We start from the raw sequence: 55342 nt of genomic DNA, 5'->3' as shown, positions 1-55342 counted from the left end.
TAGGGGGCCTCCGTCGTCGGGAGGGCCCCCGGGGCGCGTACGGCACGGACGCACACCACCGCCGCGTTCACGATGACCACCGCGACCAGGAGCAGGAAGAGGGCGATCAGGACGCCGTCGACCGTGGAGTTGGTGATCACCGTGTGCATGTCGTCGGGGGACTTGGCCGGCGGCAGGAGCTGCCCCGCGTCGACGGCGTCGGCGTACTTGGCGCGCTGGGCGAAGAAGCCGATCCTGGGGTCGTCGGAGAAGATCTTCTGCCAGCCGGCGGTGAAGGTGATCGCGACGACCCAGGCCAGCGGGACGCCCGTGACCCAGGCCCAGCGCAGTCGGCCGGACTTGACGAGGACCGTCGTGCAGACGGTCAGGGCGATGGCGGCCAGCAGCTGGTTGGCGATGCCGAACAGCGGGAAGAGCTGGTTGATCCCGCCGAGCGGGTCGGTGGCGCCGGCGTGGAGGAAGTAGCCCCAGGCGGCCACGACGAGGGCGCTGCACAGCCAGATCCCCGGCTTCCAGTTGACCCGGCCGACGGGCTTCCACACATTGCCGAGCATGTCCTGGAGCATGAAGCGGCCGACCCGGGTGCCCGCGTCCACCGTGGTCAGGATGAACAGCGCCTCGAACATGATGGCGAAGTGGTACCAGAAGGCCTTCATCGCGGTGCCGCCGAAGACGCCGGAGAAGATCTCCGACATACCGACGGCCAGAGTGGGGGCGCCTCCGGAGCGGGCGATCAGGGTCTGCTCCTCGACGGCCTCGGCGGCCTGGGTGAGCTGGTCGGGCGTGATGGTGAAGCCGAGGCCGGCCACCGCGTGGGACGCGGACTCGACCGTGCCGCCCAGCAGACCCGCCGGTGCGTTCATCGCGTAGTAGAGGCCCGGCTCCAGGGTCGCCGCGGCGATCAGCGCCATGATCGCGACGAACGACTCCATCAGCATGGCGCCGTAGCCGATCATCCGGATCTGGGACTCCTTCTGGATCAGCTTCGGGGTGGTCCCGGAGGCGACCAGGGCGTGGAAGCCGGAGAGCGCGCCACAGGCGACGGTGATGAAGAGGAACGGGAACAGCGAGCCCGCGAAGACCGGGCCGGCGCCCGAGGAGGCGAAGTCGGTCACCGCGTCCGCCCTGAGCACGGGCGCGGCCACGACCACACCGACCGCGAGCAGCGCGATGGTGCCGACCTTCATGAACGTGGAGAGGTAGTCGCGCGGCGCGAGCAGCATCCACACGGGCAGGACGGAGGCGACGAAGCCGTAGCCGATCAGGCACAGGACGAGAGTGGTGGGACTGAGGGTGAAGGCCCCGGCCAGGGAGGAGTTCTGCACCCAGCCGCCGCCGACGATCGCGAGGAGCAGCAGGGCGACGCCGATGAAGCTGGTCTCCACGACCCGGCCGGGGCGGACGCGGTGCAGCCACAGGCCCATGAAGAGGGCAATGGGGATCGTCATCGCTACGGAGAACGTGCCCCACGGGGAGTGAGCGAGCGCGTTGACGACGACCAGCGCGAGCACCCCCAGCAGGATGATCATGATGGCGAAGACGGCGACCAGGGCCGCGGCGCCGCCCACCCGGCCGATCTCGTCCCGGGCCATCTGGCCGAGCGACGTGCCGTCCCGGCGCATCGACAGGAACAGCACGACCATGTCCTGCACGGCCCCGGCGAAGATCACGCCGGCGACGATCCACAGGGTGCCGGGCAGGTATCCCATCTGGGCCGCGAGGACCGGGCCGACCAGCGGTCCGGCGCCGGCGATGGCGGCGAAGTGGTGGCCGAGCAGGACCCGGCGGTCGGTGGGGTGGAAGTCGACGCCGTCCTCCAACCGCTCGGCGGGGGTGGCACGGCGATCGTCCGGCCGCAGCACCCGGCGGGCGATGAACCGCGAGTAGAAGCGGTAGGCGATGGCGTACGAGCCGAGCGCGGCCGTCACCAGCCAGACCGCGGAGATCTCCTCGCCCCGGGCCAGCGCGACCACACCCCAGGCGAGGGCGCCGAGCAGGGCGACGGCCGTCCATGACAGGACCGCACGCAGTGACATACGCGACTTTTCCGGCACCGGTCGGCCGGTTTCGGGCAGGGTGGACGCAGGCATGGCGGCTCCTCGCTCCTACTGCGGGGTGAAAGCGTCCGGCCGCTCGGGCGAGCGGGCGGAGCGGCGACGACGTGGGCCGTGGGGGTCCCGTCCCGTCGTCGGTCTGTGCAAGAGTTGCCCGCCCTCCGGAACCGGTTGACAGCGAAAGTCCGGAATCTTTCCCGCGGCTCTCCGTCAACCGAACGGGCCTTTCGCGCAACCAACGCGTAAGGGCACAGGCACACCAAGGACGGTGACCCATGGCCGACGGAGCCATGACCGCGACGTTCCTCGCCGTGATCGGCGGGGCGTCGCTGCTCGCCGTGACCGCGCGCCGGCTGCGCCCGAACGACCGGCTGCCCTCCCTGGAGGGCTGGGCGCTGGCCGACCGCTCCCTCGGCCCGGTGTGGACCTGGCTGCTGCTCGGCGGAACGATGTTCACGGCGTACACCTTCACGGCCGTGCCGGGACTGGCGTACGGCAACGGCGCGCCCGCGTTCTTCGCCGTGCCGTACACGGTGATCGTCTTCCCGCTCGCCTTCGTCCTGCTGAGCCGGCTGTGGAGCGTGGCCCGCCGGCACGGCTATGTGACCGCCGCCGACTTCGTGCGCGGCCGGTACGGGTCGCCGTCGCTGGCCCTTGCGGTGGCGCTGACCGGGATCCTCGCGACGATGCCGTACCTGGCGCTGCAACTGCTCGGGATCCGGGCGGTGCTGACGGCCGGCGGCGTCTCCCCGCGCGGGCCGGCCGGGGACCTGCTGATGGTAGGCCTGTTCGCGGGGCTCGCGGTGGCCACCTACCGGCACGGGCTGCGCGCGCCGACGCTCATCTCGGCGCTGAAGGCGGTCGCGGTCTTCGTGTCGGTGACGGCGGTCTGCTGGCTGGTGCTGCGACGGCTCGGCGGGCCGGGGGCGGTGTTCGAGGGGGCGGCGCGGCGGATGGGCGGCCCGGACGTCGCCCACTCGCCCCTGATCCTCTCCCCCGGACAGCAGCCGGCGTACGCCACCCTCGCGCTCGGCTCCGCGCTGGCCCTGCTGATGTACCCGCACGTGCTCACCGCGGCGTTCGCCGCCGACGGCCCGCGCACCCTGCGCAAGGTGACGGTGGCGCTGCCGGCCTGGACCGGGCTGCTCGCCCTCTTCGGCCTCCTCGGCGTCGCGGCGCTAGCCGCCGGGGTGCGCGCTCCGGAGGGCGCCGCCGAGTCGGCCGTCCCGATGCTGGTCGACCGGCTGCTGCCCGGGCCGCCGGCCGGGCTGGTGTTCGCGGCGATCACCGTGGGCGCGCTGGTCCCGGCGGCGGTGATGTCGATCGCCGCCGCCACGAGCTTCGTACGCAACGTCTACGTCGAGTACGTCCATCCGACGGCCACGCCCAAGCGGCAGGTGCGCGTCGCCAAGGCGGTGTCGCTGACCGCGAAGGCGGGGGCGGTGGCGTTCGTGCTCGGGCTGCGCGACCAGGACGCCGTCAACCTCCAGCTGCTGGGCGGGGTGTGGATCCTCCAGGTCTTCCCTGCGGTCGCCATCGGGCTGTTCACGGGACGGCTGCGCCCGCGGGCGCTGCTCGCCGGGTGGGCAGCGGGCATGGTGAGCGGCACCTGCCTGGTGGTGCGCGAGGGGTTCTCTCCCATCGTGCGCCTGGGCTTCGGACCGCTGGAGATCTACGCCGGGCTCGCGGCCCTGCTGGTGAACCTGACCGTCGCGGTGGCGGGCAGCACCGTCCTCACGCGCCTCGGCGTGCCGCGCGGCGCCGACTCGACCGACCTGCCGTCCCGCCTGTCCCTCAGGCGACGCCCCGAGACGGGAGCGAACAACCCGTGAGACGCAGACCTCCGACGCCACTGCACCGCCCCGACACCGGCGAGCCGCCCGACCTCGTACCACCCCCGCGCACGGGCGCGCCCCCTGGCCGCCCAGCACCCGCCGGCACAGGCGGGCCTGCCGACCTGACGAGCCCCACCGGCCCGGGCACTCCCGCCGGCCTCACGACACCCGCCGGCCCGAGCGGAGCCACCGATCCGATGCGGCACCCCGTCGCGGGCAGGCACCCTGAGCGCCCAGCAGCCGCCGGCGCAGGCGGGCCCGCCGAGCCGCTCGCGGGTGTGGTAGCCGGTGACCCGGCGGAGCCGCTCGCCGCCGTGGCCGGTGCACCGGCGGAGCCGCTCGCCGAGGAGCGGGAGGCCGGCGTCGCACGGCTCTTCGAGTTGCACTATTCCTCGATGCTGCGGCTCGCCGTGCTGCTCGGCGCCGACGATCCGGAGAACGTGGTCGCCGAGGCCTACTACCAGATCTACCGCAAGTGGCGGCGGCTGCGGGACACCGAGGCGGCGGAGGCCTATCTGCGCTCCACGGTCTGCAATCTGACCCGGATGCGGATACGCCACCTCCAGGTCGCCCGCCGGCATGTCGAGGCCCCCCCGGAGCTGCCCGACGAGGCCGTCGCCTCCGCCGAGAGTACGGCGCTGCTGCGCGACGACCAGCGCGTGCTGATCGACGCGCTCCAGCAGTTGCCGGCCCGGCAGCGCGAGGCGCTCGTGCTGCGACACTGGCTCGGGCTGAGGGAGGGCGAGATCGCCGCCGCGATGGGCATCTCCTGCGGCTCCGTGAAGACCCACACCTCCCGCGGCCTGGCCGCGCTCACCCAGGCGATGGAGGCCCGGCGATGACGCACCGAGACGCGACCGGGTCGCCCGGCACCGGCCAGGACCGCACCGAGCGGGAGCTGCGCGAGGCGCTGGAGGCGCTGGCCGGCGGCGTGCGGCCCGCCCCGGACGCCTACCGCACGGCGCGCGGCGAATGGCTGCGCCGTGAACGCCGCCGGCGACTCGTACTGACCGTGCTCGTGGCCGTCGTCTTCGCGCTGGCCACGCTGATCGGGCTGTGGGTGCTGAACCAGGCCCCCGCGCACACCGGCGTGATCTTCTCCGGCGCGGACGGCGCAATGAGCCACGCTTCACTCCCCCGGCCGCACCCCTGATTGCCCCCGGGGCCCGCCGGGAACCCGCACCCCGTGCATCCCCGCATCGAGGACTACGCCGTCATCGGCGACGAACAGACCGCGGCCCTGGTCGGCAGGGACGGCTCGATCGACTGGCTGTGCCTGCCCCGCTTCGACTCCGGCGCGTGCTTCGCCCGCCTCCTCGGCGACGAGGACAACGGCCACTGGCGGATCGCGCCCTCCGGCCCCGAGGGCCCCTGCACCCGCCGCGCCTACCGCCCCGACACCCTGGTGCTGGACACCGAGTGGGAGACGGCCGACGGGGCCATCCGGGTCACCGACCTGATGCCGCAGCGCGACCGGGCCCCCGACGTCGTACGCGTCGTGGAGGGTCTGCGCGGCCGGGTCACCGTGCGCAGCACGCTGCGGCTGCGCTTCGACTACGGCTCGGTCGTGCCGTGGATGCGGCGGTCCGACGGGCACCGGGTGGCGGTCGCCGGGCCGGACGCGGTGTGGCTGCGCAGCGAACCGGAGGTGCTCACCTGGGGCGAGGACTTCTGCACGTTCTCCGAGTTCACCGTCGAGGAGGGCGAGTCCGTCGCGTTCGTCCTGACCTGGCACCCCTCGCACCATCCGCGTCCGCCGCTGGTCGACCCGCGGGAGGCGCTGCGCGTCAGCGTCGCCGACTGGCAGGCCTGGTCGGCGCGCTGCCGCTACGACGGGCCGCACCGGGACGTCGTCGTGCGCTCCCTGATCACCCTGAAGGCGCTCACCTACGTGCCCACCGGCGGGATCGTCGCCGCGCTCACCACCTCCCTGCCCGAGGAGCTGGGCGGGGTGCGCAACTGGGACTACCGCTACTGCTGGCTGCGCGACTCCACCCTCACCCTCGGCGCCCTGCTCGCCGTCGGCTACGAGGAGGAGGCCGAGGCCTGGCGGAACTGGCTGCTGCGCGCCGTCGCGGGCGACCCGGCCGACCTGCAGATCATGTACGGGCTGGCGGGTGAGCGCCGGCTCCCGGAGTGCGAGCTGCCGTGGCTGTCGGGCTACGCCGGCTCCGCGCCCGTACGCATCGGCAACGGGGCCGTGGACCAGCTCCAGCTGGACGTGTACGGCGAGGTCATGGACTCGCTGTCGCTGGCCCGGGTCGCGGGGATGACGCCGCGGCCGCACATGTGGGCGCTTCAGTGCGCGCTGATGAAATGGCTGTGCGAGCACTGGCGGCAGCCGGACGAGGGGCTGTGGGAGGTGCGCGGCGGCCGGCGGCAGTTCACGCACTCCAAGGTGATGGTGTGGGTGGCCGCCGACCGCGCGGTGCGCACGCTGGAGCGCTATCCGGCGCTGGACGGGGAGCCGGAGCGGTGGCGGGAACTGCGCGACGAGGTGCACCGCGAGGTGTGCGAGAAGGGCTACGACCCCGAGCGGAACACCTTCACGCAGTACTACGGCTCACGTGAACTGGACGCGTCCCTGCTGCTCATCCCGCGCGTCGGTTTCCTGCCCCCGGACGATCCGCGTGTGATCGGCACGGTGGACGCGGTCCGGGCGGAGCTCGGCCACGACGGGCTGGTGCGCCGCTACAGCACCGAGCGGGCCACCGTGGACGGCCTGCCGGGCGACGAGGGCGCGTTCCTGGCCTGCTCGTTCTGGCTCGCGCAGGCCCTGCATCTGACGGGCCGCGCCGACGAGGCGCGGGAGCTGTTCGAACGGCTGGTGGGCCTCACCAACGACGTGGGGCTGCTGGCGGAGGAGTACGACCCGGTGGCGGGCCGCCACCTGGGGAACTATCCGCAGGCCTTCAGTCACATCGGCCTGGTGAACACCGCCCTCACCCTGTTCGACGGCGAGAAGGCAGGATAGGGGCCATGGATCTTGGACTGAGGGACCGGGTGTACATCGTCACGGGAGCCACGCGCGGGCTCGGCAACGCCGCCGCGCGCGAGCTGGTCGCGGACGGCGCGAAGGTCGTCGTCACCGGGCGGGACGAGCAGAGGGTCGCCGACGCGGCGGCCGGGCTCGGGCCGAACGCGTTCGGCGTCGCCGTCGACAACGCCGACCCGGAGGCGGCCGAACGGCTGATCGCCGCCGCGCGGGAGGCCTTCGGCCGCTTCGACGGGATTCTGGTGAGCGTGGGCGGGCCGCCGCCCGGGTTCGTCGCCGACAACTCGGACGAGCAGTGGCAGACGGCGTTCGAGTCGGTGTTCCTGGGCGCGGTGCGGCTGGCGCGGGCGGCGGCGGCCGAGCTGGAGGGCGGGGGCGTCATCGGGTTCGTGCTGTCCGGGTCGGTGCACGAGCCGATCCCGGGGCTGACGATCTCCAACGGGCTGCGCCCCGGGCTCGCCGGCTTCGCGAAGTCCCTCGCCGACGAGCTGGGGCCTCGGGGCATCCGGGTGGTGGGGCTGCTCCCCTCACGCATCGACACGGACCGCGTCCGCGAGCTGGACGGGCTGTCCGCCGACCCGGAGGCGACCCGGGCCGCCAACGAGTCCCGTATCCCCCTGCGCCGTTACGGCAGCCCCGAGGAGTTCGGCCGGGTGGCCGCCTTCCTGCTCTCGCCGGGCGCCTCCTATCTGACCGGGATCATGCTCCCGGTGGACGGCGGGATGCGGCACGGCTTCTGAGCCGTGAGCCACGTGCAGTCAGCGATCAACTCACCCTCTCCGCCGGGTGCTTGGCGGTCTTGAGGCGCACCTCGGCGGGGAGCGCCGGGAGGGCGGCGGAGTCCCGCGCGTGGGCGAGGGACCGGTGTGTGAGGTGGTCCAGGGCGTCCGCCGGGTCGACGTGGGGCTCCAGGGTGAGGCGTACGCGGGCCTCGGGGGCGTCCCTGCGGCCGATGAGGTGGGTCCGGGCGTGGGCGACGCCGTCCAGGCGGGCGGCGTCTCCGTTCAGCACGTCCTCCAGGGCCCGGCCGCGCAGCAGGGCGCCCGCGCCGTCCCCGGTGTCGACGAGGACCTCGCCCAGCCTGCGGCGGCGCAGGTCGGCGATCAGCCACCACAGGGCGAGCAGCACGACCAGCGCCAGCGCGGCGATGACGGCCGGCCACCACCAGGTCTCGTCCCGCCAGTGGGTGCGTTCGGCGGTGCTGAGCAGCACGTCCCGCTTGCCGTCGTGGATCCACCAGGAGGGCGGCGGGGCGCCGAGACCCACCGCGAGCACGGCTGCGCCGAGGGCCAGCAGGACGAGTCCCACGAGTCCGATCGCGACGCGGTTGACGGTCCTGAGCATCGCGTCATCCCTTCCTGCCGAGCCGGCGCACGCGCACCGACAGCGCGGGCGGCCGGGCCAGGCCCAGTCCGCGGATCGCGTCGCCGAGCACGGCGTCGAGGTCGGTCCGTACGTCGTCCAGATCTCGGAAGTGGGAGACCGCGCGCACGTCGGCCTTGCGGCGCCCGGCGTGCACCCGGACCGACTGCACGCCGGCGACCTCCATGGCCCGGTCGCGCAGCACCAGTGCGGCGGCGCCCCGGTGGAGCCCGGCGCGCACGTCGGGGTGAGTGCGCCGCATGGGCAGGACGCGGCGCATGCCGGGCGTGACGGCGAGGAGGACCAGCCACAGGCCGAGGGCGGCGGCGACGCCCGCGCCGACGAGCACCCAGGTGTCGTCCAGGGGCCGTTGGGCGAGTTGCCGGGCGAGTTCGCGCCGGGCGCGCAGGGCGGGCCGGTGGGCGCGGACGGCGGCGACGTCGTAGAGGAGGGCGCCCGCCAGGACCAGGAGCGGGAGCGCGACGAGCGCCGCCGGGACGCGCCGCGCGGACCAGAAGCGGCCGCCGCGCGTGGTCGGGGCGGGGCCCGGGCCGGCGTCCGGCGGACCCTGCGGCTCGTGCGGGTCGTGCGGGTCGTGCGGGTCGTGGGAGTCGTAGGGGTCCTGCGGGTCCTGGGGGGACTTGTCCAGGACCGGCAGCCGTCGTGTGGTGCCCTCGGAACTCCGGGGCTCGCTCATCGAGTCCTCCCGTGCGCCGGGCCGTGTGCCGCCGTCAGGTACAGCCGTTCGACCTGCACGGCGACTTCCGGCACCTCCATGCCCACCAACGCGCCTACCCGCTCAGTAACATGACGACGCACCGCGTGGCAGCGGGGGCCGATGTCCGTCGGGTAGCCGAGTTCGAGGTGGACGCGGACGCGGGCCGCCTCGTGGTGCTGCACGATGACGGTGGCGTGCGGGCGGGCGGCCTCGGGCGGCAGCGGTCCGACGGCCTCGCGGGCGGCCTGCGAGGCCACCTTGGCGACGACCCGGTCGGCGATCCGGGTCGCGCCGCGTTCTCCGGGCGGGACGCCCGCCGCCGCTGGGCGCCCGCCGGGGGCGCCGGTCCCCTCGTTCACGGCGGTCACCTGCGCCGGTGCTCACGGGTGCGGAAGAAGTCGCCGCGGTCCAGGTCCCCCTCGAGGAACCGGCCCACGACGAAGCCGACGGCGCCCAGCGCCGCCACCAGCACGAAGGCCCCGAACCCGCCGAAGTATCCGGCGAAGCCCAGTGCCATGCCGGCGATCATGCCGACCAAGGCCATGTTCAAGATGCACTCCCTTCAGCGGTCCGGTCACCCGGCCGCCGACGCGTCACTGGAGCCGGGGCTCCGGCTCCTCGTCCTCTTCCTCGGGCAGCTTCACGTCGCTCACCGCGATGTTGACCTCGACGACCTCCAGGCCGGTCATCCGCTCCACCCCGGCGACGACGTTCTCCCGCACGTCCCGGGCGACGTCCGAGATGGACACGCCGTAGTCGACGACGATCTCCAGGTCGAGCGCGGTCTGCACCTCGCCGACCTCCGCCTTGACGCCCCGGGTCGCCGACTTGCCCCCGCCGGGCACGCGGTCCCGTACCGCGCCGAAGGTGCGGCTGACTCCGCTGCCCATGGCGTGGACGCCGAAGACGTCGCGCGCCGCCAGCCCGGCGATCTTCTCCACGACTCCGTCGGCGATGGTGGTCCGCCCGCGGCTGCCCGGGTCCCCGCCGCCCTTCCGGGTGGCCCTGCGGGTCTGCGTCGGGTCGGTGCCGCCGTCCGGTGTCTGCGTCCGGTTCTGCTCCGTCGTCTCGCTCATCGCCGCACGTCCTTCTTATGCGATTTACCCTCTACGTCAATTGTCGTCCTTATTGCCACGTTAAGCGCCGTTTCCTGAACTCGCTCCGGGAATGGGGCAGGCTGGAGGAATGACGGCTGAACGGTGGACGCGTGCGGTGCGGGAGCAGCTGGGGCTGGGCAGACTGCTGCCGCTGGGCGGGCCGCGGGACGGCGTGTGGATCGCGGAGGGCGCGGCGGACACGGCGCTGAGGCGTGCGGTGCGGGAGGTGCGGGGCGTACGCCTGGGGGGACTGCGGATCGCGCTCGCGGATCCGTCCGGGGTGTACGAGCCGGCCGTGCCGCCACCGCCGAGCGGGCTCCCGCCGGGGCCGCTGCGGGTGACGGCCGACTTCGCGGCGACGGCGTCCGAGCCGCTGCCGGCCGCGGCGTCCCGTCTGCGCGAGGCGCTGGCCGCGGCGGCGGAGGGGGTGGGGCTAGCGGTCTCGGAGGTGGATCTGCGGGTGACGGCACTGCTGGAGGCAGGGGAGGAAGGGGCCGACGGGGAGCGGGAGCCGGTCCTGGGGCCGCCGGCGTCGGCGACCGCGCCGGATCAGCCCGCCCGGGAAGGCGATGAGCTGCGGGTGAGCGTCTCGGCGCTCGCCGTGCCGGGGGTGGCGGAGCTGACGGCGACGCTCGGGCGGAGCGTCCACATCGAGGAGCGGCAGCTCACCGGCGCCGCACTCCCCCGCCGCCATGTGCGCGTGGAGCTCGCGGTGAGCGCGGCCCACCGGGCGCTGGACGTGGCCCGGCGGGTCCGCGAGGCGGTGACGACGGCACTGCCGGATCACCCCACGGTGACGGTGCTGGTCACCGCCGTGCGATGACCCCTCAGTCGCCGAGGCCGGCCAGGTCGCGGAGCCGGCGGGCCTGGGCGGCTCGCTCGGCGGCGCGCTGCTCGTCGTACGTCCGCTCGCCCGCGCCCCGCAGCAGCGCCTTGGTCTCGATGACGGCCTCGCGCGGCGCGGCCAGGAGCGCCGCCGCCAGTTCGCCGACGGTCGCGTCGAGGTCAGCCGCGGGCACGGCGATGTTGGCGAGGCCGGAGCTCACCGCCTCCTCGGCGTGCACGAAGCGGCCGGTGAGGCAGATCTCGACGGCGCGGCCGTAACCGACCAGCGAGACGAGCGGGTGGGTGCCGGTGAGGTCGGGGACCAGGCCGAGGCTGGTCTCGCGCATGGCGAACTGCACGTCGTCGGCGACGACGCGCAGGTCGCAGGCGAGCGCGAGCTGGAATCCCGCACCGATGGCATGGCCCTGCACGGCGGCGACGGACACGAGGTCGTTGCGCCGCCACCAGGTGAAGCCCTCCTGGAACTGCGCGATGGCGCCGTCGAGTTCGGCGTCGCCACTGCGCGCGAGGTCGACGAAGGACGGTTCGCCCTCGATCCCCTCGGGCGTGAACATCTGCCGGTCGAGTCCGGCGGAGAAGGACTTGCCCTCGCCGCGCAGCACGACCACGCGGACGGAGCCCGGCAGCTGCCGCCCGGCCTCGGCGAGCGCGCGCCACATCGCGGGGCTCTGCGCGTTGCGCTTGGCCGGGTTGGTCAGCGTCACCGTCGCGAGCGCGTCGTCGACGGTGAGCCGTACGCCGTCCTTGTCGAGCAGGGGAACGAGTTCCTGGTCGGGCGAAGCCATGGGGCGCCTCCGAGGGGTGCGGTCAGCAGAGCATGCTGTGAGCGGTGCTAAGTGACTGCACAGTAACCACCCGGCCGGCCATCAGTCGCCCCGGGCCCCTCGCGGGGCCGGGGAGCGACCGGCCGTGTGGTCACCGTCGAAGGCGGTGGGACCGCGCCCGGTTCAGGACGAGGCGGCCTTCTTGCCCCGCGTCGCCCCGCCACGCCCACGGAGCGTGACGCCCGACTCGCTGAGCATCCGGTGCACGAAGCCATACGAGCGGCCGGTCTCTTCGGCCAGCGCCCGGATGCTCGCACCGGAGTCGTACTTCTTCTTCAGGTCTGCCGCGAGCTTGTCGCGCGCGGCGCCGGTCACCCGGCTGCCCTTCTTCAGAGTCTCGGCCACCCGTGCCTCCTCATGGGAAGTGCGCTCTGGTCCCCTCATGATCACCCCTCCGGGCCTGGATGGCCACCCATTCGGCAAGGTCCGTGCGACATGGTTTTGACGACAGGAGCGCGTACCCACGAACGGAAGCTCATGTTCCGGACGGTGATGTTCGTACGGCCGAACGGGTTGTTTCGTGAATCCGCAGGTCAGAGACGCGAGACGGCCGATCCCCCGTCACTTGGGGGATCGGCCGTGAAATCGGTGTAGGACACACCTCGATACGAGGGGATATCACTCAGATGATGGATCACCGGTAAGCCGAATGATCCATACTCCGTGGATCACGTCATGAGCATGCCGTGAAACACCCCTGAGGTCACGCCAGGGCGACGAGGTCCGCGTAGTCGGCGCCCCACAGGTCCTCGACGCCGTCGGGGAGCAGGATGATCCGCTCGGGCTGGAGCGCCTCCACGGCGCCCTCGTCGTGGGTGACCAGCACGACGGCGCCCTTGTAGGTGCGCAGCGCGCCGAGGATCTCCTCGCGGCTGGCGGGGTCGAGGTTGTTGGTCGGCTCGTCGAGCAGCAGCACGTTCGCCGAGGAGACCACCAGGGTGGCGAGGGCGAGACGGGTCTTCTCGCCGCCGGAGAGGACCCCGGCGGGCTTGTCGACGTCGTCGCCGGAGAACAGGAACGAGCCGAGGACCTTGCGGACCTCGACCAGATCCAGGTCGGGGGCGGCGGACCGCATGTTCTCCAGGACCGTGCGCTCCGGGTCGAGGGTCTCGTGCTCCTGCGCGTAGTAGCCGAGCTTGAGGCCGTGGCCCGCGACGACCTGGCCGGTGTCGGGCTGCTCCGCCCCGCCGAGCAGCCGCAGCAGGGTGGTCTTGCCGGCGCCGTTCAGGCCGAGGATGACGACCCGGGAGCCCTTGTCGATGGCCAGGTCGACGTCGGTGAAGATCTCCAGCGAGCCGTACGACTTCGACAGGCCCTCCGCCATCAGCGGGGTCTTGCCGCAGGGCGCGGGCTCCGGGAAGCGGAGCTTGGCGACCTTGTCGGAGACGCGGACGGCGTCCAGGCCGGAGAGCAGCTTGTCGGCACGGCGGGCCATGTTCTGCGCCGCGACCGTCTTGGTGGCCTTGGCGCGCATCTTGTCGGCCTGCGAGTGCAGGGCCGCCGCCTTCTTCTCGGCGTTGGCGCGCTCGCGCTTGCGGCGCTTCTCGTCGGCCTCGCGCTGCTGCTGGTAGAGCTTCCAGCCCATGTTGTAGACGTCGATCTGGGAGCGGTTGGCGTCCAGGTAGAACACCTTGTTGACGACCGTCTCGACCAGGTCGACGTCGTGGCTGATGACGATGAAGCCGCCGCGGTAGGTCTTGAGGTAGTCCCGCAGCCAGACGATGGAGTCGGCGTCGAGGTGGTTGGTCGGCTCGTCGAGGAGCAGGGTGTCCGCGTCGGAGAACAGGATGCGGGCCAGCTCGACCCGGCGGCGCTGACCGCCGGACAGCGTGTGCAGAGGCTGGCCGAGCACCCGGTCGGGCAGGTTGAGCGCGGCGGCGATGGTGGCGGCCTCGGCCTCGGCGGCGTACCCGCCCTTGGTGAGGAACTCCGTCTCCTGGCGCTCGTACTGCCGCAGGGCCTTCTCGCGGGTGGCGCCCTGGCCGCCCGCGATGCGCTGCTCGTTCTCGCGCATCTTGCGGATCAGGACGTCCAGGCCGCGCGCGGAGAGGATGCGGTCACGGGCGAGGACGTCGAGGTCGCCGGTGCGGGGGTCCTGCGGGAGGTAGCCGACCTCGCCGGAACGGGTGACGGTGCCGCCGGCGGGCATGCCCTCGCCGGCGAGGACCTTGGTGAGGGTGGTCTTGCCTGCGCCGTTGCGGCCGACGAGGCCGATGCGGTCGCCCTTGGCGACGCGGAAGGAGGCGTTCTCGATGAGGATGCGGGCGCCGGCGCGCAGCTCGATGCCGGAGGCGGAGATCACGGACAGACTCCAGGGCGGGTGGGAGGCGGGATGGACGGCTGAGGGCGTTCCCGCCGTCTAATGCGCGAGGAGAATGGCCATGGAGCCATTCTAACGGGGCCGTGCAACCAGTTTTCCGGGCTTCGGCGTCCGGCCGGCGGTGCGCCCGTCCGAGTCGAGGTCAGCGGCTTGCCGGGGCGTTGTCAGTGGCGGGTGCCAGACTGGGCGACGGGTGATATTCCCGACAAGGGCGCCCACGGCTGAGCGAGTGACACGACCGGCGGGACCACGAGGGAGTGATCGGCATGACGGGGACGGGCGGCGGGCGTCCGGGCATCAGCCCGACGGTGCTCTACAAGGACGCGAAGGCGGCGATCCGTCAGCTCACGGAGGCCTTCGGCTTCACCGAGCTGGCTGTGTACGAGGGCCAGGACGGGTCGGTGGCGCACGCCGAGCTGACGCAGTCCGGCGGGGTGGTGATGCTCGGTTCGAAGGGCACCGGCAGCGCCTTCGACACGGCGATGAAGGACGCGGGCCCGGTCGGGGTGTACGTCGTGGTGGACGACGTGGACGCCCACCACAGGAGGGCCGTGGAGCACGGCGCGGAGATCCTGATGCCGCCGACGGACCAGGACTACGGCTCACGCGACTACATGGCCCAAGACGTCGAGGGCAACGTCTGGAGCTTCGGGACGTACCAGCCGTCGGTGCCGGGCTGAGGGCCTGCCGTGCGGGGCGGCCGGCGGGGCCGCCCCGTGGTCGAGCCTCCGCCCGTGGTTCAGCTGCCTCCGGTGTGCACCTGGAAGGCGGCGCGGCGGACGGCCTTGGCGAGGGCGGGGTCGGGGTGCGCGGCGGCGAGCGCCACCAGCACCTGCACGGTGCGCGGATGCCCGACGGCGCGGACCTCGGCGAGGAGCGCGGGGACCGTCGGCTGAAGCGCGGACTCCAGGTGTCTGACGAGCATCGGGGCCTCACCGTGGTCGGCGACGGCCGCGGCGGTGTCGACCCACAGCCAGGTGGCCTCCTCGCGGGTGAGCACCTCGTGCGCGTCCTCGGGGTCCACTCCGTCGTGCTCGGCGAGCCAGAGCAGGGCGTACGGCCTGAGGGCGGGCTCGTCCACCACGGCGCGGACGTCGTGCTCGGCCGGGGCGCCGACCACGCGGAGCGCCTCGAAGGCGAGGCCGCGCAGCAGGGCGTCCTCGCCACGGGCGGCGTTCAGCAGCTCGGTGACGGCGCTGCCGACGGGGCGGGCGGCGAGCCAGGCGCGGTACTCGGCGCGGGCGGCGTTGGGGCGGAGCTGGGCGCAGCCGCGGAGCATGTCCTCGGCGGACTGCTCGATGTGGCCGGCGGGGCTCTGCGCGGCGACGCAGATCTGCTCCAGCTTGACCCAGACCGCCCAGTTGCCGAGCGGGGTGAGGGTGGCGTGTCCGTCGCCGCAGGTGAGGGCGCCCACCGAGGCGAGGGCGCGCAGGGCCCAGTCGAGGAGGGGGGCGAGCTCGGCGTCCTGGGCGGGCTCCGCCTGGCCGGCGACGGCGGCGGGGCGCGGGACCTTGGGGCGCGCGGTGACGGCTTCGGGGCCGTAGGAGACCTCGCAGCGTTCGGTGCGCAGTTCGGTGACGCGCTGGCAGAGGAGGTCGAGGAGCTGGTCCACGGGGACGGGGCCGGCGGACAGCTGGAGGAAGGAGAGCACCTGGGGCATCGCCGAGACGACCTCGGCCACGGCGGCGGACTCCTGGTCCCGGGGTTCGGGCAGGGCGAGGGACCAGGCGTCGAAGAGGGCGACCCAGCCGCGCAGGACGGCGCTGTCGTCGCGGTCCCAGGCGCGCAGGCGCCAGCCGGGGCGGGCGCTGTCGCCGTGGACCTCGACGAGGCCGGCGAGGCGGGCGGTGTCCCAGTCGGCGCGGACCTGAGAGAGGCTCAGGCCGAGGTCACTGGCCGCCCGTTCGGCCGTGGTGTCGGAGAGGGTGGCCTTGCCGTCGGTCGCCGCGTCCCTGCCGGGGCCGAGGGCGTTGTCGGCCCAGCGGGCGACGCGGGCGGCGGCGGCCAGACCCGAGCGCGCCATTCTGGCCAGCTCCGCCGGGGCGGGGGTGCCCTCCGGCGGGCGGGGCGCGGGGCGGCGCGTGCGCCGCTGGTTCACAGCTGAGGGGGCGGCGGCCAGGGGTCGCGGGCGGACGAGTCGAAGCCTGGAGTCGCGCGGGATACGGGACGTCACGGGTGCAGTCTTCCGGTTGACGGTCCGAAAACCCAAACGGAATGCCACGAGGGGCTATGGGGTCGGTCAACGGGTGGGGGTGGGAGGGGGTGTGGAGATGCGATCTGGCCAGTGGTACGGCGTTTAACGGAACGTGGGGTGGTCCTGCGGGGCGAGCCGGGTGAAGTGGGCGTCGGGGGTGCGTGAACCGGGGTCCGTGCCGGGGCGGGGTGGGGTGAGTGGCCTGCGTTGCCGGGTGCCGCCCGCGCCCACCCTCCCCACTCTCGGCTCGCTCGAGCGGGGACCCCCATCGCCCCAGCGGCACGACTGCCCGCAGGCTGGGTGGGGCGGGGGCGTGAGAGCGGGGGCGGCGGCGCGGTGGGACGCAGGCTGGGGGGCGTGGGTGAGGGCCGGGGCTGCTCGTGCGGCGGGCCGGGAGCTGCGTAGGTGACGGTCGGATGAGCCGGGGCTGCCCGTGCGGCGGGACGCAGGCTGGGTGGGTGGGGGTTACATCAGGGGGGTGAGGAAGCGGCGGAGGGATTCTTCGTAGGGGGTGGGGGTTGTGTTCCACATGGCTGCGTGGGGAGCGTCGGGGATCGGGTGGAGGGTGACCAGATCGGGGCGTCGGGCGGCCAGGGCGCGGGACGGGCCCCACGGGGCGACCCGGTCGTCGGGGCCGTGGAAGATCAGGGTGGGGGCGGCGAGGAGGGAGGGATCCGAGGCGGGGTCGGCGTGCAGGCCGGTGCGGCCCTGGGCGGCGCGGACCGCCAGCGGCAGCAGCGGGCCGGGGGTGTGGCGGGCGGCGGCGAGGGCGCGCAGGGTCGCCTGCCAGTCGAGGACCGGGGAGTCGAGCACCACCCCGGAGATCAGATGCCGCAGGCCCGAGCGGGTGGCGGCGCGCAGGGCCATGGTCGCGCCGGTGGACCAGCCGAGCAGCACGAGGCGTTCGGCGCCATAGCGGACGGCGTACCGCATCGCCGCGTCCACGTCGCGCCACTCGGTCTCGCCGAGGTGGTTCAGCCCGTCCGGCGAACGGGGCGCTCCTAGGTCGCCTCGGTAGGCGAGGGCGAGGACCGGGAAGCGGCGGCTGTGCAGGAAGCCGGTGAGGTTGAGGGCGTGCTCCCGGGTGGCGCCCAGGCCGTGCACGGCGATGACCCAGGTGCGGCGCGCCCCGGGGACGAACCAGGCGGGCAGCGCGCCGAGTTCGCCGGGCACGTCGACGTCGGCGTGGTCGAGGCCGAGCGCGCTGCCGGGGTTGCCGACGTACAGGTTGGGCGTGAGCCAGACGGCGTCGCCGGCGCTCAGGCTGCCGTGGGTGACGCGTTCGAGGCGGCGTACGACGCTGTCGGCGGAGTGCGGGGCGTCGGTCAGGACGGGCCCGACGACCGCGTGGGAGCCGTCGCCGGCGAGGCCGTAGGTTCCGGGGCGCAGACTGGCGAGGTCGCGGGTGAGGGTGATCCGGCCGGGGGCCGTGCCGTGCACGGTGAGCCGGGGTTCCGTGGGCAGGGGCCGGCCGGGCGGCGCCTTGAGCGCGGCGTCGCTGGCGAGTCTGCCGGCGGCGACACTGACGGCGCCGGCGGCCAGGGCTGCGGTGACGGCGGCGGCCGTCGCGGTGACAGTGCGCACCCGTCCAGTGTCCCGGCGGATTCCCGTACCGGCCAGTGCTGAGACGCACACCGGTGCCCCCGGCTCACGGACACCGGTTCACGCGCCCCCGGCGCCCGCCTCACCCGAGCCGTCTCCCCTCCCCCGCTGGCCGTACCCCCGCAGCCGCTCCCCCGCCTCGGTCATCTGCTCGGCGGTCAGGAGGCTCGGGGTGAGGCCGGGGACGCTGGACGCGGTCAGCCACAGGCGGCACATCCACTCCAGCTGGGCCGTGCGGTCGTAGGCCTGGTCGAGGGTGGCGCCGTAGGTGAGGGCGCCGTGGTTGCGCAGGAGGCAGCCGGTGCGGTCGGCGAGGGCGCGCAGCGCGTTCGCGGCCAGCTCGTCGGTGCCGTAGGCGGCGTAGGGGGCGACCCGTACGGGGCCGCCGAGGGCGGCGGCCATGTAGTGGACGGTCGGGAGCTCGGTCACGAGGGTCGAGACGGCCGTGGCGTGCACGGCGTGGGTGTGGACGACGGCGCGGGCGTCGGTGGCGCCGTACACGGCCAGGTGCATGGGCAGTTCGCTCGTCGGGACGAGGCTGCCCAGCACCTGCCGTCCGTCGAGGTCGACGCCGGTGACGTCGTGCGGCGTCAGCCGGTCGTAGGGCACGCCCGAGGGGGTGACCAGGACGGTGTCGCCGACGCGGACGGAGACGTTGCCGGAGGTGCCGACGACCAGTCCGTCGGCCACCGTGCGGCGGGCCGTCGCCACCAGCTCCTCCCAGGCGGCCGCCACCCGAGCCGCGTCATGACCGGCGCCGGGGGCGGCGTGCTCCTCGGTCACCCGTTCGTGGTCCCTACCGTGATCCATGCCGTGATCCTCCCAGCGGCCGCGTCCTCCGGGCCTGCGGACGCACAAGCGGAATGCGTTCCGCCGTGTGCTGACACCACGACGCCCGCCCCAGTTCACCTTCCGTTCACCCTGGTTACTTACGTTCTTCGAGCCAATGACGCTCGAACGATTGCCTGGGTAAATGGAAAGCTTCTCGCTGATCCTCGCGATTGTGGTCGTAACCGCACTCGCGTTCGATTTCACGAACGGTTTCCACGACACCGCCAACGCGATGGCCACCACCATCTCGACCGGTGCGCTCAAGCCCAAGGTCGCGGTGGCCATGTCCGCCGTGCTCAACCTTGTGGGTGCTTTCCTCTCCGTGGAGGTCGCCAACACGATCTCCAAGGGGCTCGTCGACGAGACCGGTATCCGTCCCGAGGTCATCTTCGCGGCCCTGGTCGGCGCGATCCTCTGGAACCTGCTGACCTGGCTGGTCGGACTGCCCTCCAGCTCCTCGCACGCCCTCATGGGCGGCCTGATCGGCGCCACCATCGCCTCCGCGGGCGTCGGCGCCGTCCACGGTGACGTGCTCGTCACCAAGGTGCTCCTCCCCGCGGTCGCGGCCCCGATCGTCGCCGGCATCGCCGCGATGCTCGCCACCCGCCTGTCGTACACGATGGGCAAGAAGGCCGACGGCAAGGCCGCCGAGAAGGGCTACCGGGCCGGACAGATCGCCTCCGCGGGCCTGGTCTCCCTCGCCCACGGCACCAACGACGCCCAGAAGACGATGGGCATCATCACCCTCGCCCTGGTCGCCGGCGGCACCGTCGCTCCCGACTCCGACCCGCCCCTGTGGGTCATCCTCTCCGCCGGCATCGCGATCGCGCTCGGCACCTACCTCGGCGGCTGGCGCATCATCCGCACCATGGGCAAGGGCCTGACCGACCTCCAGCCGCAGCAGGGCTTCGCCGCCCAGACCAGCGCGGCCACGGTCATCCTGGCCTCCTCCCACCTCGGCTTCTCCCTCTCCACCACCCACTCGGTCTCCGGCGCGGTGATGGGCGCGGGCCTGGGCCGCAAGGGCGGCGTCGTCCGCTGGTCGACCGCCACCCGCATGTTCGTCGCCTGGGGCCTGACGCTCCCGGCAGCGGCCCTGGTCGGCGCGCTCGCCGAGTACGTCACGGGCCTCGGCGACTGGGGCACCGCGGTCGTCGCGATCTTCCTGATCGGCTCCAGCGCCGCCATCTGGAAGATCTCCCGCCGCGAGGTCGTCGACCACACCAACGTCAACGAGTCCGAGGAGCCGGCCGGCGTCGTCACCCAGGCGATCGCCGCGGTGACCCCGCCCCCGGCGGGCACGGTCGCCGACGGTCTGACGGCCACCATCCCGGCGCCCGCCGCCGAGTCGGCCCCGCCGGCCGCGACCACCACCGTCTGAGCCCCGCCCACCCCGGTACGAAGGAAGAAATCGTATGAAGATCGACTGGGCGGCTCTCGGCTCCGTCTTCGGCGTCAGCCTGGTGGTCACCGTGGCCCTCGTCGGCCTGTTCACCCTCGGCATCATGGGCCTCTCCCGCCGCGAGCGGGCCGTGGCCCAGGGCGACTCGGCCGCCCTCGCGGTCACCGGCGCGTACGCGTGCTTCGCGGCGTGCGCGGCGGCGGTGGCGTACGGCATCTCGCTGATCGTCGCCTAGCACCCCCCGAGGGACGCGCATCCGGGGCGCGGGACGGTTCACCGTCCCGCGCCCCACACGCGTCCGCCCCGCGCCCCGCACGTGCGTACAGGGTCGCGCGTGGGCGCGCACCCGGGCGCGAGGGGGCGTGTGGGCTTCTGCACACACCCCCGTCGCAGGTCAACAGCAAGTTGACGGCCCTTCCGCGCCCGTGGTGGACTGCCCACGCCATGTACGGCGGCAGGAGAGGAAGCCGGTGCGAATCCGGCGCGGTCCCGCCACTGTCACCGGGGGCGGTCACGATCCCCGGGAGCCAGGAACTCTCGCCGCCGGTCTCGTCGAACCAGGGCGCGGACACCCTGAGTGAGGACATAACGCCATGCCCGGCCGCCGTTCGAGGACCAGCACCAGGCCACTCCCCGCCCCCGCGGCCGGCTGAGCCCATGGGTGCCGATCGCGTCCACGCGTACGGCGCCGCCGCCGGCCTCCTGGGGGACCTGCTCCTCGGCGATCCGCGCCGCGGGCATCCGGTGGCCGTGTTCGGCCGGGCCGCCGCCGGTGTGGAGCGTGCGCTGTACCGGGACCACCGCGGCTGGGGCGCATTGCACACCGCCGTGTGCGCCGGGGGCGCCGTGGCGCTCGGAGCGCTCGCCTCCCGGACCGTACGCTCCTCCCCCGCCGTCTCCGTCGCGCTGACCGGGGCGGCCACCTGGGCCGTCGTCGGGGGGACGTCCCTCGTACGCGAGGCGCGGGCCATCGGGCGGGCCCTGGAGGCGGGCGACGTCGAGGCCGCGCGGGAGCGGCTTCCCCATCTGTGCGGGCGGGACCCGCAGTCGCTGGACGCCGACGGGATCGCGCGAGCGGTGGTGGAGTCGGTCGCCGAGAACACCTCCGACGCCGTCGTCGGGGCGCTGGTGTGGGGAGCAGTCGGCGGAGTGCCGGGGCTGCTCGGCTTCCGGGCCGTCAACACGCTGGACGCCATGGTCGGGCACCGGTCGCCCCGCTACCGGCGCTTCGGGTGGGCCTCGGCCCGCCTCGACGACGTCGCCGGCTGGCCGGGGGCGCGGCTGACCGCCGTCCTGGCGGCCCTCGCCGGGGACGACCGGCGGGGCGCGGTGCGGGCCTGGCGCGCCGACGCCGGCAAGCACCCGAGCCCCAACGCCGGGCCGGTGGAGGCCTCCTTCGCGGGCGCCCTCGGGGTGCGGCTGGGCGGGACGCTCTCCTACGGCGGCCGGGTCGAGCACCGGCCCGTGCTCAACGGGGCGGCCGGGCGGGCCGTCGTGCCCGGGGACATCGAACGTGCCGCGCGGCTCTCCCGCCGCGTCGGCCTGCTCGCGCTCGGCGTCACGGTGGCCGCACGCGCCGTCGCGGCGAAAGCGAAGGCCACAAGCACAGTCACAGTCACAAGCAGCACAGCCAGAGCCACAGCCACAGCGGGATCGAAAGGGCGTGCGTCATGAGCGGGGGGCTCCTCGTCGCCGGCACCACCTCCGACGCCGGCAAGAGCGTCGTGACCGCCGGGATCTGCCGGTGGCTGGTGCGGCAGGGCGTGAAGGTGGCGCCGTTCAAGGCGCAGAACATGTCGCTGAACTCGTTCGTGACGCGTGAGGGCGCCGAGATCGGGCGGGCCCAGGCGATGCAGGCCCAGGCCTGCCGGGTCGAGCCGACCGCGCTGATGAACCCGGTGCTGCTCAAGCCGGGCGGCGAGCAGAGCAGCCAGGTCGTGCTGCTCGGCAAGCCCGTCGGCGAGATGAGCGCCCGCGGCTACCACGGCGGGCGCCGGCAGCGGCTGCTGGAGACGGTGCTGGACTGCCTGGCCGAGCTGCGGGACACGTATGACGCCGTGATCTGCGAGGGGGCGGGCAGTCCCGCCGAGATCAACCTGCGGCGGACCGACATCGTGAACATGGGGCTCGCGCGCAACGCGCGGCTGCCGGTGCTGGTGGTGGGCGACATCGACCGCGGGGGCGTCTTCGCCTCCTTCTTCGGGACCGTCGCCCTGCTCTCCCCCGAGGACCAGGAACTCGTCGCCGGGTTCCTCGTGAACAAGTTCCGCGGTGACGTCTCGCTGCTGGAGCCGGGCCTGGACATGCTGCACGGGCTCACCGGGCGGCACACGTACGGGGTGCTGCCGTTCCGGCACGGTCTCGGCATCGACGAGGAGGACGGGCTGAGGGTCTCGCTGCGGGGCACCGTGCGCGAGTCGAACGTCGCCCCGCCCGTCGGCGAGGACGTGCTGCGGGTCGCCGTGTGCGCCGTGCCGCTGATGTCCAACTTCACCGACGTGGACGCGCTGGCCGCCGAGCCCGGGGTCGTGGTGCGGTTCGTGGACCGGCCGGAGGAACTGGCCGACGCCGACCTCGTGGTGATCCCGGGGACCAGGGGGACCGTGCGGGCGCTGGAGTGGCTGCGTGAGCGCGGGCTCGCGGACGCCGTGCGGCGCAGGGCCGCCGAGGGGCGGCCGGTGCTCGGCGTCTGCGGCGGGTTCCAGGTGCTCGGCGAGCACATCGACGACGAGGTGGAGAGCCGGCGCGGACAGGTGGAGGGGCTCGGCCTGCTGCCGGTGCGGGTGCGGTTCGCCCGCGAGAAGACCCTCACCCGGCCGGTGGGCGAGGCGCTCGGCGAGCGGGTCGAGGGGTACGAGATCCATCACGGCGTGGCCACCGTCGAGGGCGGCGAGCCCTTCCTGGACGGCTGTCGCGTCGGGCAGACCTGGGGCACCCACTGGCACGGCTCGCTGGAGTCGGACGGCTTCCGGCGGGCCTTCCTGCGCGAGGTGGCCGCCGCCGCTGGCCGCCGGTTCGTGCCGGCCCCCGACACCTCGTTCGCCGCGCTGCGCGAGGAGCAGCTCGACCGGCTCGGCGACCTGATCGAGGAGCACGCGGACACCGACGCGCTGTGGCGGCTCATCGAGTCGGGCGCGCCGCCGGGACTGCCGTTCGTCCCGCCGGGGGCGCCCGTATGAGCCTTCCACCCCTGTCCCCGTCCTCGCCGACCGCCTGCGCCGACCCGGCGTCCGAAGGAGTGATCGTCACGTGACCACCCCCTTTCCGTTCACGGCCGTCGTCGGACAGGACGACCTCCGGCTGGCGCTGCTCCTGAACGCGGTGAGTCCGGCGGTCGGCGGGGTCCTGGTGCGCGGTGAGAAGGGCACCGCCAAGTCGACGGCGGTGCGGGCGCTTTCGGCGCTGCTGCCGGAGGTGGCGGTGGTGCCCGGGTGCCGTTTCTCCTGCGACCCGGCGGCGCCGGACCCCGGCTGTCCGGACGGGCCGCACGAGGCGGCGGCGGGCGCGACGCGCCCCGCGCGCATGGTGGAGCTGCCCGTCGGCGCGTCGGAGGACCGGCTCGTGGGCGCGCTGGACATCGAACGGGCTCTCGCGGAGGGCGTCAAGGCGTTCGAGCCGGGTCTCCTCGCGGACGCGCACCGCGGCATCCTCTACGTCGACGAGGTCAACCTCCTGCACGACCACCTCGTCGACCTGCTGCTGGACGCGGCGGCGATGGGCGCCTCGTACGTCGAGCGTGAGGGCGTGTCGGTGCGGCACGCCGCCCGCTTCCTGCTCGTCGGGACGATGAACCCCGAAGAGGGCGAGCTGCGGCCGCAGTTGCTGGACCGGTTCGGGCTGACCGTCGAGGTGGCCGCGTCGCGCGAGCCCGAACAGCGGGTGGAGGTCGTGCGGCGGCGGCTCGCCTACGACGACGACCCGGCGGGGTTCGCCGCGGGCTGGGCGCGGGAGGAGGCCGAGGTACGGGCGCGGGTCGTGGCGGCGCGGGAGCTGCTGCCGCATGTGCGGCTCGGCGACGGTGCGTTGCTGCGGATCGCGGCGACCTGCGCCGCGTTCGAGGTGGACGGCATGCGGGCCGACATCGTGATGGCGCGGACGGCGACGGCGCTGGCGGCGTGGGCCGGACGGACCGACGTGCTCGCGGAGGACGTACGGCAGGCGGCGCTGCTCGCGCTGCCGCACCGCCGTCGCCGCAACCCCTTCGACGCGCCGGGCCTGGACGAGGACAAGCTCGACGAGACGCTGGACCGGTTCCCCGACGACGACCTCGACGAGCGGGGCGGCCGGAACGACCGGACCGACGACGGCGACGGCGACGAGGACCCCGACCCCGACGGACCGGGCGGTCCCGGCGGGGGCGGCGGGCTGCCGCCGCAGGACGGGCCCGAGAGCGGCGAGCCGCCGTCCGGTGAGGCGCCCGCGCCGGCGGACCCCGCCGAGAGCAAAGCGGAGGGCGAGGGCGGCCGGCCGGCCGGCGCCGGGGAGCAGTCCGCCGTGCGGGCCGCCGAGCCCTTCCGTACGAAGGTGCTGAGCGTGCCCGGCCTCGGGGAGGGCGCCGCGGGGCGGCGCTCGCGGGCCCGGACCGAGCACGGGCGTACCACCGGGGCCCGGCGTCCGCGCGGGGCGCTCACCAAGCTGCATCTGGCGGCGACCGTGCAGGCCGCCGCGCCCCACCAGCACGCGCGGGCACGATCGGGGCCGGGACTGGTGGTGCGGCGGGACGATCTGCGGCAGGCGACCCGTGAGGGGCGTGAGGGGAACCTCGTGCTGTTCGTGGTCGACGCGTCCGGGTCGATGGCGGCGCGGCAGCGGATGAGCGCCGTGAAGGGCGCCGTGCTGTCGCTGCTGCTGGACGCCTACCAGCGGCGGGACAAGGTGGGGCTGGTGACGTTCCGGGGCTCGGGCGCCGACGTGGCGCTGCCGCCCACCTCGTCGGTGGACGCGGCGGCGGCCCGGCTGGAGGCGCTGCCGACCGGCGGGCGCACCCCGCTCGGCGCCGGGCTGCTGAAGGCGCACGACGTGCTGCGGGTGGAGCGGTTGCGGGATCCCGCGCGGCGGCCGCTGGTCGTGGTGGTCACCGACGGGCGGGCGACGGGTGGGACCGAGCCGGTGGCGTTCGCCGGGCGGGCGGCCCGGCTGTTCGCCGCCGAGGGCACCGCGTCGGTGGTCGTGGACTGCGAGAGGGGACCGGTGCGGCTGGGGCTCGCCGGGCGGCTCGCGGGTGAGCTGGGAGGTACGGCGGTGACGCTCGACGAACTGCGGGCGGACTCGATCGCCGGGCTGGTCAGGGAAGTTCAAGGCGACAGGAGGGCCGCGTAGATGCCGCAGGGACAGCCGAGCGTCGTACCCGACGACGGACTGACGACACGTCAGCGCAGGAACCGGGCGCTCGTGATGGTGCACACCGGTGTCGGGAAGGGCAAGTCGACCGCCGCCTTCGGGCTGGCGTTGCGGGCCTGGAACCAGGGCTGGCCGATCGGGGTGTTCCAGTTCGTCAAGTCGGCGAAGTGGAAGGTCGGCGAGGAGAACGCGCTGCGGGTGCTGGGCGCCAGCGGCGAGGGCGGCTCGGTCGACTGGCACAAGATGGGCGAGGGCTGGTCGTGGATCCAGCGCGACCCCGACGGCGACAACGCCAGCAACGAGGAGAAGGCCCGGGAGGGCTGGGAGCAGGTCAAGCGCGACCTGGCCGCCGAGCGCTACAAGCTGTACGTGCTGGACGAGTTCGCCTACCCGCTGCACTGGGGGTGGATCGACACCGCCGAGGTGATCTCCGTGCTGCGGGACCGGCCCGGGACCCAGCACGTGATCGTCACCGGGCGCAACGCGCCGCAGGAGCTGGTCGACTTCGCCGACCTCGTCACCGACATGTCCAAGGTCAAGCACCCGATGGACGCGGGGCAGAAGGGGCAGCGGGGTATCGAGTGGTGACGTCCGCCTCGTTGTCCTCGCTGGTGTCCTCCTCGGTGTCGGTGCCCCGGCTGGTCGTCGCCGCGCCGTCCTCCGGCAGCGGCAAGACCACCGTCGCGACGGGCCTGATGGCCGCGTTCGCCGCGCGGGGGCTCGCCGTGTCCCCGCACAAGGTGGGCCCGGACTACATCGACCCCGGGTACCACGCACTCGCGACCGGGCGGGTGGGACGCAACCTCGACGCGTACATGTGCGGGCCTGCGTCGGTCGGGCCGCTGTTCGCGCACGGGGCGCGCGGCTGCGATCTGGCGGTCGTCGAGGGCGTGATGGGAATGTTCGACGGGGCCGCCGGGGAAGGGGAGTTGGCGTCCACGGCGCATGTGGCGAAGCTGCTGCGGGCGCCGGTGGTCCTGGTGGTGGACGCCTCGTCGCAGTCGCGGTCGGTGGCGGCGCTGGTGCACGGGTTCGTGTCGTGGGACCCGGAGGTGCGGGTCGGGGGCGTGATCCTGAACAAGGTGGCCTCCGACCGGCACGAGGCGTTGCTGCGGGAGGCGATGGAGTCGGCGGGGGTGCCGGTGCTGGGGGTGCTGCGGCGGACGGCGCAGGTGGACACCCCGTCGCGGCATCTGGGGCTGGTGCCGGTGGCGGAGCGGAGGGCCGCGGCGCTGGACGCCGTGGCGGCGATGGGGGCGCAGGTCGCCGACGGGTGCGACCTGGACGCGGTGATGTCGCTGGCGCGCGGTGCCGGGGTGCTGTCCTGTGCGGCGTGGGACGCGGCCGGCGCTCTCGGCGAGCCGTCCGGGCCGGGCGCGATGGGCCGGGGTGACAGGCCGGTCGTCGCTCTCGCCGGGGGGCCCGCGTTCACCTTCTCCTACGCCGAGCACGCCGAGCTGCTCGCCGCCGCCGGGGCCGAGGTCGTGACCTTCGATCCGCTGCGGGACGAGGGGCTGCCCGAAGGGAGCGCCGGGCTGGTCGTCGGGGGCGGGTTCCCCGAGATGTACGCCGCCGAGCTGTCCGCCAACGAGCCGTTGCGCAAGGCCGTCGCCGAACTGGCGCTCAGCGGCGCCCCGATCGCCGCGGAGTGCGCCGGACTGCTGTATCTGTGCCGGGAGTTGGACGGACAGCCCATGTGCGGGGTGCTCGACGCCTCGGCGCGGATGTCCGGGAAGCTCACCCTCGGCTACCGGGACGCGGTGGCCGTGAGCGACAGCGCGCTGGCCTCGGCCGGGACGCGGATGCGGGGCCACGAGTTCCACCGGACCGTCGTCGAACCGGGGGCGGGGACGGCCCCGGCGTGGGGGCTGCGGAGTCCGCAGCGGCGGGTCGAGGGCTTCGTCCAGGGCGGCGTGCACGCGAGCTACCTGCACACGCACTGGGCGGCCGAGCCGGGCGTGGCCCGGCGCTTCGTGGAGAGGTGCCGTACGCCGTGAACGGCGGTGGCTCAGCCCGACAGGCCCACCACCAGCCAGATGAAGGCCGCGCCCGCGATCGTGCAGAGCACGGTGGAGCGGGCGGGGTGATCGTGGTGGGCCTCGGGCAGGATCTCGGCCGCCGCCAGGTAGAGCAGCGCGCCGGCGAAGAGAGCGAGGTAGCCGCCGAGCAGGTGCTCGGGGATGGTGACGAACGTGGTCGAGGCCGCGCCGAGGACCGGTGCCGCCGCGTCGGCGAACAGCATGATCAGGGCCTTGCGGCGGGCGTTCCCGTACAGGCTCGTGATCGTGTACGTGTTGAAGCCGTCGGCGAAGTCGTGGGCGACGACCGCCAGCGCGACCGCCGTGCCCATGCCGCCGCCGACCTGGAAGGCCGCGCCGATCGCCACGCCGTCCATGGCGCTGTGGCCGACCATCGCAGCGGCCGCCGTCAGGCCGACCTCGGGTGTGCGGCCGCCGTGCTCCCCCGCGCCGTGGGCCGCCCGGCGCAGGGCCAGCAGCCGTTCCACCAGATGGGCCAGCAGGAAGCCGGCCACGAACAGCAGCAGCGCGGCCGGGACGCCGAACACCGCCGTGCCGGCCGCCTCCAGGGCCTCCGGCAGCAGATCCAGGCCGACCACGCCCAGCATCAGGCCGCCGGCCAGCCCCAGCACCAGGTGGCGGCGGTCGGTCACGCGTTGTGCCGTCCAGCCGCCGGCCAACGTCATCAGGAACGCGCCGAGCGCGACGAACACCGCCATGCCCCCTTCGTATCCGATCAGGGCCCGTCCGCGCACCTCCGTGCCCCGGGCAGCGGGGAGGAAGGCCGGTGAGCCTCGTGGTGGGCGTCGGCGCGTCCCGGGGCGTGCCGGTGGAGGAGGTGCTCGGCGTGATCGAGGACGCGCTGCGGGAGGCGGGGCTGTCCGCGCGCGGTGTGGCCGAGCTCGCCACCGTGGACGCCAGGCGCGGCGAACCCGGCGTCATCGGAGCGGCCTTGCGGCTCGGGGTGCCCCTGGTGACGTACTCCGCCGTGGAGTTGGCCGCCGTGCCGGTGCCGAACCCGTCGGACGCGCCGGCCGCCGCGCTGGGCACGCCGTCCGTCGCGGAGGCGGCGGCGCTCGCGGGCGGGGGCGAACTCCTCGTACCGAAAAGGAAGTCGGCGCTGAGGGACGGGCGGCCGGGCAGGGCGACCTGTGCGGTGGTCCGACGCGACGGTTCCGGGCAGCATCAGCACGAAGGGCATGTGGACTGCCATGCACACTGACGGACACGACCTGCGCCACCACGGGGACTCCGAGGTGCGGGACGACGGCGCCGCGCTGGTCGATCTCGCGGTGAACGTCCGCGCGCACACGCCGCCGGACTGGCTGCGCGAGCACATCGCGGCCTCCCTGACCGGTCTCGCCGCCTACCCCGACGGGCGGCGGGCGCGGGCCGCGGTGGCGGAGCGGCACGGGCTGCCGCCGGAGCGGGTGCTGCTGACGGCGGGCGCGGCGGAGGCGTTCGTGCTGCTCGCCCGCGCTTCGAAGGTGCGCCGGCCGGTGGTGGTGCACCCGCAGTTCACGGAGCCGGAGGCGGCGCTGCGGGACGCCGGGCACAGCGTGGACCGGGTGCTGCTGCGGGAGGAGGACGGCTTCCGCCTCGATCCGGCGGCCGTTCCCGAGGACGCCGACCTGGTGGTGATCGGCAACCCCACGAACCCGACGTCGGTGCTGCATCCCGCGCGGGACGTCACGTGCCTGGCCCGGACCGGGCGGACGCTCGTCGTCGACGAGGCGTTCATGGACGCGGTGCCGGGCGAGCGGGAGTCGCTGGCCGGGCGGACTGACGTGCCCGGACTGGTCGTGCTGCGCAGTCTGACGAAGACGTGGGGGCTGGCCGGGTTGCGCATCGGCTATGTGCTCGGCGCGCCGGAGACGATACGGGAGCTGGAGCGGGCGCAGCCGCTGTGGCCGGTGTCGACGCCCGCGTTGGCGGCGGCGCGGGCGTGTGTGTCGGGGCGGGCGGTCGCGGAGGCGGCGCACGCGGCGCGGCGGGGCGCTGCGGACCGGGGGTATCTCGTGGCGGGGCTCGAGCGGTTCTCGGGGCACGGAGTGCGGGTGGCGGGACCGGCGCAGGGGCCGTTCGTGCTGGTGCGGGTGCCTGATGCGGGGGTGGTGCGCGGGCGGTTGCGGGAGCTGGGCTACGCGGTGCGGCGGGGGGACACGTTTCCCGGGCTCGGGGAGGAATGGGTGCGGGTGGCGGTGCGGGACCGCAGGACGGTGGACGGGTTCCTGGAGGCTTTCGGGCGGGCGCTGGCCACCGGCTGAGCCAGTGCCCGCCGGGGGCGCCGGCGGTCCGGGAAGCCGGCGGAGCCCCCTGGCCGCCGCCGCGGGGTCAGCCCACCACGCGTCCGTTCAGCACGACCCGTCGCGGGGCGGCCAGCACGCGTACGTCGGTGCGCGGGTCCTGTTCGTAGACCACCAGGTCGGCCGGGGCGCCCTCGTCCAGGCCCGGCCGGCCCAGCCACGCGCGCGCCGCCCAGGTGGTCGCCGCCAGGGCCCGCACCGGGGGGATGCCGGCCGTGACGAGTTCCTCGACCTCCCCGGCGACCAGCCCGTGGGGCAGGCTGCCGCCGGCGTCGGTGCCGACGTAGACCGGGATGCCGGCGTCGTAGGCGTTGCGGACGGTGTCGTAGCGGCGGGCGTGGAGGCGGCGCATATGGGCGGACCAGGCGGGGAACTTGGCCTCGCCGCCGGCGGCGAGGTCGGGGAAGGTCGCGATGTTCACCAGGGTGGGGACGATGGCGACGCCGCGCGAGGCGAACAGGGGGATCAGCTCGTCGGTGAGGCCCGTGGCGTGTTCGACGCAGTCGATGCCGGACTCCACGAGGTCCTTCAGCGAGTCCTCGGCGAAGCAGTGGGCCGTGACCCGCGCGCCCAGCCGGTGGGCCTCCTTGATCGCCGCCTCGGCGGCCTCCCGGGGCCAGCAGGCGGACAGGTCGCCGAGTTCGCGGTCGATCCAGTCGCCGACCAGCTTCACCCAGCCGTCGCCGCGCCGGGCCTCCTGGGCGACGTAGGCGACGAGGTCGTCCGGTTCGATCTCGTGGGCGTAGCCGCGGAGGTAGCGGCGGGTGCGGGCGATGTGCCGGCCCGCCCGGACGATCTTCGGGAGGTCGGGGCGGTCGTCGGTCCAGCGGGTGTCGGAGGGGGAGCCGGCGTCGCGGATCAGGAGGGTTCCGGCGTCCCGGTCGGTGAGGGCCTGCCGTTCCGCCGTGTCGCGGTCGACCGGGCCGTGCGCGCCCAGGCCCACGTGGCAGTGGGCGTCGACGAGGCCGGGCAGGGCCCAGCCGGTCACCGTGCGCACGTCACGGGCGCCGGCGGGGCGGTCGTAGGAGATCCGCCCGTCGACGACCCACACCTCGTCGTGGACCTGGTCGTCACCGGGTCCGGCGAGGACCCTGCCCTTCACGTGCAGCACCGCGCGATCGCTCATGTACGGCACCCTAGCGACGGGGCGGACGTCGCCTGCCGGGGGCACTGGCTACCGGGTCTTCTTCGCCTCGTTCGGTGTCCCCTCCTCGACCTCGGCCATCGCCGGGTCGAGGATGCGGGAGAGGAAGTGGCGGGTGCGTTCGTGGGCGGGGGCGCCGATGACCCGGTCGGGGGCGCCGTCCTCGACGATCACTCCGCCGTCCATGAAGACGACCCGGTCGGCGACCTCCCGGGCGAAGGTCATCTCGTGCGTGACGACCATCATCGTCATGCCCTCCCGCGCGAGCCCGCGCATCACCGCGAGGACGTCGCCGACGAGTTCGGGGTCCAGGGCCGAGGTCGGCTCGTCGAACAGCATCACCTCGGGGCCCATGGCGAGGGCGCGGGCGATCGCCACCCGCTGCTGCTGGCCGCCGGAGAGGGAGGAGGGGTAGGCGTCCGCCTTGTCGGCGAGGCCCACCCGTTCCAGGTTGGCCGCGGCCACCTTCGCGGCCGCCGCCTTGTCGCGCCGCAGCACCCGGCGCTGCGGCAGGGTGAGGTTCTCGGTCACCGTCAGGTGCGGGAAGAGGTTGAACTGCTGGAAGACCATGCCGATCCGGCGGCGGGCGGCGTCGATGTCGACGTCCGGGTCGGTGAGTTCGGCGCCGCCGACGAACACCTGGCCCCCGGTCGGCTCCTCCAGCAGGTTCACGCAGCGCAGCAGCGTCGACTTGCCCGAGCCGGACGGGCCGATGACGCAGACGACCTCGCCGCGCCGGATCTCCAGGTCGATGCCGCGCAGGACCTCGTTGTCGCCGAACGACTTGCGCAGGCCGCGTACTTCGATCTCCGGTCGGCTCATTTCACGGCCTCCTGGGCCTTGGCCTCCATACGACGCACGACGAAGCCGAGGGGGATCGTGACCAGCAGGTAGCACAGGCCGGCGACGAGGATGGGCGTGGAGTTGGCGGTCGTACTGGCCAGGTCGCGGCCGTACTTGGACAGTTCGCGTTCCTCCAGCGTGACGCCGAGGAACAGCACCAGCGAGGAGTCCTTGAAGAGGAGGACCAGTTCGTTGGTGAGCGGGGGGAGGATGACGCGGAAGGCCTGCGGGATGATGATCGAGACCATCGCGCGGGCCGGGGAGAAGCCGAGCGAACGGGCCGCCTCCATCTGTCCCTTGGGGACGGCCTGGATGCCGGCGCGGATCGTCTCCGCCATGTAGGCGGCGGCGACCAGGCCGAGGGCGAGGGCGACCTTGCCGTAGGTGCCGCCGATGATCTCCGTGCCGGGGAAGGCCAGCGGCACGGCCACGCCGATGAAGATGAAGATCAGCAGGGCGGGCAGACCGCGGAAGATCTCGATGTAGATCCCGGCGAGCCAGCGGTAGGGGCCGACGGACGACAGCCGCATCAGGGCGATGACCATGCCGAGGGCCAGCCCGACCAGGAACCCGGACACCGTGTAGAGCACGGTGTTCTTCAGCGCCAGCGTGATGACCTCGGGGAACATCTGCTCGGCGATGTCGGCCTGGGCGAACTGGTTCTGGAGCCGGCCCCAGTCCGCCGAGAGCGCGAAGGCGATCACGGCGGCGACGAAGACCGCGTACTGGACGCCGCGGGAGACGCCGCGCTTCTGCCGCCGGGTCAGGCCCTTGCGGCGGGGTGTCGCGTCGGGTTCGGCGGCCGCCGCGGGTTCGGTGTCGCTCATGAGGCGGCGGGGGCGGACGGGGCGGCCACCGCCGGGTCGTACGGGCCGATCCACTGCTCGTAGAGCTTCTTGTACGTGCCGTCGGCCTTGGCGTCGGCGATCGCCTTGTTGATGGCCGCGACCAGCTTGGCGTTGCCCTTCTTCACCGTGAAGCCGTACTGCTCGCCGGTGTTGAGGTTGCCGACGACCTTGAAGGCGTCCGCGTTGGCCTTGTCCTTCAACCAGCCCTGGACGACGGGGTAGTCGATGACGACGGCCTTGACCTGGCCGGTGCGCAGGCCGTTGAGGACGGCGTCGGAGGACTCGAAGGAGACCGGGTCGAAGCCCTGCTTCTTGACGTAGTCCTCGCCGGTGGTCTGCGCCTGGGCGCCGAGCTTGACCTTCTTGGCCTTGATGTCGGCGAGGGAGCCGACGCCGGCACTCTTGTCGACGAGGACGGCCTGGGTGGCGTCGAAGTAGGGGTCGGAGAAGTCGACGTTCTTCTTGCGCTCCTCGGTGATGGTCATGCCGGCGGCGGCGAGGTCGCACTCGCCGGAGTTGAGGAACGCGCCGGTCTTGAAGTTCTCGAACGGGGTGTCGAGGATCGCCTGCTTCACACCCAGGTTCTTGGCGACCAGGTCGATGAGGGAGACGTCGAAGCCCTGCACCTTGCCGTCGATCTCCGACTGGAACGGCGGGTACGGCAGGTGGGTGCAGGTGGTGAGCTGTCCGGCCTTGACGAGCTGGACGCCGCCGGCGGTCTTGGCGCCGCCCGAGTCGTCGGTCTTCGTGCAGGCGGTCATGGACAGCAGGCCGGCCGTCACGGTGGCGGCGGCCAGGATGCGGGGGGTCCGGCGCCCGGGGAGCGTGGTCACGGCGGGCCTTCCTGTGCAGGGGTGGTGGGGTGTACGCGATCGTTGTTCAGATTATAAGGATGGGTTTGAGGTACTCAAACCAAACCGATGGTTACAGGGCCGCGCGACCTGCGAAGTCGGCCCCCGGAGTGGGCCGATGGGCGTTTCGTGGGGGTGGGCCGGCTGCCGGTTACTCTCGTCACCTCTACCCCCGTGAGCCGAAAGAGCACCGCTGTGACACACCCGTTCCTGGACCTTGCCCCGCTGAGTGCCGCCCGCTTCGCGTCGATCGAGGACCGGGTGGCGCGGCTGCTGAACACCCGGCAGGACGTCGTGATCATGCAGGGCGAGGCGCTGCTTCCGCTGGAGGGCGCGATCCGCGGCACGGCGGGGCCCGGCACCACCGCGCTGAACATCGTCACCGGGCCGTACGGGCAGACGTTCGGGGACTGGCTGAGGGACTGCGGCGCCACGGTGATCGACCTGGCGGTGCCCTTCCACACGGCGGTCACCGCCGAGCAGGTCCGGGCGGCGTTCGCCGAGCACCCGGAGATCGACTTCGTCTCCCTGGTGCACGCCGAGGCCGCCACCGGCAACACCAACCCGGTCGCGGAGATCGGCGCGGTGGTGCGCGAGCACGGCGCGCTGTTCTACCTGGACGCGGTCGCCTCGGTGGCGGCGGAGCCGGTGCTGCCGGACGTGTGGGGCGTGGACCTGTGCGTGATCGGGGCGCAGAAGGCGATGGGGGGCCCGGCGGGCGTGTCGGCGGTGTCGGTGAGCGAGCGGGCGTGGGCGCTGATGGCGGCGAACCCGAGGGCGCCGCGCCGTTCGTACCTGTCGCTGCTCGACTGGAAGGAGCGCTGGGTGGACGCCGGCCGCAAGGCGTTGCTGCACGCGCCGGCGCAGCTGGAGATGCTGGCGCTGGAAGCGTGCGTGGAGCGGATCGAGGCGGAGGGCCTGGAGACGGTGATGGCCCGCCACGCGTCGGCCGCCGCGGCGACCCGTGCGGGCGCGGCGGCGCTGGGCGGCGGTCTGGAGCCGTACGTGCACGAGGCCCGGGAGGCTGCGCCGGTCGCCACGACCCTGCGCGCACCGGCGGGCACGGTGGCCTCGGAGCTGGTGGCCCGGGCCCTGGCGAGCGACCCGACGCTGCCGCTGGCGGCGGGCGGCGGCGCGCTGGCGGGGGAGATGATCCGCGTGAACCACTACGGCCCGGCGGCGACCCCGGGCACGGTGCGTGGCGCCCTGACGGCCCTGGCCTCCGCCCTCGCCGCGCACGGCCGCGAGACGGACCTGGCGTCGGCCCTCCGGTCGGCGGACGAGACCTGGATCTGACGCCCGTTTCCCGCGATCGCGAGGGAGAGATGACGGGAGTCTGAATTCCAGATGATTCAGGAATTCCTTGATTCCTTGTGCAGATAGCTTTCCCAAGTTCTTCTGCCCCGGTTTCCCGGCTCTAAACACAGGCAAATTTCGAGCCGATTACCGTCGGGTGACGCATTGCACAGAGGTTTACCTTTGTCCCGATTTGACCGGTGCAAATCGGGACACACCAACCTCCTGCCACGAGTGCATCACCAAACCGACGCCGCCTCTCCACGCATTTTTTGATTTCGCTCGGTAAATTCAATCCGCATGACTGCCACGCAAGCAGACCTGCAGATCGACCGCCCCACGGTGGCGGACGGGGCCGCGCTCTGGCGTATCGCCAAGGATTCCGGAACCCTCGACCTGAACTCGTCCTACAGCTACCTGCTGTGGTGCCGTGACTTCGCCGGCACCTCGGCGGTGGCGCGTGCCGAGGACGGCGCCCCCGTCGGGTTCATCACCGGATACGCACGCCCCGAGGACCCGCACACCCTTCTGGTCTGGCAGGTGGCGGTCGACGCCGCGTACCGCGGCCGCGGACTGGCCGCGGCCCTGCTCGACGGGCTGATCGCCCGGGTCACCGCCGAACGCCCCGTCACCGCCGTGGAGACGACGATCTCCCCCGGCAACACCGCCTCCGAGCGGCTGTTCACGTCCTTCGCCGCCCGGCACGGGGCCGATCTCACCCGCGAGGTGCTGTTCGGCGCGGACCAGTTCCCCGACGGCCCGCACGACCCGGAGGTCCTGTACCGGATCGGCCCCCTCCCCGCCCGGCCCTGACAGCCGGTCCGCCCCGAGCTTCCGCCCCGCCCCGGGCACATCCCCCACACCCCGCAACGAGGAGCGTTTCGCCGTGACCATCACTCAGCCCGACCTCAGCGTCTTCGAGACCGTCGAATCCGAGGTACGCAGCTACTGCCGTGGCTGGCCCGTCGTCTTCGACCGGGCGCAGGGCAGCCGCATGTTCGACGAGGACGGCCACCAGTACCTCGACTTCTTCGCCGGCGCCGGCTCACTCAACTACGGCCACAACAACCCGGTGCTGAAACGGGCGCTGATCGACTACCTGTCGCGTGACGGCGTCACCCACGGCCTCGACATGTCCACCGTCGCCAAGCGGTCCTTCCTCCAGACCTTCCAGGACCTGGTGCTGCGGCCGCGCGACCTGCCGTACAAGGTCATGTTCCCGGGCCCGACGGGCACCAACGCCGTCGAGTCCGCGCTGAAGCTGGCCCGCAAGGTGAAGGGGCGCGAGGCGATCGTGTCCTTCACCAACGCCTTCCACGGCATGTCGCTGGGCTCGCTCGCGGTGACGGGCAACGCCTTCAAGCGGGCCGGCGCCGGCATCCCGCTGGTGCACGGCACGCCGATGCCGTTCGACAACTACTTCGACGGCACGGTCCAGGACTTCCTGTGGTTCGAGCGGCTCCTGGAGGACCAGGGCTCGGGCCTCAACAAGCCCGCCGCCGTGATCGTCGAGACCGTGCAGGGCGAGGGCGGCATCAACGTCGCCCGTCCGGAGTGGCTGCGCGCCCTCAGCGAGCTGTGCCGGCGCCAGGACATGCTCCTGATCGTCGACGACATCCAGATGGGCTGCGGCCGCACCGGCGCGTTCTTCTCCTTCGAGGAGGCGGGCGTCACGCCGGACATCGTCACCGTGTCCAAGTCCATCAGCGGCTACGGCCTGCCGATGTCGCTGTGCCTGTTCAAGCCCGAGCTGGACGTGTGGGAGCCGGGCGAGCACAACGGCACCTTCCGCGGCAACAACCCGGCCTTCGTCACCGCCACCGCCGCGCTGGAGACGTACTGGGCCGACGGTTCGGCCATGGAGAAGCAGACCCGCAAGCGCGGCGAGCAGGTCGAGCAGGCGCTGATCTCGATCACCGAGGAGAACCTCGCCGACGTCCGCGAGTACCGCGGCCGCGGCCTGGTCTGGGGCCTGGAGTTCCACGACAAGGAGCGCGCGGGCCGGGTCGCGAAGCGCGCCTTCGAGCTCGGGCTGCTCATCGAGACGTCCGGTCCCGAGAGCGAGGTCGTCAAGCTGCTGCCCGCCCTCACCATCACCCCGGAGGAGCTGGACGAGGGCCTGCGCATCCTCGCCCGCGCCGTCCGGGAGACCGTCTGACACCCCGGCTTCCCGGCAGCTCGGCCGCCCGGCTCCCCCGCCGGCCGGCCGGCCGCCCGAGCGGCCCGCTCCGTCAGAGACACCATCCACCTAGGAGGCATCGCACCACCGTGATCGTCCGTTCGTTCAAGGACATCGAAGGCACCGACCGGCACGTCAAGGCGGCGTCGGGGACGTGGGAGAGCAAACGCATCGTGCTGGCCAAGGAAAAGGTCGGCTTCTCCCTCCACGAGACGGTCCTGTACGCCGGCACCGAGACGTCGATGTGGTACGCGAACCACATCGAGGCCGTCGTCTGCGTCGAGGGCGAGGCCGAGCTGACCGACCACGAGACCGGCCGGACGTACTCGATCACGCCCGGGACCATGTACCTCCTCGACGGCCACGAGCGGCACACGCTGCGCGTCAAGGAGGACTTCCGCTGCCTCTGCGTGTTCAACCCGCCCGTCACGGGACGGGAGGACCACGACGAGAACGGCGTCTACCCGCTGCTCACCGAGCCCGAGGAGGTGTGAGACCCCATGACCACTCACCTGACCAGCCCGGCCCACGCCCCGGCCGCCACCGTCCCCGACCTCTACCCGAGCCGCGGCGCCACCGAGGTGAGCACGCCGCGCCAGGACCCGGTCGTCTGGGGCGCACCGGACGCGCCCGGCCCGTTCGAGCCGCTGGACCTGCAGTCGTTCGAACGTGACGGTTTCGTCGCGGTCGACCAGCTGCTCACCGACGACGAGGTCGGCGTCTACCGGCAGGAGCTGGACCGGCTGGTGACCGACCCGACGATCCGGGCCGACGAGCGGTCCATCGTCGAGCCGCAGTCCCAGGAGATCCGGTCCGTGTTCGAGGTGCACCGGATCAGCGAGGTCTTCGCCCGTCTCGTGCGCGACGAGCGGATCGTCGGCCGGGCCCGCCAGATCCTCGGCTCCGACGTGTACGTCCACCAGTCGCGGATCAACGTCAAGCCGGGCTTCGGCGCCTCCGGCTTCTACTGGCACTCCGACTTCGAGACCTGGCACGCCGAGGACGGTCTGCCCCGGATGCGGACGGTGTCCGTCTCGGTCGCGCTGACCGAGAACCACGACACCAACGGCGGCCTGATGATCATGCCGGGCTCGCACAAGACGTTCCTGGGCTGTGCCGGCGCCACGCCCAAGGACAACTACAAGAAGTCGCTTCAGATGCAGGACGCGGGCACCCCGTCCGACGAGGCGCTGACCGCGATGGCCTCCGAGTACGGCATCAAGCTGTTCACGGGCCGCGCCGGTTCGGCGACCTGGTTCGACTGCAACGCCATGCACGGCTCCGGCGACAACATCACGCCGTTCCCGCGCAGCAACGTCTTCATCGTGTTCAACAGCGTGGAGAACGAGGCCGTCGAGCCGTTCTCGGCGCCCGTGAGGCGGCCCGAGTTCATCGGCGCCCGCGACTTCACCCCGGTGAGGTAGGCGCCACCCTCAGGGACACCGGGCCGGGCCCCCTCGTGTGGGACGGGGGACCCGGCCCGGTCCTGTGCGCTCAGCCGGACAGGACGTCGAGCAGACGGTCCACGTCGGCGGGGGTGTTGTGAAGGTGGAAGCTCGCGCGCAGGTTGCCGGCCCGGTCGGAGACCTCGACGCCCGCGCGGCTCAGCTCCGGCTGCCGCACGCCCAGTCCGGGCACCGAGACGATCGCCGAGCCGGGGGCGGGCACCGGCTCGTGACCGAGCGCCGTGAGACCGTCCCGGAACCGGTCGGCGAGCCCGATGTCGTGGGCGTGCACGGCGGCCACGCCGAGTTCCTCGATCAGGTCGAGCGAGGGCCGCAGTCCCGCGAGCGCGAACAGCGCGGGGCTCAGGTCGAACCGCCTCGCCGAGTGGGCCAGTTCGGCCACGGGGCCGTAGCAGCTGTCCCAGGGCCGCTCGGCGGCGACCCATCCCGCGAGCAGCGGCGTCAGAGCTCCGAAGTCCTCCGGGACGGTGAAGAAGGCGGCCCCGTGCGGGCCGAGGAGCCACTTGTAGGAGACGGCGGCGGTGAAGTCGTAAGCGCCGGCGTCCATCGCCAGCCAGCCGGCCGACTGGGAGAAGTCGACGTAGGTGCGGGCGTCGTGGGCGCGCGCTGCCTCGCGCAGGGCGGGCAGGTCGGCGATCCGCCCGTCCGCCGACTGGACCGCGCTGACCGCGACGAGCGCGGTGTCCGGACGGACGGACTCGGCGATCCGCTCCAGCGGCACCGAGCGGACCTTGAGGTCGCCCCGCACATGGAACGGGTTCAGCACGGAGGTGAAGTCGCCCTCGGCGGTGAGCACCTCGGCCCCCGCCGGCAGCGAGGCGGCGACCACCCCGGTGTGCGCGGTGACCGTCGCGCCGACCGCCACCCGGGTGACGGGGACGCCGGCGAGCCGGGCGTAGGCGGCCCGGCAGGCCTCCACGTCCTCGTACAGCGGGGTCGTGGGCCGGCCCTCGGCCCGCAGCAGCGCCGCCTCGTGCAGGGCGGCGACCGTACGGGCCGGGAGCAGGCTGTTGCTCGCGGTGTTGAGGTAGACGCCCTTCGGGGCGAACTCGGAGCGGACGAGGGCTTGGAAGGTCTCCGTGGTCTCCATGCCTCCACTGTGGGGCCAGGGCAAGTCCACGTCCATCGCGCGTCTCTAAGCGGTTGTGCCAAGCAACGCTTATAGATCGCGCCGGGCCGCCACCGCCGCCGGCCGTCTCAGTTCTGCGGGACCGCGCATCCGTCGGGGCCGCAGGCCTCGGCTCCGCCCTCGTCGATCAGCGTGAGCGGGGAGCGGTCGCCCCACGCCCGGGTCAGCGCCTCGGCGAAGACCTCGGCGGGCTGGGCCCCGGAGACGCCGTAGGCGCGGTCGAGGACGAAGAACGGCACGCCGGTCGCGCCGAGTTCGGCCGCCTCGCGTTCGTCGGCGCGGACCTCGTCGGCGTAGGCGGCCGGGTCGGCGAGCACCTCGCGGACGGCGCCGGCGTCGAGACCGGCCTCCACGGCCAGCTCCACGAGCCGCTCGTCGCCCTCGCTGAACAGGGAGCGCTCCTCGGCGAAGTTCGCCCGGTACAGGATCTGGATCAGCTCGTCCTGCCGGCCCCGCTCCTTGGCGAGGTGCAGCAGGCGGTGCAGGTCGAAGGTGTTGCCGTGGTCGCGGTCGCGGGTGCGGTAGTCGAGGCCCTCGGCGGCGGCCTGCGCGCCGAGGTTGTCCTCACCGGCCTGGGCCTGCGCCTCGCTCATGCCGTACTTCCTGGTCAGCATCGTCAGCACGGGCTGGACGTCGCCCTTGGCGCGGCCGGGGTCCAGCTCGAAGGAGCGGTGGACGACCTCGACCTGGTCGCGGTGCGGGAAGGCCGCGAGCGCCTTCCCGAAGCGGGCCTTGCCCACGTAGCACCAGGGGCAGGCGATGTCGCTCCAGATCTCGACGCGCATGTCTCGGCTCTCTCCAGGTCGTCGTGTCGGCTGCGGAGACGCTCTCCGGCCGATACGTGAACGTTCAAGCGCCGCGGCGCATTCCCGCCTCCGTCATCCCGCCTTTCACGAAGAAGCGCAGGCAGAGGTGGTGGTCGTCCTCGGCGGGCGGGTTCTCGGGGTCCGGCACCCAGCCCCGGCGGGCGTAGACAGCACCTTTCCGTCGGGGCCGCTCGATCGCCGAGCGCCAGTTGGCGAGCCAGTCGCTGTCGTCCTGCGGGGATTCCGTCCGGGTAGTACGTGGCGCGTGCCCGCGCGGGCAGCGCGGTCACGGCCTCCACGTCGGCGGGTACGGCCTCGCGGATCAGTGGATCATCCGGGGGCCTCAGCTTCCGTCACGCAGGTCGTCCGGCCAGCCGGGGCGGAACTCGATGTGGTCGTAGGTGACCACGCAGCCCTCCCCCATCGGCGCCTGCGCCAGGAAACCGACCAGGGCCGCGCCGGTCTCCTTCTCGCCGCCGAGCGTGAACAGCCGGACGAAGGTCCAGTGTGCGCCGTCCCGGGAGGCGTGGAAGGCGAAGGCCCGTCCGGTCCGGCTCACCCGCAGCCAGACCGAACTTCCTTCCACGGTGAAGGAGTTGGCGTCGTCGGAGTGTCCCCGGGTGACCACCGTGCAGACGGTGGGCACGTCCGGGGAGTACTCCAGGCAGAGCTTGGCCCAGGCCCGCTCTCCGACGTGGACGTACAACACCCCCGCGTCGAAGGCCCCGTTGAACCCGACCGTGACGCGGGCGATGAGCTGGAAGTCCCCCTCGGGCGCGCCGAGCAGCCGGGGCGCGTCGGAGGCGGGGTCGAGCGCCTCGCCCGTGGGCGGCACGAACCGGTCCTGCCGGGGACCGGCCCACCCGGTGAGCACACCGTCCTCGTGGGACCAGTTCCCGTCGGGCCCGTAGGTCCGCAAGGGGAAGGGGAGTTGGGGAAGTTCGATGTCCATGGCTCCATCATTCACCGTGAGGCTCCAGCGCCGCGGCAGGCGACGTCTGCCCGACGGGGCGAACGTCGCCTGCCGGGGGACTACCGTTCCAGCCGTCCGTTGAACCGCCGCGGCAGGCCGAGCGGGTTGTCGTCGCGGAGTTCCGGCGGCAGCAGCGCCTCGGGCGCGCCCTGGTAGGCGACCGGCCGCAGCCACCGCTCGATCGCGGTCCCGCCCACCGACGTGGACGTGGACGTGGTCGCGGGGTAGGGCCCGCCGTGGTGCTGGGCCGGTGCGACGGCGACGCCGGTCGGCCAGCCGTTGACCAGCACCCGCCCGGCGAGCGGCGTCAGCTCGGCGAGGATCTCCGCGCCGCGCCCCTGGCCGGCCGCCTCCTCGGAGGACAGCTGGACCGTCGCCGTAAGGTTGCCGGGCAGCCGGGTCAGGACGGCCTTCACCTCGTCCTCGGAGTCGTAGCGGGCCACGACGGTGACCGGCCCGAAGCACTCCTCGAGCAGCAGGTCGTGCTCGCCCCGGGCCGCCAGGCGCGCGGCCGGCACGGTCAGGAACCCGGCGCTGACGGTGTGCTCGCCGCCCGCTCCCGGTGTCACCGGGGACTCCACCTCGGGCAGCGCGGTCCGCTCGGCGACCCCGGCGATGAAGTTGTCCCGCATCCGGTGGTCGAGGAGCACGCCGGCGTCGGTGTCGCTGACCGCGTCCGTGAGCGACTTCAGCAGGCCGTCACCGGCCGATCCGGACGGCACCAGCACGAGTCCGGGCTTCACGCAGAACTGGCCGACGCCCAGGGTCATGGAGCCGGCGAGCCCGGTGCCGATGGTCTCGGCGCGTTCGGCGGCCGCCGCCTCCGTCACCACGACCGGGTTCAGCGAGCCCAGCTCGCCGTGGAAGGGGATCGGTGTGGGCCGTGCCGCCGCCGCGTCGAACAGGGCGCGGCCGCCGCGCACGGAGCCGGTGAAGCCGGCCGCGGCGACCAGCGGGTGCTTGATCAGCTCGACGCCCGCCTCGAAGCCGTGGACCAGGCCCACGACGCCCTTGTCGACGCCGTGTTCGGCGGCGGCCGTCCGCAGCAGGCTGGCGACCAGCTCGGACAGGGCCGGGTGGTCGGGGTGGGACTTGACGACGACCGGGCAGCCCGCGGCGAGCGCGCTCGCGGTGTCGCCGCCGGCGACGGAGAAGGCGAAGGGGAAGTTGGACGCCGAGTAGACGGCGACGACGCCCAGCGGCACCTTGTAGCGGCGCAGGTCCGGCACGGGCGGGGTGGCGGTGTCGTCGGGGTGGTTGACGACGACGTCGAGGAAGGCGCCCTCGTCGACGATGTCGGCGAACGCGCGCAGCTGGTAGCAGGTGCGGGCGAGTTCGCCGGTCAGCCGGACCGGGCCGAGCGCGGTCTCGGCGTCGGCGACCTCGACGAGGTGGTCCCTGGCCCCCTCCAGGCGGTCGGCGGCGGTGCGCAGGAAGGCCGCGCGGACGCCGCGGTCGGCGAGGGCGTCGCGAGTGGCGTGCGCGGCGCGGACTACGGCGTCCACCTCCTGGGCCGTGGCCTCCACCGCAACCTGTTCACGCTGCTTCCCGGTTCGGGGGTCGACACTCCAGACTGGTGCTGCTGCCACCGCGGGTCCTCCACGTGCTCTGCCTCGAGGGCGTTCGATATACTGAACGTTGTCTCTGATGGTGAATATGGTGGAGATTATTTCCCGTCGAACGAAGGGGTCAAGGGCGATGTCGGCTGGCGAGACGGGGGGCGGAGCGCAGGTCAAGTCCGCGGTGCGGACGGTCGAACTGCTGGAGTACTTCGCCGGCCGCCCCGGTATGCACTCCCTCGCATCGGTCCAGGAGGCCGTCGGGTATCCCAAGTCGAGCCTCTACATGCTGCTGCGCACCCTGGTGGAGCTGGGCTGGGTCGAGACCGACGCCACCGGCACGCGCTACGGCATCGGCGTGCGGGCGCTGCTGGTCGGCACCTCCTACATCGACGGCGACGAGGTCGTGGCGGCGGCCCGGCCGACGCTGGACCGGCTCTCGGACGACACCACCGAGACCATCCACCTGGCCCGCCTCGACGGCACCAACGTGGTCTACCTCGCGACCCGCCAGTCCCAGCACTATCTGCGCCCCTTCACGCGCGTGGGCCGCCGTCTGCCCGCCCACTCGACCTCCCTGGGCAAGGCGCTGCTGAGCACCTACAGCGACGAGCAGGTCCGCAAGATGCTCCCCGAGGCGCTGCCCGCGCTGACCGAACACACCATCACGGACCGCGAGAAGCTCATCGAGGAGCTGCGCCAGATCCGCGAGCAGGGCTTCGCCGTGGACCGGGAGGAGAACACGCTCGGCCTGCGCTGCTTCGGCGTCGCCATCCCCTACCGCACGCCCGCGCGGGACGCGATCAGCTGCTCCGTGCCGGTGGCGAGGCTCACGCCCGCACACGAGCAACTGGTCAAGGACGCGCTGTTCGACGCGCGGGACCGGCTGACGCTGGCGACCCGCCGGCTGTGAACCCGCGGCGGTAGCCTCGGGGGCATGCGGATCGACCTGCGTCCCGTCCATGACAGCGATCTGCCGGTCTTCTACCGGCAGATGACCGACCCCGAAGCCGTGCGGATGGCCGCGTTCACCCCGCCCGACCCGGCCGACCGGTCCCAGTTCGAGGACCACTGGAAACGGGTGAGGTCCGGCGCCCTGGTGCGCACCGTGCTGACCGACGGGGACGTCGTCGGCAATGTGGCGGTGTACGGGGAGCCGGGCGAGCGCGAGGTGACGTACTGGGTGGACCGCTCCCACTGGGGCCGGGGCATCGCGACAGCCGCGCTGCGGGCACTCCTCGCCGAGGTCCCCGAGCGTCCTCTGTACGCCCGGGCGGCGGCCGACAACGCCGGTTCCCTGAGGGTGCTGGAGAAGTGCGGCTTCCGTGTCACCGCCCACGCCTCGGGCTTCGCCAACGCGCGCGGCGAGGAGACCCCGGAGGTCGTCCTGAGGCTGGAAGCGTGAACCGGGCGAGCGGAGGCCTCAGGTGAGAAAAAGCCTGAACAGGTGAGAAACATGAGCGCTTGATGAGAAAACCGGCGGAAGGGAACGATCCCCTTCCGCCGGTTCGTCTTTCCGGGTGCGATGAACAAGACGATCAGGCGCGCCTCGCTCTTCACGCTGCTGCTGACCCTCGCCCTGTTGCTCCGGGCGACCTGGGTGCAGTTCTACGAGGGCCGGGCGCTGGCGGACGACCAGGACAACCGGCGGAACGCGATCGAGACGTACTCGGCGCCGCTGGGCAACATCGTCGTGGCCGGCAAGGCGATCACCGGCTCGGCGGCCACGACGGGCAGCGACCTCAAGTACCGGCGCACGTACACGGACGGCGAGCTGTACGCGGCGGTGACGGGCTACGCCTCCCAGAGCTACGCCCCCACACAACTGGAAGGCGTCTACGCCGATCTGCTCAACGGCACCGACCCGAGGCTGCGGACCGTGATGGACGCGGTCACCGACACCCGGGCCGCTCCGGGTGACGTGGTCACCACGATCGACCCGGCCGTGCAGAAGGCCGCCTACGACGCGCTCGGCGACAAGAAGGGCGCGGCCGTCGCCATCGACCCGGCCACCGGGAAGCTGCTGGCGGTCGTGTCGACGCCGTCGTACGACCCGTCCTCGCTGACCGCCGCCGACACCGCCGGGGCCGCGTGGAAGAAGCTCACCGCCGACCCGGACAAGCCGCTCACCAACCGGGCGCTGCGGCAGCCGCTGCCGCCGGGCTCCACGTTCAAGCTGGTCGTCGCGGCGGCGGCGCTGGAGAGCGGCCTGTACACGTCGGTGGACCAGCCGACGGACAGCCCGGACCCCTATCCGCTGCCGGGCACGAGGACGGTCCTGCGCAACGAGAGCGCCTCCGCCCCGTGCGCGAACGCCTCGATCCGGGTGGCGCTCCAGTACTCGTGCAACACCGTCTTCGGCCACATGGCCGTCCAGCTGGGGCAGGACAAGGTGCGGGCCATGGCGGAGAAGTTCGGCTTCGACGACACGTCGCAGGACGTGCCCGTGCGGGCCTACCCGAGCGTGTACCCGTCCGGCATGAACGCGTCGTCGACCGCCCTCAGCGGCATCGGCCAGTACGACGTGACCGCGACCCCGCTCCAGATGGCCATGGTGTCGGCCGCCATAGCCAACGACGGGGTGCTCGTCTCGCCCCACATGGTCTCGGAGATCACCGACGGCGGCGGCAACGCGCTGGAGGAGTACGACAAGCCGTCGACGACGCGGGTCGTCAGCGCCGGCACGGCCGAGCAGCTTCAGTCGGCGATGCGGACGGTCGTGGAACAGGGCACCGGTACCAACGCCCGGATCGACGGGGTCGCCGTCGGCGGGAAGACGGGCACCGCCCAGCACGGCGAGAACAACAGCCAGACGCCGTACGCCTGGTTCACCTCGTACGGGAAGGCCGGCGGCAAGGCGGTCGCCGTGGCGGTCGTGGTGGAGCAGTCGAACGCGCAGCGCTCGGAGGTCAGCGGCAACGGCCTGGCCGCCCCGGTCGCCAGGGCCGCGATGAAGGCGGCCCTGAAGGGCTGAGGGGCCGTCGGGCGCTCAGGCGCCGGGACGCCTGGGAACTAGTCGCACCGTTCGAGCCAACTCGAACCCCTGTGCCGGGCCGAGCCGATGATCACTGCTACGCTTCCGGATCTCGTCCCGACGTCCTCCCCGGGACATCCCCATGTCATTCACATGACATGCATGCATCCCCGGCCGGGACGCCGGCAGTCCGCAGCGAGAAGAGGTCACCCGTGGGCACAGTCGTCGACGACGCCGCCTCGGTGGAGTTCCACGACTTCTTCGAACGCCACTACGCCGAACTGTCCAGACTCGCCCATCTGTTGACCGGAGAGGCGGACGCCGCCGACGATCTGGCGGCGGACGCGCTGCTGGCGCTGTGGCACCGCTGGGACCGGGTCCGCTCGGCCGACCACCCGGTGGCGTACGCGCGCGGTGTCGTCGCCAACCTCGCCCGCACCCGGATCCGCAGCGCCGTGCGCGAGCGCCGCAGGATCACCCTGTTCTGGTCGCAGCGCGAGGAGACGACGGAGAACCCCGACGTGGCGGGCGTGGTGGACGTCCAGTCGGCGCTGCGTAGACTCCCGTTCCGCAAGCGGGCCTGTGTGGTGCTGCGGCACGCCTTCGACCTCTCGGAGAAGGACACCGCGCTCGCGCTCGGGGTCTCGGTGGGTACGGTGAAGAGCCAGACCTCCAAGGGAATGGCCGAGTTGCAGAAGCTGCTCGGCCCACAAGGCGCTCCGCGCAAGGTGCAGCACGCCGTGCTCACGGTCCGCACCGGCCAGGCCGGAGGAAGGAACCGATGACGATGCGGCGGGACGTGCACGACGAGCTGCGCGCCCGGCTGCGCGGGGCGGCCGGGGCGCACGAGCCGAACCGCGAGCGGATCCTCGCCCGGATCGAGCGCGGCATGGCCGGCGAGGAGCGGGCCGCACGCCGGGACGCCCGGCCGCCCCTGTGGAGCTGGACGCGGATCGTGGGGGCCACGGCGGCCGTCGCGGGCATGCTCGCGGTCGGCGGCTACGCGGTGGCGTCCGCCGTACGGGGCGACACCCCGCCGCAGCAGCAGACGGTGGCGGTGTCCTCGCCGCCGGTCCCCTCCCCCGAGGCCACCAGCCGTCCGCCCGCCTCCCCGAAGCCGGCGCCGAGTTCCGGTCAGGAGAGGCGGGAGCCGGTCGAGCCGAGCGCCTCCCCGTCGCACAGCGCCCGGTCCACCCCCTCGACCCCGGCCCCGCCCCCCGTCACCACGGCTCCGCCGCCCTCCCGCGGCGCCGAGGACGGCCCGCTGTGGTCGGACGGCTCGGTCGACCCGCACAGCAACGACTTCTGGGGGCAGAGCAATGTCACCCTCAAGGCCGCCGAGCAACTGACCTCGCTCACCGTGACGTTGAAGGTGGCGCAGACCGGCGGCGTGTCACCGGCCGGGGCCTGGCGCTCCCTGGCGGAAGCCGACTTCACGTTCACGGTCGCCGAACGGGACGGCTACCTCGTCTACACCTGGGTGCTCAAGGAAGGCCGTACGGTCCCCAAGGGCGAGTGGGTGTTCGCGGGGCAGTACAGCCACGAGCGCGGCGGCCGGGACGCCAAGGACGACAGCTACGCCGCCACCGCGAGGGCGGGCTCCGCCGACCGTTTCGTGGGCGGCGGTTTCGCGGCCCAGGACGACGACTGAGGCAGCCCGGGCCGCGCGGACGGGGCACGCGGGAAGGCGTCGGGCCGGTCAGGGACCAGGTGCGGTGATCACAGGCTCCTTCCACGGGGTCCAGTCGCCGAGCCACGCCTCCCGGGTCGCCGACTCGGCCTGCTCGCGGGTGAGTTGGGGCCTGTTCCCGGGCACGGTGATCTCGGCGCCCGGTCCGGAGTTGCGGTACTCGGCGAACCGCATCGACTGCCACGGGAAGGAACTCGACATGTCGGTGTAGGGCGCGGCCGCGTCGATGCCGGGCCCGAGGCGGCTGTCGCGGACGGTGAGCATGGGGCGGGCGGTGGTGTCGGAGCTGGGCACCCAGGGGCGGGCCAGCTTGTAGTACGCGTCCGGGGCTTCGCTGGTGACGCGGCTCCTGGTGACCAGGTAGCCGCGCGGGTTGGCGGCGGCGGTGGAGGGGGCGAAGACGAACCCGTAGGGGGCGCCGGCCAGGTCGGCGCGGGTCAGGGTGCGCAGGCGGCAGTGCTCGAAGACCGCGGTGGCCCGGCCGAAGACGAAGTCGACGTCCCCCTCGGCGTAGCAGTGGGAGTAGTACTGGCGGGCGAAGACGCCGAGGGCCGTGGTGTCGGCGTACAGGGTGTCCTGGTGACCGAGGAAGCGGCAGTGGTGGAAGGCGGAGCGGTCGCCCTGGACCTTGAGGGCGACGGCCTGGGTGCCGGTGACGCCGGGGTGGTCGGCGCGCAGCCAGTCGTTGGCGAAGGTGATCCAGCGGGCGGTGAAGCCGTCGGCCTGCACGGTGGTGGTGGCCGACCCGGTGGTGCCGTGGGTGCCGCCGCCGGGCCTGGGGGTGCCGGCCGCGTTGTCGTACACGATCACCACGTCGTGCGGGTCCTCCGAGGCGCCGATCCAGGTCGCCTCGGTGCGGGTGGCGTCGACGGCGACGGTCTCGCGGTAGACGCCGGGGGCGATGACGAGGGTCCGGCCGCTGCCCGTGGCGGCGGCCACGGCGTCGCGGACCGAGGTGTGGTCGCCGCGGCCCAACGGGTCGACGTACAGGGCGGACGGGGTGAGGCGGGCGGCCGGGGAGCCGAAGCGGCCGAACGGGCGGTCCGGGCGGGTCCGGGGTTCGGCGGCGGCGTGGGCGGAGTGCGCGGCCGACAGTCCGAGGGCGGCGGGCGCGCCGGCGGCGACGGTCAGGAAGCCCCTGCGGGACAGGAGCGGCCGGGGGTGGGGCGAGGGCATGCGGGTGCTCCTTCGCGTGCGGCTCGGGTGGAGGAGAGCGGGCCGGGACCGTGGGGTCCCGGCCCGTCGTGACGGCGTCGGGTCAGCAGATCTTCCCGGCGCCGGCTCCGGCGCGGACGATCCCGGGGACGGCCCGGGGCGGGTCGACCCTGGTGCGCAGGGTCGGCGTCCAGCCCGCGCCGGAGCGGAGCGTCTCGCCGGGGATCTCGGCGTTGTGCACGGCGATCAGGTCGACGGGCTTGCCGTTGACGTGGTTGTCGTCGGCGGTGACCGGCGAGTCGTTCCACCGCTTCAGCGCCTTGGCCGCGCTGACCCCGCTGGGCAGGGTGAACGCGTTGTGCTGGGCGACGAGTTGGGACTCCTTGCCGATGCCGAAGCTGTAGGAGTAGGAGGAGTCGGCGACGAAGTGGTTGTTGTAGGAGTCGACCTGCCCGAACCGCACCCGGGGCGCCCGCTCGACCAGGTGGGAGAACAGGTTGTGGTGAAAGGTGACCTTGAGCTTGCCCCGGTCGCCCGCGGCGGTGGACTCGCTGTCGCTGTTGCCGATCAGGATCGTCTTGTCGTGGTCGGTGAAGACGTTCCAGGACGCGGTGACGTGGTCGGAGCCGCGGACGATGTCCAGTTCGCCGTCGTGCTGCTGGTAGAGCATCCCGAAGTACGTGGGCGCGGCGCTGTCGGGGTGGGAGCCGTCGGTGAAGGTGTTGTGGTCCAGCCAGACGTGGGTGGAGCCGTAGACGACGGCGGTGTCGTACTCGGAGTTCCAGTTGCCCTTGGAGCCGTCGGTGGGGTCCCACTGGGGGAAGCAGTCGACGGGGCTCTCGAAGGCGAGGTTGCGGACGATGACGTTGTCGACGGCCCTGATCTGCAGGCTTGCGCCCTTGAACCCGGCGTTGCGGCCGACTCCGATGATGGTGGTGTTGGCGGGGACGCTCGCCTTGATCAGCTGGTCCTGGTTGGCGGCGGAGACGCGGCGCAGCCCTTCGGGGCTGTCGTCGGGCTCGGCGCTCAGGTCGGTGTCCAGGCCCCACTTCTCCGGCGCGTACTTCGCGAGGTAGGCGTCGAAGTCGTAGCCGGGGGCGGCGAGCGATTCGCACCCCTGCGACACGGCGTCGATCGTGCCCTTCACCTTGATGATCTTGGGTGCGCTGCCGCCGGCGGCGAGGGCGGCCTTGAACTCGGCCCAGGTGGTGACGGTGTACACGTGCTGGGCGTCGGCGGCGGCTCCGCCGGTGGTCCCGGTGCCGTAGGACGCCCATCCGTCGCCCGCCGGGAGGGTCTGCCGGGCGGGGTCGTGGAAGGGCTGGGCCTGGGCGGTGGGGGCGGTGACGGTCAGCGCGAGGGCGGTGCAGCCGACCACGGCCATGCTTACAGCATGCCCATGCCATCTCTGTGCGTTCACGGTGCGGCTCTCTTTCGGCGTCGAAGGGATGACTCTCAGGAAGCGGGCGGCGGCCAGGTGATCCATGAGACCGGGATCTGCGCGTCCAGCCGGCGTACGTCCCGGCGCGCGAGCACCCGGTCGCACGCCAGACCCGCGGCGACGAGCCGGGCCAGGGCGATCGCGCCGGGCGGATTGAAGTGCGTGTTGTCCTGCTCGGACCCGGTCCAGTTGAAGTAGGTCTTCGTCCCCTCCACCCCGAGCTCCTGCCACAGCGCGAGCGACTGCGCCTGGAGGTCGAGCAGGGGGACGCCCTCCTCCCGCGCCAGCGCGCGCATCGCCGCCGGATACTCGCCGTGGCTCGGCACGGCGTCGCCCGCCGCGTCGAACCGCCGCCGTTCCACGGGCGTCAGCAGCACCGGCCGCGCCCCGCGCGCCCGGGCCCCGTCGACGTACCTCCGTAAGAACTCCCGGTAGGTCGTCCAGGGCTCGGTGTACCGGGTGGGGTCGGTCGTCTTCTCGTCGTTGTGCGCGAACTGCACGAGCAGCACGTCGCCGGGCCGGATCACGGCAAGGATCGCGTCGAGCCGCCCCTCGTCGACGAAGCTCTTCGAACTCCGGCCGTTCACGGCGTGGTTGGCGACGGCCACCGACTCGCGGAGGAAGAAGGGCAGCGCCGTCCCCCACCCCGTCTCGGGCGCGGCGTCGGCGTACTTCTGGGCGGCGGTGGAGTCGCCGGCGATGTAGAGGGTCCTCTCCCGGCGGGGCCCGGCGTGCGCGGCGCCGGCGCCCGCGAAGGCGAGGGGGACGGAGAGGGCCGCAGCGGCAACCTGTCTGCGCGTAAGAGACACGATGGTGCACCTTTCAACAGAGGGGGTGCAGTTTCCTCAGGGGCGCGGGGCCGTACCGATGCGCGGCTCCGCCGCGTGGGCGCGAAGGCCGGGGACGGCCCGCGGCCCGCGGGACCACGGGCCGCCCCGTGCGACGTCAGCTCTTCTGCTGCTTCTTCCACTCGGCCTGAGCCTTGTTCAGCTGCTCGGCCAGCGTGTCCAGGAAGTCCTTCGCGCTGGTCTTGCCGAGCAGCACCTTCTGGAAGTTCGGCTCGTTGTCCGACTTGGAGATGGTGTTCCAGTCCGGCAGGTAGTACGGCAGCTGCACGATCGTCGTCGAGCCGTCCGTCAGCGCCTGCGCGGCCAGCTTCGTCGGCTCGGCCTTGGAGATCCACGCGTCCTTGGCCGCGTCGTTGTTGGCGGGCACCTGCCCCGCCGACTCGTTGAACTTCGAGTTCTCCGCCTTGGAGGTGGCGAACTCGATGAACTTCCACGCCGCGTCCTTGTTCTTCGAGCTCTTGAACAGCCCGAGCCCGTCGACCGGGTTGGACACCTGGACCCGCTTGCCGTCGGCGCCCGCCGGCTGCGGGATGCCCCGGAACTTCTCGACGCCGAGCGCCTTCACGTGGTCCTGGTACGAGCCCAGGTTGTGGTTCAGCATGCCGATGGTGCCGGAGTCCCACTGGGCGACCATCTTGGTGAAGTCGTTGTTCAGGTCGGCCGCGGGGGTGACCTTCTTGTAGAGCGCCGCGTACTTCTCCAGCGCCGCGACGTTCTTCGGGTCGTTGACGGTGGTCTTGTCACCGTTCCAGAACGAGGTGATCCCGCTCTGGCCGTACATCGCGTCCAGCGCCTGGGCGATGGAGCCCTTGCCGCCGCGGATGGTGTACCCGAACTTGTTCTTGCCCGCGTCGGTGAGCTTCTCCGCCGCGGCGAAGAACTTGTCCCAGGTCGTCGGCGCCTCCAGGCCGGCCGCCTTGAACAGGTCGGTGCGGTAGTACAGGACGCCGTTGTTGGCGGAGGTCGGCACCGAGTACAGGGTGCCGTCGCCGCCGCCGGACGCCTTGAGGACCTTGACCATGTCCTCGTTGAGCTTGCCGTTGAGGGAGGACTTGCCGACCCGGTCGTCCAGCGGCTCCAGCACGTTCTGCGCGGCGAACCCGGCGAGCATCGCGGCGCCGACGCCGCCGACGTCCGGCAGGCCGCCGCCCTGGATGGCGGTGTCGACCTTGGACTGGTACTCGGTGGCGGCGATGCCGACGTACTCGACCTTGATGTCCGGGTTCTGCTTCTCGAAGTCGGCGATGACCTCCTTCCAGATGTCGGTGCGGACACCGCCGTTGTTGTCCCAGAAGACGATCTTGCCCTTGCCGCTGCCGTCGGATCCCTTGTCGCCGCCGCTGCCGCTGCCGTCGTCACCGCAGGCGGTGGCGGTCAGGGCGAGGACGGATCCGAGCGCGACGGCCACGGCGGCACGCCTGCTTCTGTGAACGCTGATCTTCATTGGTCGGCTCTCTTCTTTGGGATCCAACGAGGGTTTCTTGAAGGTGTGGGGGGCCGAGCGTGGGGGGCGGCGGTGCGTCAGAGGGGGCTGATCCGGAAGCGCGAGAAGACGGCGGCCCCTGCGTGCCCCGGCCGGTCCGGGGCGGCGGCGAACAGCCCGAGCAGCGCTCCGACCCAACGCCAGGGGGTGGCGGCGAAGACGGGCCCGGAGGGGCGCATGCCGTCGCCGACGTCGGAGAAGAAGCGGCAGCGCGCGCTCTCGCCGATCTCGACGCGCAGCCGGGCCCGTCCACCGGGCGCGAGCCGCGGATGGCCGGCGTCCCGCTCCCGGTCGGCGACGGCCTCGGCGAACCGGTGCACGAGGTGGACCGTCCCGTCGGTCCCGCGTTGCAGTCCGATCCACGAGAAGGCGTCGCCGAGGACCGCGAGTCCGGCCCGTGCGCCGGACTCCTCGGCGTGCAGGGTGAGTTCGACCTCCACGGCGCAGGGGTCGCCGGGCAGCCGCTGGGTGAGGACGTGCGGCAGGGTGCGCAGGTCGTGCAGGGTGGGCGCGCTCACACAGGTCAGCCGCAGCCCGTCCCCCGAGTGGTGGGTGGCCCAGCCGTCGCGGGGGTTGGCCGTCCAGCTCCACTGGCGGCCGAAGCGTCCGCCGGGGAAGTCGTCGTCGGCGGCCGGCGCGGCGGGCGGCTGCGGGGGCAGGTCGGGCCGCCGGTGGACGGCGACGGGCGCGCCCTCGTCGCCGATGACCGGCCAGTTGCCGCCGGGGCCCCAGCGCATCGGCTGGAGGTGGACGACCCTGCCGTACGCGCCCCGCTGCTGGAAGTGCAGGAACCAGTCCTCGCCGGTCTGGGTGCGCACCCAGCCGCCCTGGTGGGGGCCGTTGACACCGGTGTCCTTCTGCTCCAGGACGATCCGGTGCTCGTAGGGGCCGAAGAAGTCCCGGGAGCGTAAGGCTCCCTGCCAGCCGGTCTCCACTCCCCCGGCGGGCGCGAGGATCCAGTACCAGCCGTCGCGCCGGTAGAGCTTGGGGCCTTCGAGGGTGAACCAGCCGGGGATGCGGTCCCCGTCGACGATGACCTTGCCCTCGTCGAGCAACGACGTCCCGTCCGGGTGCATCCGGTGGCCGGTGAGGCGGTTCTTCACGCCGGAGCGGGACCTGGCCCAGGCGTGCACGAGGTAGGCCTCGCCGCTCTCCTCGTCCCACAGAGGGCAGGGGTCGATCAGTCCCTTTCCCTCCTTCACCAGGTGCGGCCGGGTCCAAGGGCCTCTGATCTCGGGCGCGTTGATCTGGAAGACGCCCTGGTCCGGGTCGCCCCAGAAGATCCAGAAGCGTTCGTCGTGGTACCGCAGGGAGGGCGCCCAGACGCCGCAGTCGTGCCGTGGCGAGGCGAACTCGCGGGCCGGTTCCAGGCGTTCGAGGGCGTGGCCGACCAGCGTCCAGTTGACCAGGTCGCGCGAGTGCAGCAGGGGCAGGCCGGGGGCGCGGCCGAAGCTGGAGGCGGTGAGGTAGTAGTCGTCGCCGACGCGCACGACGTCCGGGTCGGACCAGTCGGCGTTCAGCACCGGGTTGGCGTACGTCCCGCCGCTCACTGGCTGACCGCCTTCCGCACGAGCGTGGCCGCCTCGTCGCGGTCCAGCCGGCCGTCGGCGACGACGGTGACGATCCGCCGGACGGCCGTCTCGCCGGGCGCGATCGCGAGCCGCCGCTCGCGGGCCAGGGAGGAGCCGACGCCCGGGTACTCGGCGGTGCGCACGAACCAGGGGTCGCGCCGGGTGGCGTCGGTGGCGCCCGCGAAGACGAGGGTCCAGTCCGCGCCGGCCAGGGCCAGCCAGTCGGCGCGCTCACCGTGGACGGCCGTCTCGCCTTCGGCCGCCGCGGTGAACACCTCCGGCGCCGTGGCCTCCTTGCGGGCGCGCCAGAAGAAGCCGCCGTAGGCGGCGCCCGGGCGTCCGTTGGTGGCGGGGCTGCCGATGGTGACCGGGCCGGAGGTGACGTTGGTGAGGGAGAAGGTGAAGTCCAGCGCCCAGGCGGAGTCGGTGAGTTCCCCGGCGGCGACCGTGCGGCGCTCGCGGAGCAGCTCGGCCCCGGCGGCGACCCAGCGCAGCTCCTCCACCAGCCCGTCGGGGTCGCACAGCTGGAACGCGATGTGCCGCTGGGAGCCGTGGTTGTCGAGCTCGGTGGGGCCCTGGTCGCGGACGTAGGTGCGTCCGCCCCAGAAGTTGAACCCCTCGACGTCGGGAACGGCGACACCGACGCCGAGGTGGTGGGTGTGGTCGGCGGGGCTCAGCTCGGTGACCGCCGTGCCGGCCAGGGTGGTGACGGGATGCAGATAGGGGCGCGGGGAGAGCCGTGCGGGCAGCTCCGGCCGGGTGACGTACCGGCCGACGGGGCGGCCCGCGACGCGCAGGACGACCGGTGCGTCGGGTGCCGTCATCAGGTGCTCACCTCTTCGGGATGCGCGGGCGGGTACGTGGTGGTGCGCGCCCAGGGGGCGCCGAGCTCGGAGAACAGCGCGATGGTGTCGGCGGCGGCCGCGACCAGCCCGTCGACGCCGGGGACGGCGCGGCGGCCCTCGCCGGGCACCGGACGCCAGGCGTCGTCGGGCAGCCGCACCGGGTCGGGGGCGACGCGGATCGCCTCGACGACCCGCATGAACGCCTCGGTCGCGGCCGGCGGGACGAGCAGCTCTGTGCCGTCGGTGAGGTGGTCGACGAGGTTCTCCAGCAGGTCGGTGCGGCCGTACTCGATCTCCTCGGGGCCGTGGCCGGCGCGCTGGACCAGGACGCGGTCCTGCTTGTACCAGTAGGTGATCCGGCCGCGGGTGCCGTGGACGAGGACGTACGGGTCGTCGGGGTCCTCGGCGCACAGGGTGGCCGCGACGACGAGGGGCAGGTCGCCGGCGGTGGTGACCCGGACGCAGGAGGTGTCGTCGGACTCGATGGCGTTGGCGTG

At 73.1% G+C, this 55342-nt stretch carries 53 protein-coding genes, 1 pseudogene and 1 riboswitch (2 of these 55 cut by a window edge); of the genes and pseudogenes, 26 read left to right on the top strand and 28 right to left on the bottom strand.

Annotated features, from left to right (window positions below):
- Nucleotides 1–2090 carry the 5' portion of a carbon starvation CstA family protein gene (locus EV567_RS05715; RefSeq protein WP_130437463.1) on the bottom strand. 67 nt of this gene lie to the left of the window's left edge, so 2090 of the gene's 2157 nt are visible here — the first part of the coding sequence; the start codon lies at nt 2088–2090; its stop codon lies beyond the left edge, outside the window.
- A gap of 239 nt (nt 2091–2329) precedes the next feature.
- Between EV567_RS05715 and EV567_RS05710 the strand changes: the two genes are divergently transcribed.
- The 5 genes from EV567_RS05710 (at nt 2330) to EV567_RS05690 (ending at nt 7624) form a co-directional block, all read left to right on the top strand.
- Nucleotides 2330–3886: a sodium:solute symporter gene (locus tag EV567_RS05710; RefSeq protein WP_130437462.1), complete on the top strand. Its 1557-nt coding sequence runs from the start codon at nt 2330–2332 to the stop codon at nt 3884–3886.
- Between the two features lie 200 nt (nt 3887–4086).
- Nucleotides 4087–4731 (top strand): RNA polymerase sigma factor, encoded by a 645-nt coding sequence (locus tag EV567_RS05705; protein ID WP_407071564.1) that lies wholly within the window; start codon nt 4087–4089, stop codon nt 4729–4731.
- Entirely contained in the window at nt 4728–5042 is a 315-nt protein-coding gene (locus EV567_RS05700) for a hypothetical protein (RefSeq protein WP_130437461.1), read from the top strand. The genes EV567_RS05705 and EV567_RS05700 overlap by 4 nt, the downstream gene beginning before the upstream one ends.
- Before the next feature lie 33 nt (nt 5043–5075).
- The gene (locus EV567_RS05695) at nt 5076–6863 is read left to right on the top strand and encodes a glycoside hydrolase family 15 protein (RefSeq protein ID WP_130437460.1); all 1788 of its coding nucleotides are present in this window, start codon (nt 5076–5078) and stop codon (nt 6861–6863) included.
- Between the two features lie 5 nt (nt 6864–6868).
- A complete protein-coding gene (locus EV567_RS05690) occupies nt 6869–7624 on the top strand; it encodes an SDR family oxidoreductase (protein WP_130437459.1) in 756 nt (251 codons plus the stop codon).
- A 25-nt stretch (nt 7625–7649) separates the two neighbouring features.
- Here the strand turns inward: EV567_RS05690 and amaP are convergent, their stop codons facing one another.
- Genes amaP through EV567_RS05665 form a run of 5 tightly spaced genes read right to left on the bottom strand, consistent with a single transcriptional unit; the run spans nt 7650 to nt 10040 of the window.
- Nucleotides 7650–8228: an alkaline shock response membrane anchor protein AmaP gene (amaP, locus tag EV567_RS05685; RefSeq protein ID WP_130437458.1), complete on the bottom strand. Its 579-nt coding sequence runs from the start codon at nt 8226–8228 to the stop codon at nt 7650–7652.
- 4 nt (nt 8229–8232) lie between these two features.
- On the bottom strand, nt 8233–8943 hold the full coding sequence (locus tag EV567_RS05680) for a DUF6286 domain-containing protein (protein WP_130437457.1): 711 nt from the start codon (nt 8941–8943) through the stop codon (nt 8233–8235).
- On the bottom strand, nt 8940–9332 hold the full coding sequence (locus tag EV567_RS05675; protein WP_207228676.1) for an Asp23/Gls24 family envelope stress response protein: 393 nt from the start codon (nt 9330–9332) through the stop codon (nt 8940–8942). Before EV567_RS05675 ends, EV567_RS05680 begins: the two co-directional genes overlap by 4 nt.
- On the bottom strand, nt 9329–9514 hold the full coding sequence (locus tag EV567_RS05670) for a hypothetical protein (RefSeq protein WP_130437455.1): 186 nt from the start codon (nt 9512–9514) through the stop codon (nt 9329–9331). Before EV567_RS05670 ends, EV567_RS05675 begins: the two co-directional genes overlap by 4 nt.
- Nucleotides 9515–9557: 43 nt before the next feature.
- Nucleotides 9558–10040 (bottom strand): Asp23/Gls24 family envelope stress response protein, encoded by a 483-nt coding sequence (locus EV567_RS05665; protein WP_130437454.1) that lies wholly within the window; start codon nt 10038–10040, stop codon nt 9558–9560.
- A 109-nt stretch (nt 10041–10149) separates the two neighbouring features.
- Between EV567_RS05665 and EV567_RS05660 the strand changes: the two genes are divergently transcribed.
- Nucleotides 10150–10884 carry a nucleopolyhedrovirus P10 family protein gene (locus EV567_RS05660; protein WP_130437453.1) on the top strand — a complete coding sequence of 245 codons (735 nt, stop codon included), beginning with the start codon at nt 10150–10152 and terminating at the stop codon, nt 10882–10884.
- Between the two features lie 4 nt (nt 10885–10888).
- On the opposite strand, the gene EV567_RS05655 is transcribed toward EV567_RS05660, so the two are convergent.
- From EV567_RS05655 to abc-f, 3 genes are all read right to left on the bottom strand, one after another.
- On the bottom strand, nt 10889–11692 hold the full coding sequence (locus EV567_RS05655) for an enoyl-CoA hydratase/isomerase family protein (protein ID WP_130437452.1): 804 nt from the start codon (nt 11690–11692) through the stop codon (nt 10889–10891).
- 162 nt (nt 11693–11854) lie between these two features.
- A complete protein-coding gene (locus EV567_RS05650) occupies nt 11855–12076 on the bottom strand; it encodes a helix-turn-helix domain-containing protein (RefSeq protein WP_004002281.1) in 222 nt (73 codons plus the stop codon).
- A 358-nt stretch (nt 12077–12434) separates the two neighbouring features.
- Nucleotides 12435–14033, bottom strand: coding sequence for a ribosomal protection-like ABC-F family protein (gene abc-f / locus EV567_RS05645; RefSeq protein WP_130437451.1), 1599 nt, complete (start codon nt 14031–14033; stop codon nt 12435–12437).
- A gap of 284 nt (nt 14034–14317) precedes the next feature.
- On the opposite strand from abc-f, the gene EV567_RS05640 reads away from it, so the two are divergent.
- Entirely contained in the window at nt 14318–14731 is a 414-nt protein-coding gene (locus EV567_RS05640; RefSeq protein ID WP_130437450.1) for a VOC family protein, read from the top strand.
- A gap of 59 nt (nt 14732–14790) precedes the next feature.
- Here EV567_RS05640 and EV567_RS05635 read toward each other — a convergent pair whose 3' ends face one another.
- The 3 genes from EV567_RS05635 to EV567_RS05625 form a co-directional block, all read right to left on the bottom strand.
- Complete coding sequence (locus EV567_RS05635; RefSeq protein WP_207228675.1) at nt 14791–16224, bottom strand: hypothetical protein; 1434 nt, start codon at nt 16222–16224, stop codon at nt 14791–14793.
- Nucleotides 16225–16710: 486 nt separating this feature from the next.
- Nucleotides 16711–17829, bottom strand: a complete 1119-nt coding sequence (locus tag EV567_RS05630) for an alpha/beta hydrolase (RefSeq protein ID WP_130437449.1) — start codon at nt 17827–17829, stop codon at nt 16711–16713.
- 78 nt (nt 17830–17907) lie between these two features.
- Nucleotides 17908–18657, bottom strand: coding sequence for a class II aldolase/adducin family protein (locus tag EV567_RS05625; protein ID WP_130437448.1), 750 nt, complete (start codon nt 18655–18657; stop codon nt 17908–17910).
- Nucleotides 18658–18820: 163 nt separating this feature from the next.
- Here EV567_RS05625 and EV567_RS05620 point away from each other — a divergent pair, with 163 nt between their 5' ends.
- The 7 genes from EV567_RS05620 (at nt 18821) to EV567_RS05590 (ending at nt 27417) form a co-directional block, all read left to right on the top strand.
- Complete coding sequence (locus tag EV567_RS05620) at nt 18821–20059, top strand: inorganic phosphate transporter (RefSeq protein ID WP_130437447.1); 1239 nt, start codon at nt 18821–18823, stop codon at nt 20057–20059.
- A 34-nt stretch (nt 20060–20093) separates the two neighbouring features.
- The gene (locus EV567_RS05615; protein ID WP_130437446.1) at nt 20094–20315 is read left to right on the top strand and encodes a hypothetical protein; all 222 of its coding nucleotides are present in this window, start codon (nt 20094–20096) and stop codon (nt 20313–20315) included.
- A 224-nt stretch (nt 20316–20539) separates the two neighbouring features.
- Nucleotides 20540–20617: riboswitch (cobalamin riboswitch) on the top strand.
- 120 nt (nt 20618–20737) lie between these two features.
- Nucleotides 20738–21754 carry a cobalamin biosynthesis protein gene (locus EV567_RS05610; RefSeq protein WP_130437445.1) on the top strand — a complete coding sequence of 339 codons (1017 nt, stop codon included), beginning with the start codon at nt 20738–20740 and terminating at the stop codon, nt 21752–21754.
- Nucleotides 21751–23259 carry a cobyric acid synthase gene (locus EV567_RS05605; RefSeq protein WP_130437444.1) on the top strand — a complete coding sequence of 503 codons (1509 nt, stop codon included), beginning with the start codon at nt 21751–21753 and terminating at the stop codon, nt 23257–23259. Before EV567_RS05610 ends, EV567_RS05605 begins: the two co-directional genes overlap by 4 nt.
- 70 nt (nt 23260–23329) lie before the next feature.
- A complete protein-coding gene (locus EV567_RS05600; protein WP_130437443.1) occupies nt 23330–25399 on the top strand; it encodes a putative cobaltochelatase in 2070 nt (689 codons plus the stop codon).
- Nucleotides 25400–26008 carry a cob(I)yrinic acid a,c-diamide adenosyltransferase gene (gene cobO, locus EV567_RS05595; RefSeq protein ID WP_130437442.1) on the top strand — a complete coding sequence of 203 codons (609 nt, stop codon included), beginning with the start codon at nt 25400–25402 and terminating at the stop codon, nt 26006–26008.
- Between the two features lie 23 nt (nt 26009–26031).
- Nucleotides 26032–27417, top strand: coding sequence for a cobyrinate a,c-diamide synthase (locus tag EV567_RS05590; protein WP_407071567.1), 1386 nt, complete (start codon nt 26032–26034; stop codon nt 27415–27417).
- An 11-nt stretch (nt 27418–27428) separates the two neighbouring features.
- On the opposite strand, the gene EV567_RS05585 is transcribed toward EV567_RS05590, so the two are convergent.
- Entirely contained in the window at nt 27429–28157 is a 729-nt protein-coding gene (locus EV567_RS05585; RefSeq protein WP_130437441.1) for a ZIP family metal transporter, read from the bottom strand.
- Nucleotides 28158–28219: 62 nt separating this feature from the next.
- Between EV567_RS05585 and EV567_RS05580 the strand changes: the two are divergent.
- Both EV567_RS05580 and cobC read left to right on the top strand, forming a co-directional pair.
- Nucleotides 28220–28621 (top strand): annotated as a pseudogene (locus tag EV567_RS05580) (cobalamin biosynthesis protein); the annotation flags it as partial.
- A 28-nt stretch (nt 28622–28649) separates the two neighbouring features.
- The gene (gene cobC / locus EV567_RS05575) at nt 28650–29705 is read left to right on the top strand and encodes an Rv2231c family pyridoxal phosphate-dependent protein CobC (protein WP_242620671.1); all 1056 of its coding nucleotides are present in this window, start codon (nt 28650–28652) and stop codon (nt 29703–29705) included.
- 67 nt (nt 29706–29772) lie between these two features.
- Here cobC and EV567_RS05570 read toward each other — a convergent pair whose 3' ends face one another.
- The 4 genes from EV567_RS05570 to EV567_RS05555 are packed head-to-tail and all read right to left on the bottom strand — an operon-like array spanning nt 29773 to nt 33412.
- The gene (locus EV567_RS05570; protein ID WP_130437439.1) at nt 29773–30870 is read right to left on the bottom strand and encodes an amidohydrolase family protein; all 1098 of its coding nucleotides are present in this window, start codon (nt 30868–30870) and stop codon (nt 29773–29775) included.
- Between the two features lie 48 nt (nt 30871–30918).
- Nucleotides 30919–31710, bottom strand: a complete 792-nt coding sequence (locus tag EV567_RS05565; protein ID WP_130437438.1) for an amino acid ABC transporter ATP-binding protein — start codon at nt 31708–31710, stop codon at nt 30919–30921.
- A complete protein-coding gene (locus tag EV567_RS05560; protein ID WP_130437437.1) occupies nt 31707–32558 on the bottom strand; it encodes an amino acid ABC transporter permease in 852 nt (283 codons plus the stop codon). Before EV567_RS05560 ends, EV567_RS05565 begins: the two co-directional genes overlap by 4 nt.
- Nucleotides 32555–33412 carry a transporter substrate-binding domain-containing protein gene (locus EV567_RS05555; protein ID WP_130437436.1) on the bottom strand — a complete coding sequence of 286 codons (858 nt, stop codon included), beginning with the start codon at nt 33410–33412 and terminating at the stop codon, nt 32555–32557. Before EV567_RS05555 ends, EV567_RS05560 begins: the two co-directional genes overlap by 4 nt.
- Nucleotides 33413–33625: 213 nt before the next feature.
- On the opposite strand from EV567_RS05555, the gene EV567_RS05550 reads away from it, so the two are divergent.
- From EV567_RS05550 to thpD, 5 genes are all read left to right on the top strand, one after another.
- Nucleotides 33626–34726, top strand: a complete 1101-nt coding sequence (locus EV567_RS05550) for an alanine--glyoxylate aminotransferase family protein (protein WP_130437435.1) — start codon at nt 33626–33628, stop codon at nt 34724–34726.
- A gap of 300 nt (nt 34727–35026) precedes the next feature.
- On the top strand, nt 35027–35539 hold the full coding sequence (gene ectA, locus EV567_RS05545; protein WP_130437434.1) for a diaminobutyrate acetyltransferase: 513 nt from the start codon (nt 35027–35029) through the stop codon (nt 35537–35539).
- Between the two features lie 73 nt (nt 35540–35612).
- Entirely contained in the window at nt 35613–36884 is a 1272-nt protein-coding gene (gene ectB, locus EV567_RS05540) for a diaminobutyrate--2-oxoglutarate transaminase (RefSeq protein ID WP_130437433.1), read from the top strand.
- A gap of 110 nt (nt 36885–36994) precedes the next feature.
- Nucleotides 36995–37399, top strand: a complete 405-nt coding sequence (locus EV567_RS05535; RefSeq protein ID WP_130437432.1) for an ectoine synthase — start codon at nt 36995–36997, stop codon at nt 37397–37399.
- Nucleotides 37400–37405: 6 nt separating this feature from the next.
- Entirely contained in the window at nt 37406–38329 is a 924-nt protein-coding gene (gene thpD, locus EV567_RS05530) for an ectoine hydroxylase (RefSeq protein WP_130437431.1), read from the top strand.
- Between the two features lie 70 nt (nt 38330–38399).
- Here the strand turns inward: thpD and EV567_RS05525 are convergent, their stop codons facing one another.
- From EV567_RS05525 to EV567_RS05505, 4 genes are all read right to left on the bottom strand, one after another.
- The gene (locus tag EV567_RS05525; protein ID WP_130437430.1) at nt 38400–39461 is read right to left on the bottom strand and encodes an aminotransferase class V-fold PLP-dependent enzyme; all 1062 of its coding nucleotides are present in this window, start codon (nt 39459–39461) and stop codon (nt 38400–38402) included.
- Between the two features lie 107 nt (nt 39462–39568).
- Nucleotides 39569–40285, bottom strand: coding sequence for a DsbA family oxidoreductase (locus EV567_RS05520; RefSeq protein ID WP_130437429.1), 717 nt, complete (start codon nt 40283–40285; stop codon nt 39569–39571).
- A gap of 364 nt (nt 40286–40649) precedes the next feature.
- Nucleotides 40650–41258: a DUF1349 domain-containing protein gene (locus tag EV567_RS05510; RefSeq protein ID WP_130437428.1), complete on the bottom strand. Its 609-nt coding sequence runs from the start codon at nt 41256–41258 to the stop codon at nt 40650–40652.
- 80 nt (nt 41259–41338) lie between these two features.
- Nucleotides 41339–42868 carry an aldehyde dehydrogenase (NADP(+)) gene (locus EV567_RS05505; RefSeq protein ID WP_130437427.1) on the bottom strand — a complete coding sequence of 510 codons (1530 nt, stop codon included), beginning with the start codon at nt 42866–42868 and terminating at the stop codon, nt 41339–41341.
- Between the two features lie 109 nt (nt 42869–42977).
- On the opposite strand from EV567_RS05505, the gene EV567_RS05500 reads away from it, so the two are divergent.
- The 5 genes from EV567_RS05500 to EV567_RS05480 all read left to right on the top strand — a co-directional run bounded on the left by EV567_RS05500 (nt 42978) and on the right by EV567_RS05480 (nt 47463).
- The gene (locus EV567_RS05500; protein WP_130437426.1) at nt 42978–43751 is read left to right on the top strand and encodes an IclR family transcriptional regulator; all 774 of its coding nucleotides are present in this window, start codon (nt 42978–42980) and stop codon (nt 43749–43751) included.
- Between the two features lie 24 nt (nt 43752–43775).
- Complete coding sequence (locus EV567_RS05495) at nt 43776–44243, top strand: GNAT family N-acetyltransferase (RefSeq protein ID WP_130437425.1); 468 nt, start codon at nt 43776–43778, stop codon at nt 44241–44243.
- 120 nt (nt 44244–44363) lie between these two features.
- Nucleotides 44364–45812, top strand: a complete 1449-nt coding sequence (locus EV567_RS05490; protein WP_130437424.1) for a penicillin-binding protein 2 — start codon at nt 44364–44366, stop codon at nt 45810–45812.
- 212 nt (nt 45813–46024) lie between these two features.
- Complete coding sequence (locus tag EV567_RS05485) at nt 46025–46597, top strand: SigE family RNA polymerase sigma factor (RefSeq protein ID WP_130437423.1); 573 nt, start codon at nt 46025–46027, stop codon at nt 46595–46597.
- Entirely contained in the window at nt 46594–47463 is an 870-nt protein-coding gene (locus tag EV567_RS05480) for a hypothetical protein (protein WP_130437422.1), read from the top strand. The genes EV567_RS05485 and EV567_RS05480 overlap by 4 nt, the downstream gene beginning before the upstream one ends.
- Before the next feature lie 48 nt (nt 47464–47511).
- On the opposite strand, the gene EV567_RS05475 is transcribed toward EV567_RS05480, so the two are convergent.
- The 7 genes from EV567_RS05475 to EV567_RS05445 form a co-directional block, all read right to left on the bottom strand.
- On the bottom strand, nt 47512–48678 hold the full coding sequence (locus tag EV567_RS05475) for a pectinesterase family protein (protein ID WP_130437421.1): 1167 nt from the start codon (nt 48676–48678) through the stop codon (nt 47512–47514).
- Nucleotides 48679–48760: 82 nt separating this feature from the next.
- Nucleotides 48761–50077, bottom strand: coding sequence for a polysaccharide lyase family 1 protein (locus tag EV567_RS05470; RefSeq protein WP_130437420.1), 1317 nt, complete (start codon nt 50075–50077; stop codon nt 48761–48763).
- A 35-nt stretch (nt 50078–50112) separates the two neighbouring features.
- Nucleotides 50113–50907 carry a rhamnogalacturonan acetylesterase gene (locus EV567_RS05465; RefSeq protein ID WP_130437419.1) on the bottom strand — a complete coding sequence of 265 codons (795 nt, stop codon included), beginning with the start codon at nt 50905–50907 and terminating at the stop codon, nt 50113–50115.
- Nucleotides 50908–51043: 136 nt separating this feature from the next.
- Nucleotides 51044–52390, bottom strand: a complete 1347-nt coding sequence (locus EV567_RS05460; RefSeq protein WP_130437418.1) for a sugar ABC transporter substrate-binding protein — start codon at nt 52388–52390, stop codon at nt 51044–51046.
- A 77-nt stretch (nt 52391–52467) separates the two neighbouring features.
- Nucleotides 52468–53979: a glycoside hydrolase 43 family protein gene (locus EV567_RS05455; RefSeq protein WP_130437417.1), complete on the bottom strand. Its 1512-nt coding sequence runs from the start codon at nt 53977–53979 to the stop codon at nt 52468–52470.
- Entirely contained in the window at nt 53976–54824 is an 849-nt protein-coding gene (locus EV567_RS05450) for a PmoA family protein (protein WP_130437416.1), read from the bottom strand. Before EV567_RS05450 ends, EV567_RS05455 begins: the two co-directional genes overlap by 4 nt.
- Nucleotides 54824–55342: the 3' portion of a Gfo/Idh/MocA family protein gene (locus EV567_RS05445; protein WP_130437415.1), read on the bottom strand. It continues 654 nt past the right edge of the window; the window shows 519 of its 1173 coding nt (coding positions 655–1173); its start codon lies beyond the right edge, outside the window; the stop codon is at nt 54824–54826. The genes EV567_RS05450 and EV567_RS05445 overlap by 1 nt, the downstream gene beginning before the upstream one ends.

Origin of the sequence: Streptomyces sp. BK239, from assembly GCF_004217285.1 — a bacterium.
Taxonomy (GTDB): Bacteria; Actinomycetota; Actinomycetes; order Streptomycetales; family Streptomycetaceae; genus Streptomyces.
This window is presented reverse-complemented; position numbering and strand designations above follow the sequence as displayed.

Bases quoted from the DNA above. Each gene is read 5' to 3' on its own strand.
- EV567_RS05710 (WP_130437462.1), top strand. From the start codon at position 2,330: ATGGCCGACGGAGCCATGACCGCGACGTTCCTCGCCGTGATCGGCGGG.
- EV567_RS05705 (WP_407071564.1), top strand. From the start codon at position 4,087: ATGCGGCACCCCGTCGCGGGCAGGCACCCTGAGCGCCCAGCAGCCGCC.
- EV567_RS05700 (WP_130437461.1), top strand. From the start codon at position 4,728: ATGACGCACCGAGACGCGACCGGGTCGCCCGGCACCGGCCAGGACCGC.
- EV567_RS05690 (WP_130437459.1), top strand. From the start codon at position 6,869: ATGGATCTTGGACTGAGGGACCGGGTGTACATCGTCACGGGAGCCACG.
- amaP (WP_130437458.1), bottom strand. From the start codon at position 8,228: ATGCTCAGGACCGTCAACCGCGTCGCGATCGGACTCGTGGGACTCGTC.
- EV567_RS05680 (WP_130437457.1), bottom strand. From the start codon at position 8,943: ATGAGCGAGCCCCGGAGTTCCGAGGGCACCACACGACGGCTGCCGGTC.
- EV567_RS05665 (WP_130437454.1), bottom strand. From the start codon at position 10,040: ATGAGCGAGACGACGGAGCAGAACCGGACGCAGACACCGGACGGCGGC.
- EV567_RS05660 (WP_130437453.1), top strand. From the start codon at position 10,150: ATGACGGCTGAACGGTGGACGCGTGCGGTGCGGGAGCAGCTGGGGCTG.
- EV567_RS05655 (WP_130437452.1), bottom strand. From the start codon at position 11,692: ATGGCTTCGCCCGACCAGGAACTCGTTCCCCTGCTCGACAAGGACGGC.
- EV567_RS05640 (WP_130437450.1), top strand. From the start codon at position 14,318: ATGACGGGGACGGGCGGCGGGCGTCCGGGCATCAGCCCGACGGTGCTC.
- EV567_RS05625 (WP_130437448.1), bottom strand. From the start codon at position 18,657: ATGGATCACGGTAGGGACCACGAACGGGTGACCGAGGAGCACGCCGCC.
- EV567_RS05620 (WP_130437447.1), top strand. From the start codon at position 18,821: ATGGAAAGCTTCTCGCTGATCCTCGCGATTGTGGTCGTAACCGCACTC.
- EV567_RS05615 (WP_130437446.1), top strand. From the start codon at position 20,094: ATGAAGATCGACTGGGCGGCTCTCGGCTCCGTCTTCGGCGTCAGCCTG.
- EV567_RS05610 (WP_130437445.1), top strand. From the start codon at position 20,738: ATGGGTGCCGATCGCGTCCACGCGTACGGCGCCGCCGCCGGCCTCCTG.
- EV567_RS05605 (WP_130437444.1), top strand. From the start codon at position 21,751: ATGAGCGGGGGGCTCCTCGTCGCCGGCACCACCTCCGACGCCGGCAAG.
- cobO (WP_130437442.1), top strand. From the start codon at position 25,400: ATGCCGCAGGGACAGCCGAGCGTCGTACCCGACGACGGACTGACGACA.
- EV567_RS05585 (WP_130437441.1), bottom strand. From the start codon at position 28,157: ATGGCGGTGTTCGTCGCGCTCGGCGCGTTCCTGATGACGTTGGCCGGC.
- cobC (WP_242620671.1), top strand. From the start codon at position 28,650: ATGCACACTGACGGACACGACCTGCGCCACCACGGGGACTCCGAGGTG.
- EV567_RS05570 (WP_130437439.1), bottom strand. From the start codon at position 30,870: ATGAGCGATCGCGCGGTGCTGCACGTGAAGGGCAGGGTCCTCGCCGGA.
- EV567_RS05565 (WP_130437438.1), bottom strand. From the start codon at position 31,710: ATGAGCCGACCGGAGATCGAAGTACGCGGCCTGCGCAAGTCGTTCGGC.
- EV567_RS05560 (WP_130437437.1), bottom strand. From the start codon at position 32,558: ATGAGCGACACCGAACCCGCGGCGGCCGCCGAACCCGACGCGACACCC.
- ectA (WP_130437434.1), top strand. From the start codon at position 35,027: ATGACTGCCACGCAAGCAGACCTGCAGATCGACCGCCCCACGGTGGCG.
- thpD (WP_130437431.1), top strand. From the start codon at position 37,406: ATGACCACTCACCTGACCAGCCCGGCCCACGCCCCGGCCGCCACCGTC.
- EV567_RS05525 (WP_130437430.1), bottom strand. From the start codon at position 39,461: ATGGAGACCACGGAGACCTTCCAAGCCCTCGTCCGCTCCGAGTTCGCC.
- EV567_RS05520 (WP_130437429.1), bottom strand. From the start codon at position 40,285: ATGCGCGTCGAGATCTGGAGCGACATCGCCTGCCCCTGGTGCTACGTG.
- EV567_RS05510 (WP_130437428.1), bottom strand. From the start codon at position 41,258: ATGGACATCGAACTTCCCCAACTCCCCTTCCCCTTGCGGACCTACGGG.
- EV567_RS05500 (WP_130437426.1), top strand. From the start codon at position 42,978: ATGTCGGCTGGCGAGACGGGGGGCGGAGCGCAGGTCAAGTCCGCGGTG.
- EV567_RS05495 (WP_130437425.1), top strand. From the start codon at position 43,776: ATGCGGATCGACCTGCGTCCCGTCCATGACAGCGATCTGCCGGTCTTC.
- EV567_RS05490 (WP_130437424.1), top strand. From the start codon at position 44,364: ATGAACAAGACGATCAGGCGCGCCTCGCTCTTCACGCTGCTGCTGACC.
- EV567_RS05480 (WP_130437422.1), top strand. From the start codon at position 46,594: ATGACGATGCGGCGGGACGTGCACGACGAGCTGCGCGCCCGGCTGCGC.
- EV567_RS05475 (WP_130437421.1), bottom strand. From the start codon at position 48,678: ATGCCCTCGCCCCACCCCCGGCCGCTCCTGTCCCGCAGGGGCTTCCTG.
- EV567_RS05460 (WP_130437418.1), bottom strand. From the start codon at position 52,390: ATGAAGATCAGCGTTCACAGAAGCAGGCGTGCCGCCGTGGCCGTCGCG.
- EV567_RS05450 (WP_130437416.1), bottom strand. From the start codon at position 54,824: ATGACGGCACCCGACGCACCGGTCGTCCTGCGCGTCGCGGGCCGCCCC.